Genomic DNA, 55,793 nt, shown 5'->3' with positions numbered 1-55,793 from the left:
ACAAGCAGCAAGGCGATGCCGCTGCGCTCGGCCTGGTTGATGGCGGCGGCAGCCGCGGCGGTGATCGCGGCTCTGGTCTTCTTTCTCACCATCGGCCCGCGTCCCGACATCATGACCGCCATGCACACGATGCGGTTCCTGGCGAAGTTCGTGTTCACCATCGTGCTCGTCGTCACCGCCTTTGGCCTGGTCCGGGCGTTGTCGACGCCGGGCGCTTCGACGGCGAGAGCTGCGGCCTGGATGCTGGCGGCGCCGCTGCTGGTGGCCGTGGCGGTGGCTCTCGAACTGTTCATGGTGCCGGAGCCGATGTGGAGCACGCGCATGGTCGGCTCCAACATGATGATCTGCATGGGCTTCATCCCGCTGATCGGCATCGGCCCGCTTGCCGTCTTCCTGTGGATGCTGCGCTATGGCGCGCCGACGCGGCCGGTGTTGGCCGGGGCGGTCGCGGGACTGCTCGCCGGCGGCCTGGCGGCGACCTTCTACGCCGCGCACTGCTTCGACGATTCGCCGCTTTTCGTCGCCACCTGGTACACGCTCGCCATCGCCGTCCTCGCCGGTCTGGGCGCGCTCGGGGGACGGTTCTTCGTGCGCTGGTGACCGGGCCGTTCAAGATCGCCCAATAATCACCGATCCTTAATCATGCCGGCAATTGTTTGCGGGTTCACCGTGTTGCCGGTGGCTCCGGCGCAACCTTTCCTTAAAATCGATCATCCAGTGTTATTTGCAGAAATGTGTTGCGCATGGGGTGGCATGCACAGTGATGCGGCGAGAGCGAAAAAGCCTGCGGGCTGACAGTCACGTGGCTTTGGTGCTTGCGGCCGGAGGGCTTTGCGCTGCCGTGGTCGCGCTCCTGCTGTCGCGGCTCGATGTCAGCGCCGAAGTGCTGAAGCTATGCTTGCAGATATCGGTGCCGGTCGCCGCCGTGGCGCTGATTCTCGCCGCCCTGTTCATTTACCGGATACTGGACGATCGCCGGCAGATCGCCGAAAGCGAGCAGCGTTTCCGCCGCGCCATGGAGGATTCGGCGATCGGCATCGCCATTGTCGGCCTCGACGGCCGCATCCACGAAACCAACCCGGCCTTCGCCGCCATGCTCGGCTACAGCAAGCAGGAGATCGAGGCGCTGACCTTCTTTCAGATCACCCATCCCGACGATGTGCAGATCGGCCGTGAGACGATGGACGGCATGCGGGCGGGCACCGTCAACGCTTTCCACTTCGAAAAGCGCTACCTCAGGAAGGACGGCACGCCGGTATGGGCCCATCTTGCGGGCTCCGTCATTCGTGACGAGAAGAGCGGCCGCCCGCTCTACCTGGTCTCGCAGATCGAGGATATCGACGCGCGCAAGCAATCCGAGGCGCGCATAGCCGAGGCCGAAACGCGCTGGAATTTTGCCCTGGCCAGCGCCGGACAAGGCGTCTGGGACCTCGACATGCGCAAGGGCGGCACCACCTACTCCGCCACCTGGGTGAAGATGCTGGGCTATGCCGATGGCGAGCTGGACGGCGACCCCGACCGCTGGCTGGCGATGATCCACCCCGACGATCGCGAAAACGTGGCCGAAGCCGATCGTGCCCATCTGGAGGGCAGGACACCGTTCTTCGAAGCCGAGTTCCGGATGCGCCACAAGGATGGCCACTGGGTCTGGATCCTTGATCGCGGCAAGACGCTCGAACGCGACAAGGACGGAAGGTTGGTCAGGGCCATCGGCAGCCTGACCGACATCACCCAGCGCAAGCAAACCGAGGAAAGCCTCATCGTATCGGCGGCAATGCTGGCCGACGAGAAGGAGCGGCTGAGGGTGACGCTGCAGTCGATCGGCGACGCCGTCATCTGCACCGATGCCGCAAACCGCATCACCTTCATGAACCCTGTCGCCGAAAAGCTCACCGGCGTTGTTGGCGCAGAGGCGCTCGGCAAGACGCTTGGCCATGTCTACTGGGCGGTGGACGAAGAAACCGGGCAAAGGATCGGCATGACGCGGCCGGCGCTCGGCAGCGCCAGCCCTGCCGACCAGAACAGTCGCGCCGTCCTCATCCGTCGCGACGACACACGCTGCAGCATCCGCCAGGTGGTGTCGCCGATCATGAACGACCGCCAGGAGTTCTGCGGTCTTGTCATTGTCTTCCAGGACTTCACCGATGCGCGCGCCTTGCAGCGCCAGCTCGCCTATGCCGCCGCGCATGATGCGCTGACCGGCCTTGCCAACCGTTCGAGCTTTATCCGCACCATGGAGGAACTGGTCGACCGGAGCCGCAAGGCCGGCACGGCCAGGCCGGCGGGCGAGCATCATTTCATGTTCATCGATCTCGATCATTTCAAGCTGGTCAACGACACTGGCGGCCACGCCGCCGGCGACGCCTTGCTGAAGCGGGTTGCCGAGGCCATTCGCGGTGCGCTTGGGCCGGAGGATATCGTGGCCCGCCTCGGCGGCGACGAATTCGCGGTCGTCCTAAAAGCCGGCTCGAGCGCCGGCGCCAGGATTGCCGCGCGCTCGATCATTGAAGCGATCCGCGCCCTGCAGTTCACCTGGGACGGCCGGCCGCATGCGATAGACGCCAGCATCGGGCTGGCGCCGATCCACAGCAACAGCGGTGAAGTCGACGAGATCATCGCCCGGGCCGATGCTGCCTGCTATGCGGCCAAGGCCGCCGGCCGCGGCTGTGTTTCCGTGGCGCCTGACGATACCGGATCAAGCGGCCAAGCAGAGCCGCCGCTTGCAGCGGCATCCTGAGGGAGCACGGAACTTTCGTTCTGGTGGTTAGCGCGTCGGAACCGGATGCTCGCCGCGATAGTCGTAGAAGCCGCGCCCGGTCTTGCGGCCGAGCCAGCCGGCCTCGACATATTTCACCAGCAGCGGGCAGGGGCGATATTTCGAATCCGACAGGCCGTCATGCAGCACCTGCATGATCGACAGGCAGGTGTCGAGGCCGATGAAATCGGCGAGCTGCAGCGGTCCCATCGGATGGTTGGCGCCGAGCCGCATGGCGGTGTCGATGGCATCGACCGAGCCGACCCCCTCATAGAGCGTGTAGATCGCCTCGTTGATCATCGGCAACAGAATGCGGTTGACGATGAAGGCCGGAAAATCTTCAGAGACGGTGATCGTCTTGTCGAGCTGTTTCACATAGGCCTTGGCCGCCTCGAAGGTCTGATCCTCGGTAGCGATGCCGCGCACCAGTTCGACCAGCTTCATTAGCGGCACGGGGTTCATGAAATGTATGCCGATAAAACGCTCGGGACGGTCGGTCTGCGCCGCAAGCCGGGTGATCGAAATCGACGAGGTGTTGGTCGCCAGAATGGCTTCCGGGTTGAGCTGGGGACAGAGCTGCGCGTAAATCTTGCGCTTGACCGTCTCGTCCTCGGTCGCCGCCTCGATCACCAGATCGGCACCGGCGAGATCAGCCATGGTGGGGGCTGCGGAAATGCGCGCCATCGCTTCGTTACGCAGCTTTTCCTCAAGCTTGCCGGAGCCGACCTGGCGGGCCATGTTGCCGCTGACCGTGGCAATACCCTTCTCGATACGGTCGGGCGAGACGTCGTAGATCAGCACCTTGAAACCCGAAAGTGCTGATACATGCGCGATGCCGCCGCCCATCTGGCCGGCGCCGATGATGCCGATCGTCTCGATCTTGGCCATTTGCAGCGATCCCGTCGAAAAGGCCTTTGCGGCCTGCTTTTTGTGCAGTGCAAACTAAAAGGGTGGGGCAGCTTCGTCTACCCCACCCTTTCACAATTTAATACGCTTTGGCAGAAAGCGTCAAAGCGCCTTTTGCAGTTCCGGCAGGATGACGAACAGGTCGCCGACCAGGCCATAATCGGCAACCTGGAAGATCGGCGCCTCTTCGTCCTTGTTGATGGCGACGATGACCTTCGAATCCTTCATGCCGGCAAGGTGCTGGATGGCGCCGGAAATGCCGACGGCAATATAGAGGTCAGGCGCCACGACCTTGCCGGTCTGGCCGACCTGCCAGTCATTCGGGGCGTAGCCGGCGTCGACGGCAGCGCGCGAGGCGCCGACGGCTGCACCGAGCTTGTCGGCGACCGGCAGGATGACTTCCTGGAACTTTTCCGAGGAACCGAGCGCGCGGCCGCCCGAAATGATGATCTTGGCCGAGGTCAGCTCCGGACGGTCGGTTTCCGAGAGTTTGTTCTCGACGAAAGTGGAGAGGCCGGGATTGGCCGCGGCCTTGACCGTCTCGACAGCTGCCGAGCCGCCCTCCGGGGCAGCCTGGAAGGAGGCGGTGCGCACAGTGATGACCTTCTTGGCGTCGCTCGACTGCACCGTCTGGATGGCGTTGCCGGCATAGATCGGCCGTTTGAACGTGTCTGGTGAAACCACTTCGATGATTTCGGAGACTTGCGCGACATCGAGCAGGGCCGCCACGCGCGGCGCGACATTCTTGCCCGACGAGGTCGCCGGCGCGATTATGGTGTCGTAGGCGCCGGCCAGCGAGACAACGAGTGCGGCGAGCGGTTCGGCGAGGCGCTCGGCCAGTTCGTCGGCCTCGGCCAGCAGCACCTTGCTCACGCCCTCGAGCTTGGCAGCGGCGTCGGCCGCGCCCTTGGCGCCTTTGCCGGCGACCAGCACATGCACGTCCGAACCGATCTGCAGCGCCGCCGAGAGCGCCTTCGCGGTCTGGTCGGAAAGGCTGGCGTTGTCGTGTTCTGCGATGAGGAGAATGGTCATTTTATCTGTTCCTTCCAGTCTCAGAGCACGCCGGCTTCGTTCTTGAGCTTGTCGACCAGTTCGGCGACACTGTTGACCTTCACGCCTGCCTTGCGGCCGCTGGGCTCCTCGGTCTTGAGCACCTTCAGGCGCGGCCTGACGTCGGCGCCGTAATCGGCCGGGCTCTTTTCGTCGAGCGGCTTCTTCTTGGCCTTCATGATGTTGGGCAGCGAGGCATAGCGCGGCTGGTTGAGGCGAAGATCGGCGGTGATGATCGCCGGCATCTTCAGTTCCACCGTCTGCAGGCCGCCGTCGACTTCGCGCGTCACCTTGGCCTTGTCGCCGTCGAGCACGACCTTGGAGGCGAAAGTGCCCTGTGCCCAGCCGAGCAGGGCGGCCAGCATCTGGCCGGTCTGGTTCGAGTCATCATCGATCGCCTGCTTGCCGAGGATCACGAGACCGGGCTGTTCGGCGTCAACGACGCCCTTCAGCACCTTGGCGACGCCGAGCGGCTCGGTCTGCTCGTCGGTCTTGACCAGGATGGCGCGGTCGGCGCCCATGGCGAGCGCGGTGCGGAGCGTTTCCTGCGCCTGCTGCGGGCCGACCGAAACGACGATGATCTCTTCGGCCTTGCCGGCTTCCTTCAGCCGGAGCGCCTCTTCCACCGCGATCTCGTCGAACGGGTTCATCGCCATCTTGACGTTGGCGAGTTCCACCGCCGAACCATCGGCCTTGACGCGAACCTTGACGTTCGCATCCACAACCCGCTTCACGGGCACAAGGATCTTCATTGTCTGTCACCTCTCCTGAGATATCCGGGCGCGCTATAGCAGCGTGCGCCTCCGCAGAGTTGTCGAAAGCCGACATTCCTGACTGAATTCCGGCCAAACGGAATCCTGGCCGGACGAATTCTGGTCTTCTGCCGCCTAGCGGTGGCGCTCTCCGTAGTTGTGGCGACGCAACACGTCAATATGCCACGGCAGCGGCCAAACTTCTCAAATCGGTTCAGTTGTGGCCGGAAGCGCCACCCCGGCCCCAACGCGTCTCAGGTTGCACGGGAGCGGGACCGGCTGGCGCCGGCCCAGTAGAAGCGGCTGGCTGATCGGCGGGTTCCGGCTCGCCGTCGTCACCGGCGAGCAGCGGCACGCCGCGGCTGCGCATGATGAGCACCAGCACGCCACCGGCAATGATGCCGCCAATATGGCAGGCCCAGGATATCTGGTTTTCGCCGCCGGCGGCAAACATCACCACTTGGAAGCCGATCCACAGGATCAGCGGGATGAAGGCCGGGATACGCAGCGGAATGCGGGCAAAGACCAGCACCCACACTTTCACCCGGGGGTAGAGGACCAGATAGGCGGCGACGACGCCGGCAATGGCGCCGGAGGCGCCGATCAGCGGCACCTCTGAACTCCAGGCGACGAGCCCCTGGAAGAAGGCGCCGGCGATGGCGCAAAGCAGGTAGAAGATGAGGTAGCGGATGTGGCCGAGTGCGTCCTCGACATTATCGCCGAACACCCACAGGAACAGCATGTTGCCGCCGAGATGAAAGATATCGGCATGTAGGAAGGCATAGGTGAGGTAACTCAGGCTCTCCGGAATGACGACGAATTGGGGCGAGAGTTCTGCCGTGTCGTGGACAACCGAAGGGATGAAGCCCAGGCCGAGCACGGCGGCGTTGTTGAAATTTTCGCCGCCGATCGTGGTGATGAGAAAGACCAACGCGTTGGCCGCGATCAGGCCGATCGTCACATATTGCAGCCGGATGTGGCGCAACCTGTTGGAGTCGTAAAGCGGGATGAACATGCCCCAAGCCCTTTCCCGCCTTCGAAAATTCAGCGGTTCCTGCCGGGCACCCATAACACGTCGGCATTTCCGTTGTCATTGACCGCACGAGCGGCGACGAACAGAAAGTCCGAGACGCGGTTTATGTATTTCAGCCCCTCGCGATTGACATGTTCGGCCGGGTCCTGCGCCAGTGCCACCATGATCCGCTCGGCCCGTCGCGCCACGGTGCGGGCAAGATGAAGTGCTGCCGCCGCCGGCGTGCCGCCATTGAGCACGAAGGATTTGAGCGGCTGCAGATCCTTGTTGAGAAGGTCGATATCCTTTTCGACGCGCTCGGTCTGCGAGGCGATGATGCGCAGCGGCTCGTAGCCGAGCGGCTTGCCGTCGTCGGGCACGGCGAGATCGGCGCCGAGGTCGAACAAATCGTTCTGGATGCGGGACAGCATGGCGTCGATGGCGGGATAACTTGCCGCTGTGTGCAGGCGGGCGATGCCGATGCAGGCATTGGCTTCATCGACGGTGCCGTAGGCATCGACGCGCAGGTCGGATTTCAGCCTGCGTTCACCGGTGCCGAGGCCAGTGGTGCCGTCATCGCCCGTGCGGGTGTAGATCTTGTTGAGCTTGACCACGTCGCCTCCCGAACGGCCGTCACTTGCGGGTGAAATACACCACCAGCAGGATCAGTGCCAACGCCAGCGCCTGCAGCAGCACGCGTGCCTGCATCAGCTTGTTCGAGCTCACACCGGAGCCGCCGCGCATCATGTTGATGAGGCCGCGGACAAGCACGATCACCACGGCGACCATGACGAGGACGAGGAGGACTTTGATGACGGTTGCCATGATCTGTTCCCAGTTCTGTTGCGATCAGGCGCGTCCGGCCAGAACGCGGTAGAGCATCGATGCCGGCAGGATGCGCTTGAGCATCACGCCAATCCTGGCCGGCACTGTTACCACATAGTGCGGGCGCGGGCGCCGCGACAGAAGTGCATGGCGCAAGGCCGCATAGACCACCTCCGGCCCCTTTTTCAGCCGTGATGAGCTGCCGCCGGCCCGAAGCCGCGCCAGCTGCGTGGCATAGGCGACGTGGTGGACGGAATTCTCGTGGTCGATGTTTTTCAGGAACCAGAACAGCCCGTTGCTGGCGATTTTCGAGGTCACCGGCCCCGGTTCGATCAGCGAGACATGGATGCCGCTGCCCCTGAGTTCCTGCTGCATGCACAGCATCAGGCCTTCGAGCGCGTGCTTGGAGGCCGAGTAGGCGCCGCGAAAAGGCACCGGCGCGAGCCCAAGGATGGAGGAACAATGAACGAGGCGGCCATGTCCCTGGCGACGCATTACCGGTACGATGCGTCGGGTGAGGTCGTGCCAGCCGAAGAAATTGGCCTCGAACTGCTCGCGCAATGCCGCAACCGGCAGGTCTTCCACGGCGCCGGGCTGTGCATGGGCGCCGTTGTTGAACAGGGCGTCGAGGCGTCCGCCTGTCCGCTCCAGCACCGAGCCCACAAGGGCTTCGATAGAGTCCGGCTCACGGTAATCGAGGTAAAACGCTTCGATGCCATCGGCTTCGAGTGCGGCTATGTCTTCAGGCTTGCGCGCCGTTGCAAGCACCCGCCAGCCATCCGCCTTCAGCGCACGGGCGCAGTGGGCGCCTATCCCGGACGAGGCGCCGGTGACGATGATGGTGCGCAACTCTTTGGCAGGCGGCGTCGTGGTTTGAGCAAGGGTTGCCATTTGCCACAATCCCTTCCCATATTCGCGGCGTCGAGACAATCGAAGGGAACGCGGCTCTTGATGCGGAATATCGTCGTGCTGCGCCGCGTGCTCTATGACGCGCTTGGCCATTTCAACACCGATGACGGCTGGGCCATGGCCAGCCATCTGGCGATCACTTCGCTGATGGCGCTGTTCCCGTTCCTGATCTTCGCCACCACGCTGGCGAGCTTCCTCGGCGCGCAGGCGTTCGCCGATACTGCCGTGCACCTGGTCTTCGACACCTGGCCCGAACAGATCGCCAAGCCTATCGCGCGCGAAGTGCTCAACGTGCTGACCGTGCGGCGCACCGATCTTTTGACCTACGGCGTGCTGCTGGCGGCCTATTTCGCCTCCAACGGCATCGAGGCACTGCGCACCTCGCTCAACCGCGCCTACCGCGTCGCCGAAACGCGCGGCATCATCTACCGCCGGGTGCAGAGCATTTTCTTCGTGCTGATCGCGACGGCCGGTTTCCTGGCGATCAGCGTGCTCCTGGTCTTTGCGCCTTTGCTGGCGCGGCTGGCGGAAGCTCATTTCGAGTGGATCAAACCCTATACGGGCACGATCACGCTGTGGCGCTACGTCATCGCCTCAACCGTCATCATTGGTGGCTTGTTTGCCGTCCACTACTGGCTGCCGGCGGGCAAGCGCCGCTTTGTCTCGCTGGTGCCTGGCATCATTTTCACTCTGGCTGCGTGGCTTGTCGGCTCGACGATGTTCGCGACCTACCTCGACCATTTCTCGTCCTATGTGACGACCTATGCCGGCCTCGCCTCGATCATGATCGCCGTGGTTTTCCTCTATATGCTGTCGGCGATCTTCATCCTCGGCGGCGAACTCAATGCGGCGATCAGCCGCTTTCTCGAAGCGCGCGCACGTGTCGGCAGCTAGGTTTTGGCTGGCCGAGCCGTGGCCAGCCCGACGCCGAGCGTCGCGATTGCCATGCCGACGATCTGCACGAGGCTGAGCCGTTCGCCGAACAGCGCCCAGGCGATGACAGCGGTGACGGCCGGCACCAGGTAGAACAGCGACGCGACCTTCGACATCTCGCCGTCGCGGATCATCACCATCAGCAGGAAGATGGCGCCGATCGACAGCACCAGGACCAGCCAGGCCATGGCGAAGATCAGTTCGCCGTTGATGATCACCGTGTGGGTCTCCAGTGCCAGCGAAGCCAGGATCATCAGCGAGCCGCCGCCAATATATTGCCACATCGTCGCCGCCACCAGGTCGCCACCCGAGGCATAGCGCTTCTGCCAGATGGTCCCGGCGCTCATGCCCAGCACCGAGACCAGCGACGCCGTCAGGGTTTCGGGCGTAACGCCGCCGCCGAGAGCGCCGAGCTTCGGCCACAGCACGATGATCACTCCCACAAGGCCGACGGCAAGGCCGGCCCAATGGCGCGGCAGGATGGCCTCGCCGAGGAACCGGCCGGCAAGCACGGCGGTGATCAGCGGTTGCAGGCCGACGATCAGCGCCGAAAGCCCGGCGGGCATGCCCCTGTGGATCGCCCAGAACACGGCGCCGAGATAGATGCCATGCATGAGGATGCCGGCGACCGTGGCGTGAAGCGCTTCTGCCCTTGTGGCTCGCTTCGAGCCAAGCACGAGCATCAGCCCGGCAAGCAGCAAGGCGGCGATGACAAAGCGGGCTGCCAGAAAGGTGAAGGGCTCCGCCCAGGGCATGGCGTAGCGCGCGCCGATGAAACCTGTCGCCCATAGGACGACAAACGAGGCGGGGATGAACCGCTTGAGACTGTGCATTTTCGGGGAAGCCGTTTCCGGTGGAGAGGTCCGATTCGGTGAAGAGACAAATACGGCAATTGCTCTAATGCGGTTCAATCCGGCAAGCAAAGCGAAACAATTGGTACATAAGCTCATCCTGATGTAGGAGGTGGCCGAATTCAAAGGGCGGCGTCAGGGCAATCGACTTCTGTCGATGGATCCGGCGACATGGCGTTTTGGCTTCGACAGGGAGCGCGCATGCTGTTGCATCTCGACACAAGCTGGCTGTTGATGACGGTGGCCAGTGTGGCCGTGTTCGGCTTCTTCTTCGGCTCAGCGCTCGACGCCATCATGCAGGAGGACGGTTTTGGGTCGACCGGCAACACATTGCTGTTCACGCTCGGCTTTTTCGCCGCGGTCATGGCCGCGAACGAACATGGCATCGTCCTGAGAGATCTGAAGCTCGCGGTTGCCTGGGGACTGGGCGGCGCCTTCGCGTTTATCGGCGCGTTGGCGCTGCTCAAGGCGGGGCTGGCCCGGCTTTAGTCATAGCCCGGCCAGCCGCCTGACTTCGTCCGGCGACATGCCTGCCTGCCTCAGCGCGGCAAGGCCGGTATCAGCAAAACTCTTCGACAGTTTGCGCCCATCCGGACCGAGTATGAGACGGTGGTGGAAATACTGCGGCTGGCCGAGGCCGAGCAATTCCTGCAGCAGGCGCTGGATGCCGGTCGCGGAATAGAGGTCGCGGCCACGCACGACATGGCTGACGCCTTGCAGAGCGTCGTCGACGACGACGGCCAGGTGATAGCTGGTCGGGATGTCGCGGCGCGCCAGAATGACGTCGCCCCAGTCCTGCGGACGCGCCTCGACTCGCTGCGTCGCCGAAAGCGTCTCGTTGGTGAATTCGCGCCAGGACAAATCCGTGCCGACGCGCGCCAGCGCTGCATCAATGTCGAGGCGCCAGGCGAAGGGCGCATTTTCGGCGATGCGGCGGTTGCGTTCGCTGACCGGCAGCGCCTTGTCGGCGGCGGGATAAAGCGGCACGCCGTCCGGGTCGCGCGGCCAGCCGCGGCCGCGCTTTTCGCTGTCGGCGATGAAGGCCCTGATCTCGCCACGGCTCATAAAGGCAGGGTAGACGAGTTCTTCGCGGACCAGCCGGTCGAGCACGGCCTGATAGTCGGAGAAATGCTCTGCCTGGCGCCGCACCGGCTGTTCCCATTCGAGACCTAACCATTCGAGGTCGCGAAAGATGCCGGCCTCGAATTCAGGCGTGCAGCGGATCGTGTCGATGTCCTCGATGCGCAGCAGCAGGCGGCCGCCGGCCGCACGCGCCAGTTGCTGGTTGAGCAGTGCCGAATAGGCATGGCCGAGATGCAGTTCGCCATTCGGGCTCGGCGCGAAGCGGAATGTCAGGAGCGTCATCTCACAAGCGGCAATCGGGTTGTGCAGCGGTTTTGCCAATTGCTACCGTGAGGTCGGTTCAGGAACAAGAAAACATGCAACGCATCGCGACACTGGACGATATTGCGCGCGGGCTGGATGCGCTTTGCGCAATCGATCCGCGCCTGGAAAAGGTGCGCGGCATGGCCGGCGAGGTGCCGCTGCGGCTGTCGGAGCCCGGCTTTCGAAGCCTGGCCTCCATTATCGTTTCGCAACAAGTATCCCGTGCGAGCGCCGATGCCATTTTCGGCCGGCTGGTGAAACTGGTCGATCCGCTAACGCCGCAGGCGATCCTTGCCGCCGGCGAGGACATGTTTCGTGAGGCTGGGCTGTCGCGGCCGAAGCAGCGCGGTCTGATCGCGGTTGCGCAGGCCGTGGTTGAGGGGCTCGACCTGCATCACCTCTGTTCGCTCGACGCCGAAGAGGCGATCGCGGCTATGATCGCGGTGCCGGGCATCGGCCCGTGGACGGCGGAAGTCTATCTCCTGTTTGCCGCCGGCCACCCCGATATTTTCCCCGCGCGCGACGTCGCGCTGCAGAGCGCGGTTGGCCACGCGCTCGGCATAGAGCCGCGTCCGCCGGAGAAAACGCTGATCGCCCTGGCCGAATCATGGAGCCCGTGGCGAGGCGTCGCATCGCGGCTTTTCTGGTCCTATTATCGCGAAACCAGGGGCCGGGACGCAGCACCTCCGGCCTGAAACCGTAAAAAAGCATGAAAATCCTGCATTTTTGCCGCTTTTGGCTGATGACAATCCGCTTCACATCCCTGTCATGTCGGGCTTACAGTATCCGCGCCGATCGGTTCTAGAACGAGGAGGTCAACAAGGTGACGGTTGCCGTATCTCCGGATGGGCTTCCTGCGCTGGTGCTGAATGCGGATTACCGTCCGCTCAGCTATTACCCCTTGTCACTCTGGTCCTGGCAGGACGCCATCAAGGCGGTGTTCCTCGACCGGGTCAACATCGTCGCCGAATACGAGCATGCGGTGTCTTCGCCGACCTTTTCGATGAAGCTGCCCAGCGTCGTCAGCCTGAAGGCCTATGTGAAGCCGTCGAGGCACCCGGCATTCACCCGCTTCAACGTGTTCCTGCGCGACCGCTTCCAGTGCCAATATTGCGGCACGCCCGAGGATCTGACCTTCGACCACGTCATCCCGCGCCATCGCGGCGGGGCCACGACGTGGGAGAATGTCGTGGCCGCCTGTTCACCCTGCAATCTGAGGAAGGGCGGCATGATGCCGGCGCACGCCAAGATGTGGCCGCTGCAGAAGCCATACCAGCCGACCGTGCACGACCTGCACAACAATGGCCGGCTGTTCCCGCCCAACCATCTGCATGAAAGCTGGATGGATTATCTCTACTGGGATGTGGAGTTGGAGCCGTAGGGATTGGCGCGATCGGCCTTGCCAGGGCAATCGCCGATGTCAGGTGCTGCCCCTCATCCGGCTGCCGCCACCTTCTCCCCGTATAGTGACGGGGAGAAGGGAATTGGCTGCAAATTTGGCGCCCTTCTTTCAGCGTTCGGGATTGGCGAAACCATTGATGACTGCGTCTTTCTCCCCGTCACTATACGGGGAGAAATGCCCGGCAGGGCAATGAGGGGCGGTGCCAACATTTAGAGACTGGCCGCATGGCGCGACCTCGCACTTGATTAATCGCGGGCCAGCGCGCCGCGAAAGGCGACGGCGGCGAGGATGAAGCTGGCGATGGCGTTCCAGCCGGCCAGCGACAGGCCGAGGATACGAAGGGCTGCCTTGTCGCAGGATGGCGGCACGAATTTGTCGAGCGCGTCGAGCACGCCCTTGCCGCCGGTGTCGACCGGGCCGGCGCCGGCCGTGCAATCGGCCGGGCCCTGCCACCAGGCCCATTCGACGCCCGAATGATAGACGCCGAGATAGAGCCCATAGAGCATCAGCAGGCCGCCGACGGCAAGCAGGCCGCGCGTCAGCCATGCGGGCGCGCTAAGCATCGAGGTAATCACCGCCAGCAGCATCAGCGGGGCGCCGATATAATAGGGCGTGCGCTGCTCCAGGCACAGATGGCAGGGGATGTAGCCGCCTATGTGCTGGAAGGCGAGCGCGGAGCCGACCGTGGCGGCCATGGCCACGGCGAGAAACAAAGCGGTGCGCGTCCGCTGGCGTCCGGTATCGGCTGTCATCGTGGCTGTCATGTTTCGTCCGTTGAATTCGCCGTCCGCCGGCATAGTCCTGACCCACCGCCCGCCTTGGACGGTCAGAAGGCGTATTTGACGACGATATAGAGCAAAATCAGGGCGGCGGCGCCGGCGCCGACGATCAATCCCAAACGCTTCTCGATGAATTCCTTGATCTCTTCGCCATAGCGGCGCAGCAGCCAGGCAAGAAGCAGGAAACGAGCGCCACGCGCCAGGATGGCGGAGACGATGAAGACGACAAGATTGACGTGGAGGGCGCCTGCCAGAATGGTGACCACCTTGATCGGCGGCAAGTGGGCGGCACCCGATGTGACAAGCAGCACCAGCATCAGCCCGGTGCCGGCCGACTGCCACCTCTCGAACGCGTCAAGGCCGCCAAAGTGCTCCAGCATCGGCCGTGCTATCGTGTCGTAGGCATAGTAACCGATCAGCCAGCCGGCAATGCCGCCCAGCACCGACGCGACAGTGGCGGTCAGCGCATAGCGGTAGGCGCGTTCGGGCCGCGCCAACGCCATGGGCAGGTACAAGACGTCGGCAGGTATGAAAAACACCGAGCTTTCGACGAAGGCGATGAAGGCCAGCCACCATTCGGCGGATTTGCGGGCCGCCAGCGACAAGGTCCAGTCGTAAAGTCCGCGAAGCATCGGCTCTCCTGGATGCAAGTTGCCCAGACGCAACGCGCTTTGATACGCGTCTGTCTAGAAAGGTTTTCCGCGCCGCACAATGGCAGGAGCTTCACGAAACAGAAAGGCGGGCTTTTGCCGCAAGCAGGGCACGGCGGCGCATTTGGCCAGTTGACGAACAGGCCTCCAACCGTATAGTCCGCGCCCATCCAGGCCTTTGGGCCTGAGCCCCTATGGCGGAATTGGTAGACGCGCTCGACTCAAAATCGAGTTCCGCAAGGAGTGCTGGTTCGATTCCGGCTAGGGGCACCATTTTTGATCTCACGCCAGTTCGCTTCGCTCATGGGCTCCGATGGGGCGGCCTGACCGGCCGACGGGCGGTCGCCCTTGCGAACCCTCCGGGTTCGAACAGTGCCTCGAACACAGAGCCAACCGCGGCTGCTGAGGATGACAGCGATAGCGCCAATCAGCGGCGGCCGGTAGCCCCGCACTACGTGCTCTCAGGCCGCCGCACGGTGTTCTTCACGGGCAGCTTCCCACACTTCGCGGGCCGCGTCGGCGTTCATGACCGCGATCCCCAATCCCACCGCCAAATCGGGCCACGCGGAATGCCAGAGCAAGGCCGTGACCAACCCTGCGGCAATAATGGCGATGTTGGCCAAGGCGTCGTTGCGGGCCGACAGGAAGGCCGCCTTTGTGAGGCTGCCGCCACGATGCCGGTGCGCGGCCAGCATGTAGGCGCAGGACAGGTTGACGGCGAGAGCGCCAAGTCCCGCCAAGGTCAAGGCGATGGGCTGCGGCGGCACCGGCACGTTGAACTTCTCCCAAGCCGTCCAGAGCGTTGCCAGACCCGGCATGAGAAGGATGAGCGCCAATGCCATCCCCACCCGCGCACGGGAGCGCACAGACCACCCAAGTGCGAGCAGGATAAGGAGGTTCACGGAAGCATCTTCAAGAAAGTCGATGCTGTCGGCGAACAGGGACACTGATCCAATGGCGAGCGCCACAGCGAACTCGATCCCGAAATAGGCAAGATTGAGAAGCGCGACGATGAGGACGATGCGGCGAAGGTTCATCTTCTGGCAGTATCCGAAACCAGTGTGTGGAGCTACAGCTTCGCGGTTTCCAAGGAAAGCCCCTGCTCGTTCCGGGTCCCGGCCGATGGGCGGTTGCCCTTGCGACCTTTTGCGTTCGAGCCGCGCCTCGACACGGACTTAGCGCATATTCCCCGTATGCCCTTGCGAATACCGCCCCGGCTGTGGCCACACCGTCAGGCCGTGCGGCTCTGAGCCAACCCGAAACTTGGTCACCGCGCCTGATGTCGTGTCGATCATGTAGGCGGCACTGTCGAAGCGGCCGGACAGCCATAGTTGTTTGCCGTCGGCGCTGACGTTGCCCATGTCGGGGCTGCCGCCGCCGGGGATCGGCCATTGCGTGACGACCGCGCGGGTAGCGAAGTCGATCACCGTCACGCTGCCCGGTCCCTTTGCCTGGCCCTGCTCCATCTTGTGCGAGCCCCGGTTCGAGACATAGAGCCGCTTGCCGTCGCGGCTGACGACGAAGCCATGGGCGCCGATGCCGGTCGGGATGAAGCCGATTTCCTTGAAACTGTCGCCATCGACGAGGAACACGCCGTCATTCATCATGTCGGCGACGTAAAAAACCTTGCCGTCGGGCGAGAGGCGGATGTCCTGCGGCATGCCCATTTTCGAGAAGTCGAGATGGCCAAGCACCTTCTGGTTCTTCAGGTCGATCTTTGCCAATCCGCCATTGCCGTATTCGCAGGTGAAGATCGCGTAGGCCCCGTCGACCGAGAATTCGGCGTGGTTGATGCCGGGGCAAGTGGGCGTCGGCAGGCTCGACATTAGCGCCATGGTGTGAGGATCGCGGAAATCGAGCCGCTCCAGGGCTTCGTCGACGACGATGGCCGCGCCCGGCATGAAATACAAATTGTAGGGATCGTCCACGGCGATCTGCGGGCCGGGCTTGCCGGTCATCGGGTCGATCGGCGTCAGGCTGCCGTTCTTGCCGGTGCCATTGTTGGCGACCCAGAGCGTCTTCAGGTCCCAGGACGGCACGACGTGCTGCGGTTTGCTGCCGACCGGGAACCTGTCGACTTCCTTGAGTGTCATGGTGTCGATCACCGTGACGCTGTTGGAGGAGCGGTTCGGCACATAGACGCGCGGCAGTGCACCCAGCGTGGCCGGGCTGAGATGGCTGGCGGCGGTGTGGCTGTAGATGTTGATGGACGGCGCGGGCTCGCTGCAATCCTCGGGACAGCTATCGGCCCAGGCGCGGACAGGCAGCAGCGCAAGCAGCAAAAAGGCCGCACGGGGACCGGCGTGACGCAAAAAGGTTCTGATCATCAGGATGGCTTGTCGTGAAGGCCGGCCGAAATTGCCGCCGGAGCCATAGCTGGTGTCTTGCCGTTGATCCAGTGGCTACCGCCGTCCCAGCAAACTCTTCACGCGGTTGCGCAGCAGACGGGCCATGTTGCGGGTCTCGCGGTAGAGATGCAGCTGCGAGGCGGCCTGGCGGGCGAGGCGGTCGGCATCCGGCGTCAGTCCGATCACCAGCGAGCCCATCGGCTTGCGCTCGCTCCACAGCCGGCTCATCACCGGGTGGTCGGGCACGGCGCAGGAATCCGTCATCATGATGTTGGGGTCGTCGAGATGCTGCCTGGTCACCTCGATCATCAGCAGCGTGCCCGGCGAATAGGTCGCCAGCGTCTCGTCATAGGCGGTCTTCCAGGTGTAGGCGACGCCGGCTTCGACGAAGACGACCAGGCAGGCGATCGTGCGGCCGTCCAGCGTCAGCGAATGGATGCGGCACATGTCGTGCTCGGCCAGCCGGTGCACGGCTTCGCGGGCAAAGGCGGCGCGGTAGCGGTCGATGGCCATGGCGGTGCGCTCGCGGCCCTTCCAGCCGGCCGCCTCCAGCGTCAGGAAACTTTCGATGGCGTGGCGGATTTCGTCCGGTCCCCGCGCCACGACATGCTCCAGCCTGCCGAGATCCTCCAGGCGCCGTTTCAGGCGGCGGAATTCGCGGTAGTGGTGCGCGCGCAGCGATGCTTTCAAATAGGCCTCGCCGTCGAGGGTGCTTTCGAGCACCGGCCGGTCCGCCTTGCCGGTGGTGACCATTGTCAGGCCGCGCGTCTCGGCAACGGTGGCCAGCACGCTGGCCAACGGGCCGTCGAGGCGCATGTCGGGCAGCACGAAGACCTTCGGCAGCTTCAGATGCGGCCGCGACAGCATGCCGAAGAAATCCTCGACGACGCCGATCGGGTCGTCATGGTCGACCAGCGGCGTGCCGATCGGGCCGAACGGGCTCGACCAGGTGCGCATCACCGGAACGCCGAGCGGCACGGCCGGCCGTTCGACCGAGAACGGCACCAGCAGGCGCAGCCGGTTGCGGTATTCGTCGCCGTCGCGGATCACCGCCAGCTTGACCTCGCGATCTTCCAGCCTGGGCATGGCCGGCGCCAGAAAGCGCGGGTTGAAGAAAACGTTGGGCTCGATCGTGCGGGTGCACAGATAGTCGAGTTCCTCGACCAGTTCGAAGCCGGCCGAAGCCGGATAGATCGCCAGCTTGCGCAGCGGCCGGTTGTTGGCGAGGATCTCAAGGTGCGCCGGATCGGCGTCGCGCGCCAGGCCGGCAAGGCCCGACACCATGGCGCCGGCCGGACCGCCGCTGGTTTCCTCGATCAGCGGGATGGCGGCCATCAGGCGGCTCCCCTGGCAGCAGGCACGAAGATCAGCATGACGATGCCGAGCTTGCGCCAGACGGTGAAGGACAGGGCGCTGGCCTCGAAGACCATGGCGAGGCTGGTGGCGATCGCCGCGCCCCACAGGCCGAAGAACGGGATCAGCACCACGTTGAGACCGATGTTGAAGGCCAGCGCCATGGCATAGACGGCGGCGCAGATGTTCTGGTTGCCGCTCATCGTCAGAAGGCTTTCGCACGGGCCGACGGCGGCGCGCGCCACGACGCCGAACACCAGCAGGAACAACAGCGGATAGCCGGCGGTGAATTCCGGGCCGAACAGAACCAGCATCGGTTCGCCGAGCGCCAGCACCAGCAGCGCCATCAACAGCGACGGCCAGAACGTCCACGACACGGTCTCGCGGGCGAAGGCGGCGAGCTTTTCCGGTTCGCCATGGGTGAACTGCGCATAACGCTGGGCAACGCCGGCCTTGACGGAGAAATAGACGAAATGCACCAGCGCCAGCGTCTTGACGGTGGCGAAATAGACGGCGACGTCATTGGGCTGGAGATAGGCGCCGACCATCAGCACGTCGGCGTTGGTGAGCAGGAAGAAGAAGCTTTCGACCAGGAAGATCGGCAGCGAGACGATGAACCACTCGGCGAAATGCACCTTCATCGGCCCGGACGGGATATTCCTGCCCATGCGCGTGGTCACGCCGATGAGCTGGCCGAGCGTGGTGGCGTAGGTGGCGGCGATCGAGGCGAAGATCGCTGTCCTGGCGTCGGGCGCATAGCCCATTGCCAGCATCAGCGCCATCAGCGCCAGGATCAGCACCGGCCGCACCAGATAGGTCGGCGACAACGCAAACAACGCCCAGGAATTGGCGCGTGACTGGCCTTGCAGCAGATCGCCCATGGCGATCATCGGCAGGCAGAACAGGCCGAGGATGAAGGGCATTACATAGTAGCTCTCGATCCAGTTCGCGCACAGCCAGACGCCCAGTGCGCCAAGCCCGGCGATCGCGGTCGAGGCAATCAGCACGAACAGGCGGCTGGCGACCACGATGCCGCGCAGTTCGGCGAGCATGTTGCGTTCGCGGTATTCGGGGATGAAGCGGATCACCGAAGTGTGGAAGCCGAGGCAGGCGAGGTTGCCGACGATGACCATCGTCACCCAGACGAGGACGAAGATTCCGTATTCGAACGAGCCCATCCAGCGCGCCATCAGCACCTGGCTGATGAAGGCGATGACGGCGCTGACGATGCGGATGGCAAAGGCGATCAGCGACATGCGCCCGGCTTCGCCGCGCTCGTCGGCGGTGAACAGCACCGCATCGATCCGGCCAAGCAGCGGCCCCATGCGCAGCGCCAAGCGCTGCGGCAAGAACCGCCCGGCCGTCGTCGCCGCGGAAAACCGCACCCCGATGTCTCTCCGTTTTCCGCCTCTTTTCAAGCTTTCGATGTATCCGAAACACCTTAAGAAAGGGTGGGCAGGTGCGGGTGCGCCGAGGGGCCAAGGACGGCCGCGTGTGCAAGGTGCGTCATCGTATGCCGGGGCATAATAAAAGGCGAGCGAACGCCGGGGAAGACTGGGGAGCCGGTCGGCGTTTCGCTCGCCCCTCCCCCGCCAAGGGGGATGGCCAGGCACCGGGTGTGTCCGGTGCCGGAGGTGTCGGAGCGTTACATCCCCTTCATGGCGTCGCACGACACGTTCGGGTTCATGTCGGCGAAGGCGCCCGTCGGGTTCTGTTTCCATGCCCAGACGTGCAGTTCGTAGAACGGGCCGAGGCCGTAGCGATTGGGGGCGCTGTTGAAGTTGAACAGCTGGCCTTCGAGCGAGGCCGGGCCCTTCGAGGTGATGTATTCGACCGCTATCAGCTTCAGGCTGCCGTCGGCCGTCGGCTCGTACATCACCGCTTCGGGCTTGGCGACATCGACGGCATCGTCCTTGAGATAGGCGCCGTTGACATAGTGGATGCCCATGGCGCCGCCGGTGATGCCGCTGGCGCAAGGGATGGGGGCATAGCCTTCGGCGGTGGCGGCTGCCACATTTTCGAAGCGGCTGTTGGCTGCGCGCACCTTTTCGGCCAACGGGTTGGCGTCGTGTGCCTGGGCGGCCGCACCCGCCGCGATCGAGATGGCGGCGAAAGCCGCGAAGCGTGTCGTCCAAAGCATTTTGGTCATGGTCTTCCGTCCGTTTGTTGACGCTCGAGGCGGCGGCGGCCGATGCCGAAACGCCTGCGGCGTTGGTTTAGGATTTGGTTTGTCCGTCCCGGTTCATGCGATGCGGCTTCCGTTGCCGGGCTTTGGCCGCAGCCATTAAAAACCGTGCAAAATCAACGATCCCAAAAGTAATATTGCCAATATTCCTGCGGGACGTCCCGCTCCGATAGCCCGATGTCGCGCCTCAGATAGCCGCCTTCCGGGGGCAAGCGCCGCCTTTCAGACAGATACGCAGGCAGCTTCGACGCGAACCGCCATAGACGGCCGAGCACGGAGGTTGGCCGGCCGGTCTTTCCCAGGACAGGCCCGATTCCACCGAGCGGCAGGCCATCAGGCAGTTCGCCATGGCCGCGAAGGACAGTTTGATGCTCATCATCGTGGCGACCGAACGCAGGATCAGAGGTAAAAGTAAGGGTCAAGAACCCGCACCTCCGTGATCTTGTCGACCGGCAGCGAGTTTTTCTGAGCGGTGCTGCGGATAGCTTCGGGCGTCGGCGCGTCGTAGATGCAGAAGCTGTGCTTCTTGTCGGGCGTGACGAAGGACTGGATCCAGGTGACGCCCTTTTCGGCATTGCGCATGACGACGCCGCCCACCGCAGTGGCGCCGATGTCGGTCATCGGAATGTTGAGGCCGTCCGGAAATGTGCGTTCAATCAGATAGCGAGGCATGGAAGGCTTCCTTTCCATTGGTTCACGCTCGATCGGAGCGCGGCTGGACGTTGACCACGCCGGCCCAGCCCGCGCATCGGAACGATTCCCCATATTGGACGGGACGATTCCCTATATTGGCGTCGTTCTTTGTGGAAAGAGGCACGGCAATGTGTGCAAAGTCACATTGCCGCGCTTTCTTCACGGGCTAGTCGTGAGCGGCCCGCCATGGTGGGAAAACTCCGATCCTGTGAGACGATGACAATGATGCTTCTGGAACGGCAGACGCAGCTGCAGCAGCTGGAGACACTGCTTGGCGATGCAATAGGCGGCCATGGCCGCGTCGCGGTGCTGGCGGGGGAGGCCGGCGCCGGCAAGACGGCGATTGTCGAGGCGTTCGCGGCCCGTGTCGGGCAGAGCGCGGCAATGTTGCGCAGCGCTTGCGAGGATCTGTCGATCCCCGATCCGCTGGGGCCGCTTTACGATCTGGCCCGTGAGGCGCAATGGGCGCTGCCGCGCGTAATCGACGCCCGGCATGGGCAGAGACTGCCGCTGTTTTCCGATGCGCTCGACGCTTTTGCAGCCAAGGGGCCGTGCCTGCTGATCATCGAAGACCTGCACTGGGCCGATGATGCGACGCTCGATTTCGTGCGCTTCCTCGGCCGGCGTATCGTCAACACCCACATCCTGCTGTTGCTCACGGCGCGCACCGACCGCAGCGAAGGACAGATGCGCGTGCGCCGCGCCCTGGGCGAAATCCCGGCCGGCAGCGTGGCGCGCATCGACGTGCCGCTGCTCAGCGAGGCGGCCGTGCTGTCGCTCGCCGATGCGGCCGGCCGCGATGGCGACGCCATCTACCGGGCGACCGCAGGCAATGCCTTCTTTGTCACCGAATTGCTGTCGGCCGAAAACGAAACGGCGCTGCCGGCAAGCGTGCGCGACGCGGTGCTGGCGCGGGCCGAGCGGCTGTCGGTTGGCGCCCGGGCCATGCTCGACGCGGTGTCGGTGTTTCCGCGCCGCGCCGACGCCTGGGCCTTGCAAGGCCTGTGCGGCGTCGCCAGCGCCGGCCAGTTGGCCGAGTGTGTCGCCAACGGCCTGCTTGACGATCTGGGCGACGGCTACGCCTTCCGCCACGACATCGCGCGACGCGCCATCGAAATGATGCTGACGACGTCGCACAGGCGGCAGTTCAACCAGCGTGCGCTGGCGGCACTGCTCGAAAATGGCGACGTCTCCACAGGCCGCCTGGTGCATCATGCGGTCGAGGCGCACAATCTGGCGGCGGTGCGCGAACTTGCGCCAATCGCCGCGCGCGAGGCGTCGCGCGTCGGCGCCCATCGCGATGCCGCCGGCTATTACGAGATCGCCTTGCAGCAGGCCGACAGCCTGCCGGTGATCGAGCGCGCCGCGCTCTACGAAAGCCATGCCTTCGAGTGCCATCTCATCGGCAAGATCGACGACGCGCTTGCGGCGCAGGGCGAGGCGCGCCGGTTGCATCAGGCCGACGGCAACAGGCTGAAGGAGGGCGACAGCCTGAGATGGCTCTCCCGGCTGAGCGAAATGGGCGATGACCGCGAGGCGGCGGCCGCCTTCGGCGCCGAGGCTGTGGCTATGTTGGAAGCGGCTCCCGCCGGTCCCGAACTCGCCATGGCCTATTCGAACCTTTCGCATCTGGCGATGCTTTCGGAGAGGGTGGAAGACACGCTGTTCTATGGCGAGAAGGCAGCGGCGCTGGCTGCGCGCATGAACCGTCCCGACATCGCGTCGCATGCCCTCAACAATGTCGGCTGCGTCGAGCAGTGGCTCAATCCGGATGCCGGACGCCTGCGCCTCGACGAAAGCCTTGAAATTGCGCTCCAAGGCAATTTCCAGGAACATGCCGCGCGCGCCTTCACCAACCGCGCCTGTTTCGAGATCACCCAGATGAGCTACGACGCGGCACGTCCGGTGCTCGAGAGCGGCATCCACTATTGCACCGAGAACGACCTCGGCACCTGGCGCGACTATCTCAGGGGCATGCTGGCCGATGTGCAACTGCGTCAGGGCCAATGGGATGAGGCCGCCGCGACGGCAAGCGATGTCATCGACAATGAGCGGACAACCACCGTGGGCCGGTTTCCGGCGCTGCTGGCACTGGCGAAACTGCGCCTGAGGCGCGGCGATCCCTCGGCCGAGCCGCTGTTCGCCGAAATGGCGCGCCTGGTCGGAAGCGGCGGCGACCTGCAGATGCTGAGCTCTTACGCGGCGCTGATGGCGGAGCAGGCATGGCTGGGCCTGGCCGACAGGCAAGAGGCGTTGGCGCTGATCACCCGCGCGGAAGCGCCGGTGCGCTCGCGTGCCCATGTCGGGGAGCTGGCTTTGTGGCGAACATTGCTCTCTCCCGATATGCCGGCCGGCGACACCGCCGACATGGCGACACCATACCGGCTGCTTCTAACCGGCGACTGGCGTTCGGCTTCGGCACTCTGGGCCGAATTGAATGCGCCATACGAGCGCGGACTGGCGCTCATCCTCGGCGACGACGAGGGGCAGCGGCTGGCATTGGATATTTTTGACGGCCTGGGGGCAAGGCCGGCAGCCCAGCGCCTGCGCGATATCATGCGCAAGAACGGCGTTGGCGGCATCGCCCGCGGCCCGCGCCGCTCGACGCGCGCCAACCTCGCCGGCCTCACCTTGCGCCAGATGCAGGTGCTGCAGCTGATCGAACGCGGCCTCTCCAACAAGCGGATCGCCGAGCAATTAACGATTTCGCCAAAGACGGTCGATCACCATGTCTCGGCGGTGCTGGGCAAGCTGGATGCGGTGTCGCGCGGCGAGGCGACAGCGACCGCGCGCGATTCGGGGTTGTTGTGAGGTTTTGACGAGGGTTGGACCGAGAGGTCGCGATCCTTCGCACCCCCCTCTGTCCTGCCGGACATCTCCCCCTCAAGGGGGGAGATTGGCTGTGATCAAGGCTTTCGCCAATTGTCGAAGTTGAAAAGGAAGTGGGGCCCGCAACTGCGTGATCTCCCCCCTTGAGGGGGAGATGGCCGGCAGGCCAGAGGGGGGTGCTGTCCCGCCGACCTAATGATCAAGCAAACGCGCCGTGGCAGTGCTTGTATTTCTTGCCGGAGCCGCAGGGGCAGGCTTCGTTGCGGCCGATCTTGCCCCAGGTCGCCTGGTTGTTCGGATCGCGGTCTTCGGGAGCGACGATGGCGTTGCTCTCCTGGCGGACCAGAAGTGCGGTCTCGCCGCCCTCGAAATCGTCCTCGCCCGTGGTGCCGTCAATGTGGCTGCCGAACATTTCAGGCGCTTCGGGCGGCGGTGCTTCGGCGGCCTGGCGGACCAGTTCGACGCGCATCAATTGCGCGGTGACGGCCTGGCGCAGATTGCCGAGCAGCGCCTGGAACAGCTCGAACGCCTCGCTCTTGTATTCCTGCAGCGGGTCGCGCTGGGCGTAGCCGCGGAAGCCGACGACCGAACGCAGATGGTCGAGGTTGACGATGTGCTCGCGCCACAGATGATCGAGCGTCTGCAACACCACCGAGCGTTCGACATAGCTCATCACGTCTGGGCCGAAGCGCTCGGCGCGCTCCTTGGCGGCGGCGTCGGCGGCCTTGGTCAGGCGCTCGCGGATGTCGTCCTCGGCAATGCCTTCTTCCTTGACCCAGTCCTCGACCGGCAGGTCGAGATTGAGGAATTCGGCGACCTCGGCCTTGAGGCCGGCGACGTTCCACTGCTCGGCATAGGCGTTTTCGGGGATGTTCTTGGTGACGATCTCCTCGATGACGCCTTCGCGCATCTCGGCGATCGTCTCGGACAGGCCTTCGCCGTCCATCAATTCGATGCGCTGCTCGAACACCACTTTGCGCTGGTCGTTCGAGACGTCGTCGTATTTCAACAGGTTCTTGCGGATATCGAAGTTGCGCGCTTCGACCTTCTTCTGCGCCTTTTCCAGCGCCTTGTTGATCCACGGATGGATGATGGCCTCGTCTTCCTTGAGGCCAAGCTTCTGCAGCATGCCGTCCATGCGCTCGGAGCCGAAGATGCGCATCAGATCGTCCTGCAGCGACAGGAAGAATTTCGAACGGCCGGGGTCGCCCTGGCGGCCGGAGCGGCCGCGGAGCTGGTTGTCGATGCGGCGCGATTCATGGCGCTCGGTGGCCAGCACGTAGAGGCCGCCGGCGGCCAGCGCCTTTTCCTTCAGGCGCTCGACATCGGCAATGATTTCCTTTTCGCGCGCCTCGCGCTCGGGACCAGCAGGCATGTCGCCCAGTTCGTCCTCGATGCGCATCTCGGCGTTGCCGCCGAGCTTGATGTCGGTGCCGCGTCCCGCCATGTTGGTGGCGATGGTGATGGCGCCGGGTTTGCCGGCCTGGGCGACGATGGCGGCCTCGCGCTCGTGGTGGCGGGCGTTCAACACCTCGAAATCCTTGAACCCTTCCTTGCGCAGGCGCTCGGCCAGCTGCTCGGATTTTTCAATGGAGGTGGTGCCGACCAGCGTCGGCTGGCCCTTGGCGCGCGCTTCCTTGATCTCCTTGACGATCGCCTTGTACTTCTCCTCGACCGTCCGGTAGACCTCGTCGTCCTCGTCCTTGCGGATGACCGGCAGATTGGTCGGGATCTCGGTGACTTCGAGGCCGTAAATGTTGCCGAACTCCTCGGCCTCGGTCAGCGCCGTGCCGGTCATGCCGGAAAGCTTCTTGTAGAGGCGGAAGTAGTTCTGGAAGGTGACGGAGGCCAGCGTCTGGTTTTCCGGCTGGATCGCCACATGCTCCTTGGCTTCGAGCGCCTGGTGCAGGCCTTCCGAATAGCGGCGGCCCGGCATCATGCGGCCGGTGAATTCGTCGATGATGACGATCTCGTCGTTGCGGACGATGTAGTCCTTGTCCTTCTGGAACAGCCGGTGCGCCTTCAGCGCGTTGTTGACGTGGTGGACGATGGCGACGTTCTCGACGTCATAGAGCGACTCGCCCTTGAGCAGGCCGGCCGCGCGCAGCAGGTTTTCCAGCTTCTCCGTGCCTTCCTCGGTGAAGATCGAGGTCTTCTGCTTCTCGTCGATCTCGTAGTCGGCTGGGCCGAGCTGCAGCATGAAGGCATCGATGGTGTTGTACATTTCCGAACGGTCCTCGAGCGGACCGGAAATGATCAGCGGCGTGCGCGCCTCGTCGACCAGGATGGAATCGACTTCGTCGACGATCGCGTAATTGTGGCCGCGCTGCACCATCTGCGCGCGCTCATACTTCATGTTGTCGCGCAAATAGTCGAAGCCGAGCTCGTTGTTGGTGGCATAGGTAACGTCGGACGCGTAGGCGACGCGGCGTTCCTCGTCGGACAGGCCATGGACGATGACGCCGACCGAGAGGCCGAGGAATTTGTAGACGCGGCCCATCCATTCGGAGTCGCGGGTGGCAAGGTAGTCGTTGACGGTGACGACATGGACGCCCTTGCCGGCAAGCGCGTTGAGATAAACGGGCAGGGTGGCGACCAGGGTCTTGCCCTCGCCGGTACGCATTTCGGCGATGCCGCCATTGTGCAGCACCATGCCGCCGATCAGCTGCACGTCGAACGGGCGCATGCCGAGCACGCGGCGGGATGCCTCGCGGACGGTGGCGAAGGCCGGCACCAGCAGGTCATCGAGCGTAGCGCCGTTGGCGATATCCTGGCGGAATTTTTCCGTGCGGGCCTGAAGCTCGGCGTCGGACAGCGCCCGCATCTCGTTTTCCATGGCGTTGATCGCCTCGACACGCGGCCGGGTCGATTTTACGCGACGATCGTTGGAGGAACCGAAAACCTTACGGGCGAGACCGCCGAGACTGACCATCCGATGGTCCTTTCGATAGAATTCTCAATTTTGAGATGAGCGCCGGCCGGCCCCATCAATTCCGCGTGAAACGCGGACAAACACAAAAAGCGCCCGGAAAACGGTTCTGGACGCAAAGTCGTTGGACAGATAAGAGGGGGCTCAACTGATGTCAACGCCGCGTTAGCCCTATGGGCAGCGCCAAATTCCGCCACAATCCGGCTGATCTGCAAGCCCTACCAATCCCCCCTTGGAGTTAATCTTGATGTCCTTACTGTTTCGCCGTGCGTCGCTCGCCAGCCTTGGCTTGGCTTTCGGCCTGTCGGCCCTGTCGCTGTCTCCGCTGATGGCCCAGGAAGCCGCTCCCGCCCCGGCCGATGCCGCAGCAGCGCCGGCGGCAGCCCCCGTCGATCCGAACGCCGTCATCGCTACCGTCAATGGCCAGAAGCTGACCGAGGCGGACCTTGGGCTTGCCGAGGGCGAGCTGTCGCAGCAGTTCTCGCAGTTGCCACCCGAGCAGCGCCGCGCCGCCGCCCTTTCGGCGGCCATCGAAATCCGCGTCATGGCCGCCCAGGCGGTCGCTACTGGGCTCGACAAGGATCCCGAATTCCAGCGCCGCATGGCGTTCCTGCAGCAGCGCGCGCTGCATGGCGAGATGGTCGAGAAGGGCGTCGTCGACAAGGTTACCGATGCCGAGGTGCGCGCCCGCTACGATCAGGAAATCGCCAGCACGCCGCCGGTCAATGAGATTCATGCCCGTCACATCCTCGTGAAGACGAAGGAGGAGGCCGAGGCGATCATCAAGCAGCTCGATGGCGGCGCCGACTTCCAGAAGCTCGCCAACGAGCACACCAGCGATCCCTCGGGCAAAACCAATGGCGGCGATCTCGGCTGGTTCGGCCCGGGGCAGATGGTGCCGGAATTCGACAAGGCGGCAGTTGCGCTCGAAATCGGCAAATACACCAAGGAGCCGGTGCAGACGCAATTCGGCTGGCACGTCATCAAGCTCGAGGACAAGCGCACCAAACAGCCGCCGGCCTTCGACGACGTCAAGGACCAGGCCAAGCAGGCGGTGATCCGCGACAAGTATTTCGCACTGGTCAAGCAGCTGCGCGGCGCCGCCAAGGTCGAAATCCCCGACGCCAATCTGAAGAAGGCCGTCGACACGATGGAAGCCGGCAAGTAAGGCCGGCACCGAAAAAACATGCAAAGGGCGCCGTTCGGCGCCCTTTTCAATTGCGGGAGATGCCTGACATCACATAGCCGACAGTGGCACGGATTGTCGCCTCATCTTCGTCCAGCCGGTTGGTCAAAAGGTGTTTCCAGGCATAGGAAGCGATGAGGTCGGCGACCAGCGCTGCGTCGATATCGGCCGCAACCTCGCCGCGCGCCTTGGCGCGCTCGATGATCCGAGCGGTGTGGGACACGCGCCCATCGGCATAGCCAGTCAGGGCCGCGGCCGCCGCTTCGTCCGACTGGGCCTCGGCGATCAGCGAGCGGAATACGCTGCCCGAGGATGTGTCGCGCCAATGCGCGAAGAGGTTCCTCAGGAAACCGACGAGGTCGTCTTCGAGACTGCCGGTATCGGGGACGTCGACACGCTTTTGCCGCTTGTAGACCTCTAACAGCAAGGCCGCCTTGCTCGGCCACCAGCGATAGATCGTGGGTTTGCCGGCGCGCGCCCGCCGCGCCACGGCCTCTATGGAGAAGCCGGCATAGCCGGCCTCGACCAGCACCGCCTCCGCGGCCTCGAGAATGGCCTCGGCGCTGTCTGGGTTGCGCCGCGCCCCGATCGATCTGCGCGCCGGATCCTCGCCCATGTCTGTCCTCGCCAACAATCTCGCCGGCAATCCTGGCCAACAATCTCGCCGGCAATATAGGTGAGCTGGCAGGCAAACGAAACGGCCCGTTTCCAGCGCTTGTAGAAGCAGGCCTCACATTCGCCCTGCGCGGGGATTTTCAGTTCATCGCTTGCGAGGTTTCCGAGGCGATACGCCACTGGCCGTCGCTCTTCACCAGCCCAAGCGTGACTCGTGCCTTGCCGGTCATGCGCGCCGCCGATTTGTCTTTCGACATATAGTCGTAGCTCATCGCGAACACGGCTTCGGCGCGGTTCTCGCCCTGCGGCGTCACCTCGAGGCTGCCGGGCTCGAGACTGAACGACCAGGATGCAAATTGCGCGAACCAGTCCGTCTTGAGCTTGACGACGGCGTCGCTGTCATAGCGCGTGCCGAAGATGGTAGCGGAAGGCGCATAGAGCCGCTTGACGGTCTCGCCGATCGCCGCGGCATCGGGCGCAAGATAGTCGTCGCGCAGGAATTTCTCGATTGCGGTCTTGTCGTCGCCTACAGACCGTTCGAGTGCCGCAACCTTTGTTTCGGGCGCCGGGGGGACGGCGGGCTTCGGCTGTGCAACCGTTTCGCCGCCGGGCACAAACTCAAACCGTTCGAGCAGCGAACCCTGTTCCCATGGGCGCTGTCCCTCGCGGGTTTCGGAGACCACGTCGCGGCGCACCGCGATCATCATGTCGTTGATGCTCTGGCCGGGCTCGGCCATGTGCCGCAGCAGGGCGGCGGCGAACGGCGAATTGCGTCCGGTGCCGTCCATGGCGACAGCGCCTGGCGCCGTCGAGAAGGCGATGAAGGAGCCGCGCGTCGAATCGAACTGCGCCAGACCGGCAAGCGCCGTTGCCGAGCGCGTGGTGGCGGTGCGGCTCAGGCTGCGGGCAAAGGGATTGTTGCGGCAGGCATCGAGAAAGACCAGGCTGACCTTGGTCTGCTGCTCCATGATGTCGAGGACTTCGTCGATCGGCACGGCTTCGAGCTGCAGCTTGACCGGCATGTCGAGCTGGGCGTCGACCGGCACGATGTAGTTGCGCCCTTCCACCTGCAGGCCGTGGCCGGCGTAATAGAAAAGCCCGACGCCCGCACCTTCCAGCGCATCGGAAAATTCGCCGATCTTGCGCTCGAGTTCGCGCTTGCCGAGATCGTTGCCCTCGATGACGTCGAAGCCGATCGAGCGCAGCTTGCCGGCAATATCGAGGGCATCGTTGACCGGATTGGTGAGCGTGCCGGCTTCGGCATAGGTGCCATTGCCGATGACCAGCGCCACGCGCCGTTCCGGCTGCGCATCGGCGCTCAGGAGCAAAAGCCCCATACACGCCACCGCCAAGATCACCAGCCTGCCCATGGCCGATATCATAACGCCAGAGGCCCCGGTGACGCCAACGGATTTGAAATGCAAGCTTAATCCCTGGTGGCTTGCCCACAGCGGCGGCCAAGAAAACGCCCTTGCGCCGGGCCGTGCTATCGGGCAAACCGGCCTTCGCCTAGCGTTTTTCCGTCGCCCGAGGTCCCCAATGTACGCAACGATTTCGCCGCTCGCGCCGAAGAAATATCCCAAAATGCCTGCCATTGAGGGCGTGCGCATCGCCACCGCAGAGGCCGGGATCAAGTACAAGAACCGTACCGACCTCTTGGCCATAGTCTTCGATGCCGGCACAGCGGTTGCCGGCGTGTTCACGAAGTCGAAATGCCCCTCGGCGCCGGTCGACTTCTGCCGCGAGAACCTTGGCGCCGGCAAGGCGCGGGTGCTTGTGGTCAATTCCGGCAACGCCAACGCCTTCACCGGCAAGAAGGGCCGCGCCTCCACCCAACTGACCGGCGAGGCCGCGGCCAAGGCCGCAGGCTGCACGCCAGGCGAAGTGTTCCTCGCTTCTACCGGGGTAATCGGCGAGCCGCTCGACACCACCAAATTCAGCCATTTGCTGGCCGGACTGGTCAAGGACGGCAAGCCGGATCTGTGGACCGAGGCGGCAAAGGCCATCATGACCACCGACACCTATCCGAAAGTGGCGACAGCGACGGTCAAGCTTGGCGACACCGACGTCATCATCAATGGCATCTCCAAGGGCGCCGGCATGATCGCGCCCGATATGGCGACTATGCTGTCCTTCATCGCCACCGATGCGCCGATCGCCGCCCCCGTGCTGCAGGACTTGTTGTCGCGCGGCACGGCCAAGACCTTCAACGCCGTCACCGTCGACAGCGACACCTCGACCAGCGACACGCTGCTGTTGTTCGCCACCGGAGCCGCTGCCAAGCGCGGCGCGCCCGCCATCAGCGATCCCAAGGATGCGCGTCTCGGCGCGTTCCGCCGGGCGCTGGGCAAGGTGCTCAAATCGCTGGCGCTGCAAGTGGTGCGCGACGGCGAGGGCGCCCGCAAGCAGGTCGAAGTCACCGTTACCGGCGCCAAATCGGCGCGCTCGGCCAAGCGCATCGCGCTGTCCATCGCCAATTCGCCGCTGGTCAAGACGGCGGTTGCCGGCGAGGACGCCAATTGGGGCCGCGTCGTCATGGCCGTCGGCAAGGCCGGCGAGCCGGCCGATCGCGACCGGCTGTCGATCTGGTTCGGCGACAACCGTCTGGCGCATGAGGGCGAACGCGACCCGGGCTACTCCGAGGAAGCGATCTCGGCCTATATGAAGCGCGACGACATTCGCATCCGCGCCGATATCGGTATCGGCCGCGGCAAGGCGACGGTGTGGACCTGCGACCTCACCAAGGAATATGTCGCCATCAATGGCGATTACCGGAGCTGATGGAGTTGGCTTCCAGGCATCCGGCAAGCATGCTCGCCATCGTGCGCCGCTACGAGGCTGCGGGGTTTCGCGCCTGGCCGGCGGCGGCCGTGCATTATGACGGCACCTGGGTGGTGCGGCTGACAGCCGGCCATCCGGCCAAGCGGCTGAACTCGGTCAACCCGCTCGATCCCGGCGACACCCAGCACATTGCCGAGCGCATCGGCCGCGCCAGCCGGCGCTTCGACGCCTATGGCAGGCCGCTGACCTTCCGCATCTCGCCGCTGTCGGGGCCGGACCTGGCCAAGCATCTCGACAATGAGGGCTGGAGCACATTCGACGAATCCCTGGTGATGCGGCTGCCGCTGGCGGACGCGCAACTGGCGCCGGCCATGGACCAGATTCCGCTGAAGGATATCAGCCGCTTTCTCGGCGCGTCGCTCAAGGTCAGCGGCTCGGATGCATCGCTGCGGCCGGGTCTTTCGGAAATCATCGGCGCCATCCAACCCGAGGTCGGACTGTTTGCGCTGGAGGAAGGGGCCGACCCGCTGGCGGTGTTGATCTGCGTGCATGACGGCGATCTTGCCGGCCTGTTCGAGATCGCCACCGCCAAGTCGGCGCGCAATCAGGGCCATGGCCGCAACCTGATCCTGTCGGCGCTGAAATGGGCGAGGCTGCGTGGCGCTCGCGAAGCCTGGCTGCAGGTTGAGGCCGGCAATGCGCCGGCGCTGGCGCTCTATCGCTCGCTCGGCTTCGACGAAGTCTATCGCTACCACTATCGCCGGCCGCCGGGCGCATGAGCGAAATCACCGGCAAACGCCTGCTGCTGGTCGCCGCGTGCGCGCTGGTCGATACCGATGGCCGGGTGCTTCTGGCGCAGCGGCCCGAGGGCAAACAGCTTGCCGGCCTTTGGGAATTTCCCGGCGGCAAGGTAGAGCCAGGCGAGACGCCGGAACAATGCCTGATCCGCGAACTGCAGGAAGAGATCGGCATCGAGACCGACATTCCTTGCCTGGCGCCGCTCACCTTCGCCAGCCATTCCTATGATGATTTCCATCTCCTCATGCCGCTCTTCGTCTGCCGCCGCTTTCGCGGCATCGCGCAGCCCAGGGAAGGGCAGGCGCTGAAATGGGTACGGCCAAAACAGATGCGCGACTATCCGATGCCGCCGGCCGACGCGCCGCTGATCCAGTTCCTCATCGACCTGTTGTGATCCAAGGCCATTTCGCGGTCTGATCTAGCCAGCGTTAATGGAAGATTTATCTCGTCGTGAAAAATTGCGGCAAAGCGGGTTCGCGGGGAGCGATTGCATGAGCCTCGACAGGGAATGGGACTCGATCCGGCCGGATCGCAGCTTTCGCGCCGCCGGCGTCGGTATATTGCGCGTCACGCTTTTGTTCGGCTCGGCCGCAGTGGCGCTGGCGCTGATCGCGGTCCCCGTGCTGGACAACCAGACGCGATCATCCAGCCGCGATGCTCTTGCAGGCGGTCTCGACCCGATGAGCACGGGTTCAATCGGCTCGCGGGCCACCTATACGCTGCGCAGAAGCGTGCTGCAGCCCTCACCGAGCTCAGTCTGCATCATCCGCGCCGACGGCCAACGCAGCGGCGACTGCTGACCAACAAGGTCGACACCAGCTTGAGAACTTCCTCAACGCAGGCCCATTTCACAGCCTGTTAAGCTTGTGCCGTTAACCTTTCTTAACAGGTCGGCGATATGGTCGGGGATGAGAGGGATCGACGATCATGAAGCCATTGCTGCGCCGATTTTTGCAAGACGAAACAGGCGCCACGGCCATTGAATATGGCCTGATCGTCGCGGTGCTTTCGCTTGCCATCGTCGGGGGTGTCGGCAAGGCCAGCAATGCGATCCAGTTTCTGTTCAGCGACAACAACAGCAGGCTCGCAAACGCCTTCGCCGAGCACTGATCCGGAGCGCCGTCACCGCCCGCCGGGGTCTTCCAGTATCGTCTTCAGCGAGACCTTCGCCGAACCCGGTTTCAAGGGCTTTTGCTGCGAGGCATCGGGCGCCCAGCCCGACATCCAGACGATGGAAAAGCTTGCTCTGATGCGGCCATCAGCGTCCGAAAAGCGTTCGGCGTAGAGTTCGGCGGCACGGGTAAAAAGCTTTCGCGCTCCCGGTCGCCGGCTGCTATCGGTCAGCGGGCTGGTTTCGCCCATCGCCCTGAGATCGGCCGTGAGGTCGAAAAGAGTATCGTAACGCGCCGTCACAGTTTCGACGTCGGCCACCGGCAGCGCCAGTCCGGCGCGCTGCAGCAATGCGCCGGCATCGCGAACATCCGTGAAGGGGATGACACGCGGGCTGGCGCCGCCATAGAGCTCGGTCTCGGCGGCGAGCAGGCTTTCGCGCAATTCGGAAAGCGTGCCGGCGCCGGCGAAAGCGCCGAGAAAAAGCCCGTCGGGCCTGAGCGCGCGGCGGATCTGCACCAGCATGCCGGGAATGTCGTTCATTGCCTGGAGCGACAGGAGCGAAACGACGAGGTCGAGGCTTTCCGGCTGGAACGGCACTGTCTCCAGCGGTGCTACCAACCCTGGCCGGCCGTCCAGAAACGCTGGATCTGCCTCGACGCGCACGATCTCCGCTGCCTTGCCGCTTGCAGCGACCACGTCCGTTGCGTCCGGCGTCTGGCAAAACAGCACCGCGGCCTTGCCGAATTTCCGCTCGACCGCGCCAAGCCGGTCGGCAAGGTCTTCCGCCGCCCGCCGCATCAGAAAATCCGCGCCGGCTACGGGGTGGGCTAGGGCCCTGCGCTTGCGCACCAGCCAAAGTTCAGTATCGATGATCGGCTGCAACGGTAGACATCCTGTTTGTCCGTCTAGTGATATCCTGGCGCGGACGACAAAACCACGTGGCCGATCCGGTGATGGAGATCAAGAGCCTCGCTCAAACCATGTTGAAACTGGCCATGTTGGACTGGCCGGCGCGGATGCTGTTCCCGCCGGTCTGTGCCGGCTGTCGCAGGCACGTCTCGCAACCCGGCGTTTTGTGCGGCGCCTGCTGGCCGAAGCTGAGGCTGCTGGAGCGGCCATGGTGCGCGGTCATGGGCACGCCATTCACCCACGATATGGGCGAGGGGTTCCTGTCGGCCGAGGCGATCGCCGATCCGCCGCCGTTCGAGCGGGCGCGGGCGGCCGTGGCCTATTCCGGTGTCGCCCGCCAGATGGTGCAAGGGCTGAAATACCAGGACCGCACCGATCTGGCGCCATGGATGGCGCGCTGGATGCTGCGCGCCGGCGCTGAGCTAATTGCAGACGCCGATGTCGTCGTACCGGTGCCGCTGCACTGGCGGCGCTTCTTTCGCCGGCAGTTCAACCAGTCGGCGGAGTTGGCAAGGGCGGTTGCGCAGCTTAGCGGGCTGCCTTTCTCGCCCTCGGCGGTCCGGCGCGTCAAGCTCACGCGCCAGCAGGTCGGGCTGGAGCGGCAGGAGCGCGAGGCCAATGTCCGCGCCGCCTTCCGTGTGCCTGCGGAAGCCGAAATCGAGATCACTGGGCGCCGCGTGCTTCTGGTCGACGATGTCTACACCACCGGCGCCACCGTGCGCTCGGTCGCCAGGGCGCTGAAGAAGGGCGGCGCCGGAGCGGTCGATGTGCTGACCTTCGCGCGTGTCCTGCCGGGGGACTTTCGGGCCGACGAGTCCGCGACTATATAAGGTCGAGGAAAGGCACGGACCGATGCTCGATGTGACGATTTACACCCGTATGATGTGCGGCTATTGCGCGGCGGCCAAGCGGCTGCTCGACCGCAAGGGCGTCGCTTACACCGAGCATGACGCTTCGTTTTCGCCGGAATTGCGCCAGGAAATGATTTCGCGGGCGCATGGCCGCTCGACCTTTCCGCAGATTTTCATCGGCGACACGCATGTCGGCGGCTCCGACGACCTCCACGAATTGGAGGCGCGGGGCCAACTGGACAGGCTGCTTGCCAACGGCTCGACGACAAAGAGCGGTTCGTAGGGCCGCTCTATGTCTTTGTTTTTATGCGATTTCGGACGGAAAACCGGTACACACTTTTCCTGGAATTGCTCAAAGAGGACGTGACGATGGGTGTTTTCAAGGCGGCGGCGATCCAGATGCGTTCGGGCGAGAGCCCCGAGCGCAACGCGGTCGATCTCGAACGGCTGGTTCGCGAGGCGGCAGGCCTCGGTGCTACCTACATCCAGACCCCGGAAATGACCGGAGCGCTGATTCGCGACAAGGAAGCCAGGGCTGCTTCCTTCACCTCGGAAGACAAGGACATCGTCGTGGCGACCGCGCGCAAGCTCGCCAGCGAACTCGGCGTCTTCTTGCATATTGGCTCTACCGCCATCCTGCGCGCCGACGGCAAGCTCGCCAACCGGGCGCTGCTGTTTGGGCCGGATGGCGCGACGCTCGCCACCTATGACAAGATCCACATGTTCGACGTCGATCTCGACAATGGCGAGAGCTGGCGAGAATCCGCCGCCTATGAGCCGGGCACCGAGGCCGTCGTCACCGAGATCGACGGCGCCAGTCTCGGCTTTGCCGTCTGCTACGATCTACGCTTTCCACAGCTGTTCCGCGCCGAGGCGATGGCCGGCGCCGACCTCTTGTCGGTGCCTGCCGCCTTCACCCGCCAGACCGGCGAGGCGCACTGGCATGTGCTGCTGCGAGCCCGTGCCATCGAGAACGGCGCCTATGTGGTTGCTGCAGCACAAGGTGGCCTGCATGAGGATGGCCGCGAAACCTATGGCCATTCGCTGATCGTCGACCCATGGGGTCGCATTATCGCCGAGGCCGTCCATGCCGCGCCGGGCGTGATTATCGCCGAGATCGACACCGCACAGTCGTCGGCCGCGCGCAAAAAAATCCCCAACCTTAGGAATGCGCGCGATTTTGCCGTCAATGCCGGCACGGCTGAAGTGCCGCGGCTGAGGGGCGCGGCTTCGTGATCCGCTTTGCCCTGATCTGCGAGCATGAGCACGAGTTCGAGGGCTGGTTTCGCAGCAATGACGATTTCGACACGCAGAAAAAGCGTGGCTTTGTCGATTGCCCGAGCTGCGGCTCACACAAGGTGCAAAAGGCGCTGATGGCGCCGGCGGTGTCCACCGCGCGCAGCCGAGAAACGATCGCGCTGGCCATGGGCGAAACCCAGAAGCAGGCGCTGGCGCAGCTGAAGGCGATGGCCGAGAAGGTGCGCGAGAATGCCGACTATGTCGGCGACAAGTTTGCCGAAGAAGCGCGCAAGATCCATTTCGGCGAGAGCGATGCGCGCGGCATCTATGGCGAGGCGACGTTGGACGAAGCCAAGAGCTTGGCCGAGGATGGCATCGATTTCATGCCGATCCCGAGCTTTCCCGAGGAGCGCAACTGAGCGATCAGCTGGCGCTATCGATCAATTTGCCAAGCAACTGAGCCAGTGCCCCCCGCTCCGTGCCGGTGAGCCCGGCGAGGATTTCATGCTCGTTGGCGACGTGGGCGGTCAGGGCCTCATCGATCAAGGCGAGACCTTTTTCGGTCAGTTGCACGACAATGCCGCGCCGGTCGTTGGGGTGCGGGCCGCGCAGGATCAGTCCGGCCTTCTCAAGCCGGTCGAGCCGGTTGGTCATGGCGCCGGAGGTCACCATCGTCGCCTCGTATAGAGCGGTCGGTGTCAGCGCGTAGGGCTGGCCGGAGCGGCGCAGCGTCGCCAGCACATCGAATTCGCCGGCCTGCAGTCCGAAACGGGCAAACAGCGGGGCGAGGCGCTCGCGGGCGATTAGCGACGAGGCTTCGTTCAGCCGCCCAAGCACCAGCATTGGCGACACCTCCAGGTCCGGCCGTTCCCGCTTCCATTGCTCCACCGCCTTTGCCGCGCGATCCATCTGTCTCACCGCTAAGTATCTTGACGTTAAGAATCTTTGTGGTATGCTACCTCAAGATACAGTTTCGACCCAGTGCCGCAAGTGAGTGACGGGACCATCCGATGAAATTTCTCTGGGAATCGGCGCTTGGCCTGCTGGTCGTCACCGGCGGCCTGCTCGGCCTGACCCTGCCGTTCGGCAAGCTGGCGACGGCTGCCGGCGTTCCGGCCATGGTCTGGGCCTTCGTCATCTCGTTCGGCGCCGGGGGCGTGCTGCTGTGCGCGTTGCTCGCGAACGGCGAGCGCATGCGGCTCACCTCGCACAGACTGCGCTATTTCTTCATCACCGCCGCCGTGTCCTACGCCGTGCCCAATCTGCTGATGTTTTCGGCTATCCCGCATCTCGGCGCCGGCTATACCGGCATCATGTTCACGCTGTCGCCGGTCATCACACTGGTGTTTTCGATCCTGCTCGGCGTTCGACGGCCAAATACGCTCGGCAGTATCGGTATCGCCGTCGGCTTCATCGGCGCGGTCATGGTGGCGGTGACTCGCGGCGAGGCCGGCCAGCCGGCCGATTTCTTCTGGGTACTGGTCGGACTTTTGATCCCGGTCAGCCTTGCCGCCGGCAATATCTATCGCACCGTCGACTGGCCCGAAGGCACCGGTCCGATCGAACTGGCCGTCGGCAGCCACCTGGCCTCGGCGACGCTGCTGCTGATCGGCATTCTCACGCTGTTCGGCCTCAGTGCCTTCGCCCCGCTCAGGGCCGTGCCGCTGGTTGTCGTGGCGCAAGTCGCTTCGGCCTCGGCGATGTTTGCCTTCTTCTTCCGGCTGCAGGCCGTGGGCGGTCCGGTCTATCTCAGCCAGATCGGCTATGTGGCGGCGGCCGTCGGCCTGTTTGCCGGAACCATCTTCCTCGGCGAGCACTACCAGTTGCTGACCTGGGCCGGCGCGGTGATCATCACCATCGGCGTGATCATCACCACCAAGGCGCAGAGCCAGAAGGCATAGGTTCTTTGTTTACGCAATTCCCTAGGCAAAGCGCTATGCGCTTTCCCGGGAAACCGCTTCACACTTTTCCTCGAACTGCTCAAGCTTAAATTTGGCTCGCGTCGAGGCGCTTCCGTAGCGCCGGCGGGGCGACGTTTCGCCAGGCCGTCCGAACGGCGCTGCGGAATGTCTGTTCGTCGCAGGCTTCGAGCATGATCGACGTCCATCCCTTTTGGCCCCAGCCGCCTGTCACGGGCCTGAAAACCGATGGCTCAGCCGCGGCCATCATCTCTTGCTGGTCGCGGTCGAGCTTGACGACAGCACGGTCGGCTTCGGGCAGCGAGACGAAGATACGGTTGCGGACGCGGAAGTCAGCCTTGCCGAAATGCGATTGCTCGACCGTTTCGGGAAGGTCGAGCGCCAGCTCTCGGGCCCTCATAGTGTCCACGGCCGCCCCTTCGTTCAGACCGATCGTTTTTCCGCCAGCACCATATAGTTGACGTCCATGTCCTTGGAGCGTGCCCAGCGGTCGGCGAGAGGATTGTAGGTCACGCCGGTACGGTCGATGATGGTCATGGCGGCGCTGCCGAGCGCCTTTTCAAGCTCTTCGGGCCGCACCAGCTTGCCGAACTGGTGGGTGCCGCGCGGCAGCCAGCGCAGCACATATTCGGCGCCGATGATGGCCAGGCCCAGGGCCTTCAGCGTGCGGTTGATGGTGGCCACGAACATGATGCCGCCGGGCTTGACCATCTCGCCGCACTTGCCGATGAACAGGTCGACATCGGCAACATGCTCGACGACTTCCATGTTGAGGACGACGTCGAATTTCTCGCCGGAATCGGCCAAATCCTCAGCGGTCGTAGCGCGATAATCCACCGTCACGCCGCCTTCGGCCGCGTGCAGCTTCGCCACCTCGATGTTGGTTGCCGAGGCGTCGGCGCCGACCACTTCGGCGCCAAGCCTTGCCATCGGCTCGCACAATAACCCACCGCCGCAGCCGATATCGAGGAAACGCAGGCCTTCGAACGGCCGCGCCGCCCGCGGATCGCGGCCGAAGCGCGCCGCCACCTGGTCCCGGATATAGGCAAGCCGGACCGGGTTGAATTTGTGCAGCGGACGGAATTTGCCGTTCGGGTTCCACCATTCCGCGGCAAGCGCGGAAAAGCGTTCCACTTCTCCGGCATCGATTGTCGATCGTCGGGCCTCTGGCATGGGGCGGGTCTCCTCGGACGCTAGGAAGTCGGGTGCCGGGGCAAGAAAGTCAAGGCCGCGTTTTTGCGACTGCTGGCTAGTCGACCTATGGCCTCGAGATCACAATCGCGGCATGTTCCATCGCAACACTTGCGGGATCGATGGCCCGCATCGCTTCGCAATCGCCGATCTCGGCCATGATCCGGCCTGCGGCGGCGAGAGCCTGCTCGCGACTTCGCCAGCGCACCACATCGACCCATCCGCCATCGTCCCGCCGCGCCAGGCAGCGGTTTACGAAACCAGGTTGCCGCGCCAGCCAGTCGGCGACCAGGTTGTTGGCGGCGGCAAAGCCCGCTTCCGCTCCAGGTTTGAGGCGAAAGGTGACGATTTCCAGGGCCTCGGTCATCTTGCGTCCAGCACGTCGCGCAATTTCGCCGCCAGCTGCTCGATGGTAAAGGGCTTGGCCAGGAAATGCACGTCATGGTCGAGCACGCCATTGTGGACGACGGCGTTCCTGGTGAAGCCGGTGGTGAAGATCACCTTCAGCTTCGGCATGCGCGCCAGCGCCTCCTCGGCGAGCTTGCGGCCATTCATCACCGGCATGACGATATCGGTGAACATGAGCGCCACACCAGGGTTGTCGCTCAGCTTTTCCAGCGCTTCCTGGCCGCTTGCGGCATGAATGACGGTGTAGCCGAGTTCGCGCATGGCATCCGTGGTGGAAGCCCGCACGCGTGGATCGTCCTCCACGACAAGGATGGTTTCGGTGACCGGCACGGCAGGATTTCCGGCTCGTTCCGAAGATATGGCGGCCTCTTCCGGGCCGAAGAAGCGCGGCAGGTAGATCCTGATCGTGGTGCCTTGGCCGGGTTCCGAGTAGATCTTGACGTGTCCGCCGGACTGTTTGACGAAGCCGAACACTTGGCTCAGCCCGAGGCCGGTGCCCTTGTCGACCGGCTTGGTGGTGAAAAATGGCTCGAAAGCCCGCTCCATGACGTCCGCCGGCATGCCGGCGCCGGTGTCGCTGACCGCGATCATCACATACTGGCCGGCTTTGACCTCGGCATGGGTGGCGGCGTAGCCCTCGTCGAGGTGGCTGTTGGCGGTCTCGATGGTCATCTTGCCGTCCTCGCCCATGGCGTCGCGCGCATTGACCGCCAGGTTGAGAATGGCATTTTCGAGCTGACTCGGATCGGCATGGGTCTTCCACAGGCCGCCAGCCAGCACGGTTTCTATGCGGATGGTTTCGCCGAGCGCCCGCCGAAGCAGGTCCGACATGCCGGTGACCAGACGATTGGCGTCTACAACCTGAGGCGCGAGCGGCTGCTGGCGCGAGAAGGCAAGCAGCCGTGACGTCAAGTTTGCGGCCCGGGTCGCCGCATCGGTCGCCGCTTCGATGAATTTCATGATGTCGTGCTCGCCCCGCGCCAGCTTGCGCTGGGCGAGGTTCATGGCGCTGATGATCACCGCCAGCATGTTGTTGAAATCGTGGGCGATACCGCCGGTCAGCTGGCCCACCGCTTCCATCTTCTGCATCTGGCGGATCTGCGATTCGGCCTTTTCACGCGTCTGAATTTCGTTGCCGAGCTCGATGTTCTTGCGCATCAGCTCTTCCTGGGCGATGGCCACTGCGCGGAAGCGGCGGCGCGAAAGGCGAACCGTGTAGGCGCCAAGCAGGAAGATCGCCAGCAGCGCCGCTATCGAGCCGATGCGCAGCCAGTTTTCGACCCGGTCGGTGTGGGCGTCGCGCGCCGCGATGGCTGCGCCGCCAATGCGCCGGATCGTGTCCATGCTGGCCCGGATCTGGTCCATGGCGGCCTTGCCCTGGCCGCTGCGGACCAGTTCCAGAGCTTTTGCCGCATCGCCGCGATCGTAGAGTGCAATCGTCTCAGCCAATTCGGCCTGGTTTTGTGAAAGCGCGTCCTTGACGTGGTTGATCTGCTGTACGAGTTCGTCGTCCGGGGCGGTCATGCCGTCGATGCGGGCAAGCTGGCCCGGAATGGCGTCGACCGCCTGCCGATAAGGCTGGAGGTAGGATTTCTCGCCGGTCAGGAGATAGCCGCGCTGGCTGGTCTCGGCCTCCTGAGCCATCGCAAGCAAACCGGAAAGCAATTCCTGATACTCGACCGCCTCGCGCGCGGCCTCACGATTGGCTCTCTGGGTCTCGACCAGCACGGCGCGTGTGCCGACGATCAACGCCAGCACGGCGAAGCCGATGAACAGCGGCAGCGATTGCCACCGCATGGCGCGTCGAAGGCGAACAATCATTCGATATGCCGGACCAAAAGGAGTTTCCCGCGGGCAGCATTTGGTAAGCGGCGGCGGGGCCGAACGCAATATGCCGCGATCCTGAAGCCGGCATCCGCCGCCAGCCTTGCGAAACCGTGATCATTTGGCTAAGGAGGCGCGCATTCAGCGGCCGGCTTCTGTCGAGCGCTTACTTCCCCTTTCGGTCCTGGGCCGGCTTCAGTCAAAGGCATTTCGCTTCCATGGCGCGCATCGTGATGAAATTCGGCGGAACCTCCGTCGCCGACATCGCCCGCATCCGCAATGTGGCGCGTCACGTCAAACGCGAGGTCGATGCCGGCCATGAGGTCGCTGTCGTGGTTTCGGCGATGGCGGGCAAGACCAACGAACTGGTTGGCTGGACGCGCGAAGCCTCGCCCATGCACGACGCGCGCGAGTATGACGCCGTGGTCGCCTCGGGCGAGCAGGTGACTGCCGGCCTGCTGGCGATCACACTGCAGAATATGGGCGTCCATGCCCGCTCCTGGCAGGGCTGGCAGATCCCGATCAAGACCGACAACGCGCATGGCGCGGCGCGCATCCTCGACATTGACGGCGCGTTCCTGATCAAGCGCTTCGGCGAGGGCCAGGTGGCTGTCGTCGCCGGCTTCCAGGGCATCGGCCCGGACAACCGCATCGCCACGCTCGGCCGCGGCGGCTCCGACACAAGCGCGGTGGCCATTGCCGCGGCGGTCAAGGCCGACCGCTGCGACATCTACACCGATGTCGACGGCGTCTACACCACCGATCCGCGCATCGAGCCGAAGGCGCGGCGGCTCAACAAGATTTCGTTCGAGGAAATGCTCGAAATGGCCTCGCTCGGCGCCAAGGTCTTGCAGGTGCGCTCGGTCGAGCTTGCCATGGTGCACAGGGTGCGTACGTTCGTGCGGTCGTCCTTCGACGATCCCGATGCGCCCGGAATGGGGGATTTGCTCAATCCTCCGGGAACGCTCATTTGCGACGAGGAAGAGATCGTGGAACAGCAGGTCGTCACCGGAATTGCCTACGCCAAGGACGAAGCGCAGATTTCTCTGCGCCGCGTCGGCGACCGCCCGGGCGTTGCCGCCGGCATTTTCGGCCCGCTGGCCGAGGCCAACATCAATGTCGACATGATCGTCCAGAACATCTCCGAGGACGGCAAGTTCACCGACATGACCTTCACCGTGCCGTCCGGCGACGTGGACAAGGCGTTGGCCGTGCTGGAGCGTCTGAAGGCTTCGATCGGCTATGACGTGGTGCAGTCGGAAGCCGGCATGTCGAAGGTTTCGGTCATCGGCATCGGCATGCGCAGCCATGCCGGTGTGGCCGCCACCGCTTTCAAGGCGCTGGCCGACAAGGCGATCAACATCCGCGCCATCACTACCTCCGAGATCAAGATTTCGATACTGATTGACGGTCCCTACACGGAACTCGCGGTTCGTACTTTGCATTCCGTGTACGGTCTGGATAAGCAGTAGCGAGAGCGATTTGAGTTGTTGCGTGTGCGCCGGTCGCAGTGGAAACTGCGGCGGGCAAAATGCCCATTGGAGAAGAAGCCGCGATGCGTGATACGGCCAGCGGCCCGCGCGTTCTGCTGAAACGGCTCCGCGAGCTCATGCAGGAGCCGCTGGAGCCGCAGGAGCGGCTCGACCGGATCGTGCGCGACATCGCCTCCAACATGGTCGCCGAGGTCTGCTCGCTCTATGTGCTGCGCGCCGATTCGGTGCTCGAACTCTATGCCACCGAAGGTCTGAACCCGAACGCCGTCCATTTGGCGCAACTGCGGCTGGGGCAGGGCCTCGTCGGCACCATTGCCGCGAGCGCGCGGCCGCTCAACCTCTCCAATGCACAGGAACATCCGGCCTTCGCCTACCTGCCGGAGACGGGCGAAGAGATCTACAATTCCTTCCTCGGCGTGCCGGTACTAAGGGCAGGGCGCACGCTGGGCGTGCTGGTGGTGCAGAACAAGACCATGCGCCACTACCGCGACGACGAGGTCGAGGCGCTGGAAACGACCGCCATGGTGATCGCCGAGATGATCGCCACCGGCGATCTCGCTCGCCTGACCCGGCCCGGCCTCGAACTCGATCTGCGCCGTCCCGTCAGCTTTACCGGCCTGTCCTTCAACGAGGGCGTCGGCCTCGGCCATGTCGTGCTGCATGAGCCACGCATCGTCGTCACCAATCTGTTCAACGAGGACAGTGAGGAAGAGGTGCGCCGGCTGGAGACGTCGCTCGGTTCGCTCAGGCTTTCCATCGACGACATGCTGGAGCGGCGCGATGTCGCCTTCGAGGGCGAACATCGCGAGGTGCTCGAAGCGTATCGCATGTTTGCCAACGACCGCGGCTGGGTGCGCCGGCTGGAAGAGGCGATCCGCAACGGCCTGACAGCGGAAGCGGCGGTGGAAAAGGTCCAAAGCGACATGCGCGCCCGCATGCTGCACATGACCGATCCTTATTTGCGCGAGAGGATGAGCGACTTCGACGATCTCGCCAACCGGCTGCTGCGCCAGCTGATGGGGCGCGGGCCTGACGACGTCGCGGCGTCACTGCCGAAGGATGCCATCCTGGTCGCGCGCTCGATGGGCGCGGCCGAACTGCTTGATTATCCCAGGGACAAGCTGCGCGGCGTGGTGCTGGAAGACGGCGCTGCCACCAGCCATGTCGTCATCGTAGCGCGCGCCATGGGCATTCCGGTCGCCGGCCAGATGAAGGGCGCCGTTTCCATGGCGGAAAACGGCGATGCCATCATCGTCGACGGCGAGGAAGGCACCATCCATCTGCGGCCGCAGCCCGACCTCGAAGCTGCCTATGCCGAAAAAGTGCGCTTCCGGGCGCGCCGGCAGGAAGTCTACCGGGAACTGCGCAAGAAGCCGTCGGTGACCAAGGACGGCGTCCAGGTCGACCTGCTGATGAATGCGGGCCTGGCCGTCGACCTGCCGCAGCTGGCCGAGGCGGGTGCCGCCGGCATCGGCCTGTTCCGCACCGAATTGCAGTTCATGGTCGCCTCGACATTCCCGCGTGCCGAGGCGCAGGAGCGGCTCTACCGCGACGTGCTGGACGCGGCGCGCGGCAAGCCGGTCACCTTCCGCACCATCGACATCGGCGGCGACAAGGTGCTGCCCTACTTCAAGGGCGCCATCCAGGAAGAAAACCCTGCGCTCGGCTGGCGCGCGATCCGGCTGACGCTCGACCGGCCGGGTCTGCTCAGGACCCAGATCCGCGCTCTGCTGAAGGCCTGCGGCGGGCGCGAACTGAAGCTGATGCTGCCGATGGTTACCGAACTCGGCGAAATCGCCCAGGCGCGCGAGATCATCGACCGCGAAGTGCGGCATCTCTCCCGCTTTGCCCACCATCTGCCGACCAGCCTCAAGGTGGGCGCCATGCTGGAAGTGCCGTCGCTGCTGTTCCAGCTCGACGAGTTGATGAAGGCGGTCGATTTCGTCTCGGTCGGCTCCAACGACCTGTTCCAGTTCGTCATGGCGGTCGATCGGGGGAACACGCAGCTCTCCGACCGCTTCGACACGCTGTCGACGCCGTTCCTGCGGGTTCTGAAGCAGATCGCCGACGCCGGGGTTCGCAACCACACGCCGGTGACGCTGTGCGGCGAGCTTGCCGGAAAACCCATTTCCGCCATGGCGCTGATCGGCCTTGGCTACCGCTCGATCTCGATGTCTCCAGCCTCGATCGGCCCGGTAAAGGCGATGCTAACCGAACTGCCATTGGAGGAATTGGAGGCTTTCTTTGCCGACAATCTGATGGCGCCGGCTCAAGGGCTGCCGATGCGGGCGCTGCTGCAGGCCTTCGCCGACGACCGCTCCATCCCGCTATAGCATTAGCCATGGTCAATCTTCCCCGCGAGCGTATGGATCAGGTCGTCAAGCGTTTCGAGATGCTCGAAGCGCAGATGTCGGCCGGCCCGGCGGCCGATGCCTATGTGAAGATGGCCTCGGAATATGCCGAGCTGCAGGACATGGTGGCCAAGGTCAGGGAACTGCGCTCAGTCGAGCGCGAGCAAGCCGACCTCGAGGCGATGCTTGCCGACAAGGGCACCGATGCCGAGATGCGGGCCCTGGCGGAGGCAGATCTGCCCGGCGTCGAAGGGCGTATCGAAGAGCTGCAGAAGGACATCCAGATCCTGCTGTTGCCCAAGGATGCGGCCGACGACAAGAACGCCATCCTTGAAATCCGCGCCGGCACCGGCGGCGACGAGGCGGCATTGTTTGCCGGCGACCTTTTTCGCATGTATGAGCGCTATGCCGCCGAACGCGGCTGGCGCTTCGAGACGGTGTCGGCCAGCGACGGCGATGCCGGCGGCTTCAAGGAAATCATCGCCACCATTTCCGGTAGGGGAGTCTTTGCCCATCTGAAATTTGAATCCGGCGTGCACCGCGTGCAGCGCGTGCCGGCGACCGAGGCCAGCGGGCGCATCCACACTTCGGCGGCGACGGTTGCCGTACTACCGGAGGCCGAAGAGGTCGACATCGACATTCGCGCCGAAGACATCCGTATCGACACGATGCGCGCCTCGGGTTCGGGCGGCCAGCACGTCAACACCACCGATTCTGCGGTGCGCATCACCCATTTGCCGACCGGCATCATGGTGGTGCAGGCGGAGAAGTCGCAGCATCAGAACCGGGCGAAAGCCATGCAGATTCTGCGTGCGCGGCTTTACGACCTCGAGCGCAGCAAGGCGGACGAGGAGCGCTCGGAGTCACGCAAATCGCAGGTTGGTTCGGGCGACCGTTCGGAGCGCATCCGCACCTACAACTTCCCGCAGGGCCGCCTTACCGACCATCGTATCAACCTGACGCTCTACAAGCTCGACCGGGTGATGATGGGCGAGCTCGATGAGGTCATCAATGCGCTGATCGCCGACCATCAGTCGAAGCTGCTCGCCGATATTGGCCTCGATGGCTGACATGTTGCCCGGCGCGCTCGGGCCGTTGTTGCGGGTGGCGCGGGAGCGGCTTGCCGCAGCCGGCCTTTCCGACCCGGCGCTGGATGCCAGGCTTATCGTCGAGCATTTTTCCCGCACGGACCGTACGCAGGCGATCGCCGACCCGCAACGGACGGTCGATGCGGGTGCGGTTGCCGCAATCGGCGCTGCTCTGCAGCGCCGCATGGCCGGCGAACCGGTTCACCGCATCCTCGGGTTTCGCGAGTTTTACGGCCTGCGGCTGTCGCTGTCGCCGGAAACGCTGGAGCCGCGGCCGGACACCGAAACGCTGGTCGAGGCGATCCTGCCTTTTGCCGGCGCGACGGCCGAAAGGCTGGGGGAATGCCGTATCCTCGATCTCGGCACCGGTACCGGCGCGATTGCGCTGGCGCTGCTCAGCGCGGTTCCGGCCGCGACCGCCACCGGGGTCGATATTTCACAAGACGCGCTGGCAACCGCGATACGCAATGCCGAGCAACTCGGACTCGCCGGCCGGTTCGTGGGGCTGCAGTCTGACTGGTTCGAAAAAGTTTCGGGCCGATACCATGTAATTGCCGCAAACCCTCCCTATATATCGTCTAGAGACATTGGAAATCTGCAGGACGAGGTCCGCGATTTCGATCCGCACAGAGCCCTTGATGGCGGTGTGGACGGTCTTGGCCCCTACAGGATCATCGCCGCCGAGGCGGCAAAGTTTCTGGAAGCAGAAGGCAAGATAGCGGTCGAGATCGGCCACACGCAGCGCAATGAGGTCAAAGACATATTCGCGGCAGCCGGCTACAGGCTGGCCGGGGCATTTGTCGATCTTGGCGGAAACGACAGGGTTCTTATGTTTGAACAGGGAAAGCCTTGACGCAGTGCAAAAAAAGCGCTTGGCAATGCCGGGGAATGCGGCTAGGGTCCGCCCTAACCGGATGAGACGAAGCAGGCAGTGCTCTTAGCGATTCGGTTTTCCTTGGAAATAGCTGCCTTCTTGCGCAAACGACGCCCAAGCTTCGTGCGGGAATCGTCCGGCAAGTGATGTAACCGGAACAGGATGACACGTGGCGCCAACGCAATTGATGCGGGCGAACGCCGGTGAAGAAACGAAACGGCTGGCTGCATGAGCGCCTCCGTTCGCGAAACGTTTTTCGAAAATTTCAAAATGAAGAGAGTCTTATGAGGCCACAACAGCAGAACAGGCGCATGCGCGGTCGCAACAACAATGGCGGCGGCGGTGGCAACAACAATAACAACAACAACAACCGCAAGGGCCCAAATCCCCTGACGCGCAACTACGAGAGCAACGGCCCGGACGTGAAAATCCGTGGATCGGCTCAGCAGATCGCCGAAAAATACGCCACTCTGGCCCGTGATGCCCAAAGCTCCGGCGACCGGGTTATGGCGGAAAATTACCTCCAGCACGCCGAGCACTACAACCGCATCATTGCCGCCGCACAGGCGCAGATGCCGATCCAGAATGCCCCGCAGAACCGCGACGAATTCGACGACGATGAAGATCGCGACGATTTTGACAATGCCGGCAGCGGCAATGGCGGCGAGACTCAAGCGCCGATGGCGAACCACGGCAACGGTCCGCAGCCGACGATTGAGGGCACGCCGGCCGAACTCGCATACGGCCAGGAAAACGGCCGCGAGAACAACAGTGGCCGTGACAATAATGGCCGTGACAATAATGGCCGCAACAACAACGGCCGCGACAACAATGGCCGCAACCGTGACCGCCGCCCCAATGGCGGCTATGGCCAGAACGACCAGCGTGGCGACTTTGCCCAGCGTGGCGAGCAGAACGGCCAGCGCGGCGACCAGCAGCGCTTCACCGAAACCCCGGCACAGGCGGAAACCGTTTCCGCGGTTGAGCCCGAAGCCGAGAGCGGTTTCTCCGAGCCGGCGCCGCTGTACGAAAACCTGTCGCCGGCGGCTCTTGCCGCCCGGGCCGAACTCAATGAGGCAGCCGCCGAGAGCGGCGCTGCCCGTCGCCCGCGGCGTCCGCGCCGCCCGCGCAACAATGCCGATCAGGTCGGTGACGAACAGTCTGGTGGTGGCCAGGTGGTGGATGGCGCCGGCGAGACCGCTGCCGCTATTGACGTGGTGGATGCGGCGCCGGCCGAAAGCCCTGCCGGCGACCCGTTCGCCGTCGACGCCAACAACTGACCCATAAGACATAAGTCGATGAAACGGCGGAGAGAAATCTCCGCCGTTTTCGTTTGCTCGGCCATGCAATATCATCAGCCGGACGTCTTGAGCGGCAATGGCTTGCGCCCCATATCTGGCGTGAACTGGACCCGGCTCGGATGAGCGGGTCCGTCACCGCAATCTGATCCGGTGCCGCAAAGCGGGCCGGTGATGGAAGGAGACAGATATGAACCTCGAGAAATACTCCGAGCGCGTCCGCGGATTCATTCAGTCCGCCCAGACCATGGCGCTCTCGCGCAATCACCAGCAATTCACTCCCGAACATATGCTGAAGGTCCTCGTCGATGACGACGAGGGGCTGGCCGCCTCGCTGATCGAGCGCGCCGGCGGCAACGTGCGCGACGTCAAGCTTGGCGTCGAGACCGCCCTTGAGGCCATGCCCAAGGTGGAAGGCGGCAACGGCCAGCTTTATCTGGCGCAGCCGCTGGCCAAGGTGTTTTCGACCGCCGAGGAATTGGCCAAGAAAGCCGGCGACAGTTTTGTCACGGTCGAGCGGCTGCTGCAGGCGCTGGCGATGGAGAAGTCGGCCAAGACGGCCGATATCCTGTCCAAGGCCGGCGTCACAGCGCAGGCGCTGAACCAGGTGATCAACGACGTCCGCAAGGGCCGTACCGCCGATTCGGCGAGCGCCGAGCAGGGCTATGACGCGCTGAAGAAATACGCGCGCGACCTCACCGCCGATGCCCGCGCCGGCAAGCTCGACCCTGTGATTGGCCGTGACGACGAGATCCGCCGCACCATCCAGGTGCTGTCGCGGCGTACCAAGAACAACCCGGTGCTGATCGGCGAGCCGGGCGTCGGCAAAACGGCGATCGCCGAAGGTCTGGCGCTGCGCATCGTCAATGGCGACGTGCCCGAATCGCTGAAGGACAAGCAGTTGATGGCGCTCGACATGGGCGCGCTGATTGCCGGCGCCAAATATCGCGGCGAGTTCGAGGAGCGGCTGAAGGCCGTGCTCAACGAAGTCACCTCGGCGGCCGGCGGCATCATCCTGTTCATCGACGAGATGCACACGCTGGTCGGCGCCGGCAAGGCCGATGGCGCCATGGACGCTTCGAACCTGTTGAAGCCGGCGCTGGCGCGCGGCGAACTGCACTGCGTCGGCGCGACCACGCTCGATGAATACAGGAAGCATGTCGAGAAGGACGCGGCCCTTGCCCGCCGGTTCCAGCCGGTCTTCGTCAACGAGCCGTCGGTGGAAGATACCGTGTCGATCCTGCGTGGCCTGAAGGAGAAGTACGAGCAGCACCACAAGGTGCGCATCTCGGATTCGGCGCTGGTCGCGGCGGCGACCTTGTCCAACCGCTACATCGCCGACCGTTTCCTGCCGGACAAGGCGATCGACCTTGTCGACGAAGCCGCGTCGCGGCTGAGGATGCAGGTCGATTCCAAGCCCGAGGCGCTGGACGAAATCGATCGCCGCATCATGCAGCTCAAGATCGAGCGCGAGGCACTGAAGGTCGAGAAGGACGAGGCGTCAAAGGACCGGCTCGCGCGTCTCGAAAAGGAACTCGTCGGCCTCGAGGAGGAATCGACCGAGATCACCGCCAAATGGCAGTCGGAGAAGCAGAAGCTTGGCCTCGCCGCTGACCTCAAGAAGCAGCTCGACGCGGCCCGCAACGACCTCGCCATTGCCCAGCGCAAGGGTGAATTCCAGCGCGCCGGCGAGCTTGCCTATGGCAAGATCCCGGAACTGGAAAAGAAGCTGAAGGAAGCCGAAGCCCAGGACGGCAAAGCCGGCATGGTCGAAGAGGTGGTCACGCCCGACCACGTCGCCCATATCGTGTCGCGCTGGACCGGCATTCCGGTCGACAAGATGCTGCAGGGCGAGCGCGACAAGCTGCTGCGCATGGAAGACGAGATCGGCAAGCGAGTCGTCGGCCAGGGCGAAGCGGTACAGGCGGTGTCCAAGGCCGTGCGTCGTGCCCGGGCCGGGCTGCAGGATCCGAACCGGCCGATCGGCTCGTTCATGTTCCTCGGACCGACCGGCGTCGGCAAGACCGAACTGACCAAGGCGCTGGCCAATTTCCTGTTCGACGACGAGAGCGCTATGGTGCGCATCGACATGTCGGAATACATGGAGAAGCACTCGGTCGCCCGGCTGATCGGAGCGCCTCCCGGTTATGTCGGCTATGAGGAAGGCGGTGCGCTGACCGAAGCGGTGCGGCGCCGGCCCTATCAGGTCGTGCTGTTCGACGAGATCGAGAAGGCGCATCCGGATGTCTTCAACGTGCTGTTGCAGGTGCTCGACGACGGGCGGCTGACCGACGGGCAGGGCCGCACGGTCGACTTCCGCAACACGCTGATCGTCATGACGTCGAACCTCGGTGCCGAATATCTGGTCAATCTCGGCGAAGAGCAGGACGTCGATGCCGTGCGCGACGAGGTTATGAGCGTGGTGAGAGCCTCGTTCAGGCCGGAGTTCCTCAACCGCGTCGACGAGGTGATCCTGTTCCACCGGCTGCGCCGGCAGGATATGGGCCGCATCGTCGAGATCCAGCTCAAGCGGCTGGAAAGCCTGCTCGCCGACCGCAAGATCACACTGTCGCTCGACCAGGATTCGATCGACTGGCTGGCGGCGAAGGGCTACGACCCGGCCTATGGCGCGCGGCCGCTGAAGCGGGTGATGCAGAAGGACCTGCAAGATCCGCTGGCGGAAAAAATCCTGCTTGGCGAGATACTCGACGGCTCGACCGTCAAGGTCACGGCCGGCTCCGACCGGTTGAATTTCCGGTCCAGGCCCACTGTGGTGCCGACCGACGCGGCAGCCTGATCCAACGCCGCGCGTCCGACCGGACGCGCGGCATTTTCTTATGAAACAACAATCCTTTGACGGGGGTGCAGATGACGCTGGACGACTACAACAGCTTCTGCGCCTCGCTGCCGCAGACGACGCATGTCGTGCAGTGGGGCGGGGCCGATGTCTGGAAAGTCGGTGGCAAGGTCTTCACCATCGCCGGCCATGACCGGGAGGGTGGCGTCTTCGTCACCTTCAAATGCTCTGAAATGGCTTATGACGTGCTGAAGGATCAGCCCGGCTGCCGGCCGGCGCCCTATCTCGCCTCGCGCGGCATGAAATGGATCCAGCGTCAGACAAGCCAGAGCATGGATGATGATGCGCTGAAGGACTATCTCGGCGAAAGCCACCGCCTCGTCGTCCTCAAGCTGACGAAGCAGACGCGCAAGGAATTGGGCCTGTAGCAACCAGTAATCCGCCATCTTCATGCCCGGTTCATGTTGGAAAGCTTATGTTGTGGTTTGCTGGCGAAGGGGTTTGCCTGCAGGCTTTTGACGATCAGGGCGTTCCTTGCGCATCCAAACGGTGGCGAGAACGTTCTGGTGGGAACACTGCCGGGCGGCGGCAATTACGCATGACCCCGAAAATCGAAATTCGATTTTCGGAAAGGATCATGCGCAGACATGAAGTGTTACAGCGTCCTTTGCGCGTCCAAACGGACGCGCGGCGCTGTAAGTACCGGAGAGTTTGACCACCATGTTCCGCACGATCCTTGCCTTTTCGGTGCTCGCCGCCGGGCTGCTCACGTCCAGCGCCATGGCATCGCCGACTGTGGACAACGCACTGCCGGCCGTCCGCGCCGCCGATAGCGGCGGCATTGTGCTTGCCCAGGACGGCAATCTCGACATCTATTACGACGCCAGGGGCAACCGCGTCATCGTCGATGCCGAGACCGGCAAGGTCATCGCCATCCAGCCGCCGCAGACCAGGCTCGACCGCCGCGCGCTGCGCCGGGAAATGCGGGCACGTGAGCTTGGACGCGCACCGGTCGAAGACGACGACCGCTACTATCTCGACGATCCCGAAGACATGGCGCGTTTCCGCCGCAGGCAACTGGACGATCAGGGACGAATCCCCGGCCCGCCGGTTGATGAATACGATCCTGAAAGCGACAGATTCCTGGGGGCCGCTCCGCAGGATGATGCCAATGACAGCGACACCTATCCGGAAGCGCCGAAATCCGCTGAACCGCGGCCCGTCAAGCGCCAGCCGCTGAACGAAGCCTCAATCGATCCCGCCGAACCGGCGGCGCCCGCCGGCCAGGCCGCGCTGCCGCCGAAAGCCGGTGGCAAGACCGTGGTCGATCCCTCGCTTTCACTCGGCGCACGCCAGGATGTAGCCGCCTTGCAGGTGCTGCTCGACCGCGCCGGCGCTTCACCCGGCGTCGTCGACGGGCGCTTCGGCTCCAATGTCGACAAGGCGCTTGCCGCCTATAACCAGATCACCGGCAGCAATCTGCGCTCGACCGACGCGGTCGGCATCCAGGCTGCGCTGGCGCAGACCGGTGGCGATGCTTTCGCCAATTATACGATCACGCCCGAGGACGCGGCCGGGCCTTATGTCGCCTCGATACCGGAGGATTACAGCCAGAAGGCGCAGCTCGACCGCATGGCTTACACCTCCGTCACCGAAGCCTTGGCCGAACGGTTCCACATGGACGAGAACTACCTGAAGGGGCTCAATCCCGAGGCCGACTTCAGCCGTCCCGGCACCATCATCAAGGTCGCCAATTTCGGCAGGCTCGTGGCGACGCCGGTTGCCCGCATCGTCGCCGACAAGGACAAGAAGCAGGTGTTCGCCTATGACGCCGGTGGCAAGCTGGTCGCGGCCTATCCGGCCACCATTGGTTCAGCCGACACGCCCTCGCCGACCGGCACTCATACGGTGTCGCGCGTCGCGCTCGATCCGAACTACACCTACAACCCCAGCATCAATTTCAAGCAGGGCCAGAACGACAAGATCCTGACCATCCCGCCGGGTCCGAACGGCCCGGTCGGCTCGGTGTGGATCGCGCTGGACAAGCCGACCTATGGCATTCACGGCACGCCCGATCCCTCCAAGATCGGCAAGACCGAAAGCCATGGCTGCGTGCGCCTGACAAATTGGGATGCGCGTGAACTGGCCAAGCTGGTGTCGCCGGGCGTCACCGTCGAGTTCGTCGGCGGTCCCTCGGCCGATGATGTTGCGGAGCAAGTGAGCGCTCCAGCGCAGTGATATCGGCCTGCCCTTAAGGCAGGCCGATATCCAAAGCTGGATTCATGAGCGCAGGGTGCTGGCTGGTTGTTGCCGGCCCGCAACAAGTCTAAGCAGACGCTCATGAAGTCTCCGAGCGAAGCCGCAGCCGTTCCCCTGACCAGGTCGCTTTCCAACGGTACATTTTGCCCGCAGTCGCAGCGCAAGTTCGTGCTGGTAGCGGCGATCCTGGCGTCAGCGCTCGGCTTCATCGACGGGTCGATCCTGGCCATTGCCATGCCGGCAATGCGCGTCGACCTCGGCGCCAGCCTGGCCGAGGTCCAGTGGATTTCCAACGCCTATGCGCTGACGCTGTCGGCGCTGATTCTGGCCGGCGGCGCCGCCGGCGACCGGTTTGGCCTCAGGCGCGCCTTCGTTGCCGGCATTGCGCTGTTCATCGTCGCTTCGCTGGCCTGCGCGGTGGCGCCGAATGCGCTGGTGCTCATCGCCTTTCGCGCCATTCAGGGCATTGGTGCGGCGATCATGGTGCCGGGCAGCCTCGCCATCATCGCCAAGGCCTATCCGAAGAAGGAGCGCGGCCGGGCGATCGGCATCTGGGCCGCCGCCTCGGCGCTGACGACTGCGCTCGGTCCGGTGCTCGGCGGCTTCGTTCTGTCGGCCTTTGGCGGCGGTATCTGGCGGGCGATCTTCGCCGTCAACCTGCCGCTCGGGCTGATCTCGATCTATCTCCTGCTGGCCAAGATTCCCGCCGACGCGCCGACGGAGAAGCGAAGCCTCGATCTCGGCGGCGCCGCTCTCGCCACGCTTGCCTTCGGGGCGCTTGCCTACGGACTGACCTCGATGAGCGCCGAAGGCAGCGGGCTGATGTCGGGGCCGAGCATCGCCGCAGGCGCCGTGCTGCTTATCATCTTCATCGTCTTCGAGCTTCGGCAGCGCGAGCCGATGATCGATCTCAAGCTGTTTCGGATGGGCGCCTTTGCCGGCGCCAACCTCGCCACCTTCTTCCTGTATTTCGCCCTGTCGGCCAATCTGTTCTACCTGCCGATGCTGTTGATCGCCGGATGGGGGCTGAGCACCAAAGAGGTCGGTTTCATCTTCCTGCCGCTGTCGGCGTCGATCGCGCTGCTGTCGGGTCTCGTCGGCCAGTGGTCGGATCGCATCGGTCCGCGTTTTCCGATCGCCAGCGGCTGCCTGGTGGTTGCCATCGCCTTTGCCGGGCTGGCTTTGCTCACTCATGCCGGCATGCACAATTTCTGGACCGGTATCTTTCCGCTGATGGCCGTGATGGGGCTCGGCATGGCGCTGGTGGTGTCGCCGCTGTCGACGGCGGTCATGACCGCGGTCGAGGACAAGGATACCGGCGCCGCTTCCGGCATCAACAATGCGGTTTCGCGCATTGGCGGGCTGATTGCTGTGGCGGCGATGGGCTCGCTCGCGGCCTGGGTCTATTCGACGATGCTCGATACCAGCGCTAGGCCGGGCATTCCGGGATTCGGCGAACCGGCATTGGCCGGCCTGGCGCCAGACCTTGATGCAACACGGCTCGCCGCCAGCGATGCGGCGTTCGCGGCCGTGTCGACAGTGACGGCCGTGCTTTGCCTGCTTGCCGCTATTATCGCCTGGGCCACCGTTTCGGGGCAAAAGCTGCCTTGGTCACGAGCCGAAGAGGAGCAGTCGACCTGATTCGGAGCCGACCCGATTCGGAATGCTCTGATGGGGCGATTATGATTCGCCGGCGTCGAGTGTGACGGCTTAAAGCGCGTCGCGCTGAAACGGATTCATACGACGCGCTTTAAGTGTTTGTTTTGAGGCATGTCGTTGTCCCAGAACCGCGGCACACTTCTGGGCGACATGCATTAGCCTTCGATCTTGGCGCTCGCGACCTTCAGCGGATTGCTGTCTTCCTGCTTGAGCAGTTCATCGATGCGCTCGCGCTCGCGCTTGAAAGCGACCAGGTCGTCGCCCTTCAGCACCTTGCCGACCGGCAGGCGCACGCGCATCGGGTCGACCTTGGTGCCGTTGACGATCAGCTCGTAGTGAAGATGCGGGCCGGTGGAGAGGCCGGTCTGACCGAGGAAGCCGATGGTCTGGCCCTGGCGGACATGAACGCCCGGTTCGATGCCTTTGGCAAAGGCGCTCTGGTGATTGTAGGAGGTCTCGTAGCCATTGGCATGGCGGATGATGATCTGTTTGCCGTAGCCGCCGGCCCAGCCGGCCTTTTCGATGGTGCCGTTGCCGGCGGCGATGATCGGCGTTCCGATCGGCGCCGCCCAGTCGACGCCGGTATGCATGCG

At 64.0% G+C, this 55,793-nt stretch carries 55 protein-coding genes and 1 tRNA gene (2 of these 56 running past the window's edge); 28 read left to right on the top strand and 28 right to left on the bottom strand.

The window, feature by feature from the left end; genetic code table 11:
• Both NKI31_RS06660 and NKI31_RS06655 read left to right on the top strand, forming a co-directional pair.
• Nucleotides 1-600: the 3' portion of an NrsF family protein gene (locus tag NKI31_RS06660; RefSeq protein WP_352650896.1), read on the top strand. Its footprint begins 39 nt before the window's first position; the window shows 600 of its 639 coding nt (coding positions 40-639); the start codon falls outside the window, past its left edge; its stop codon occupies nt 598-600.
• Between the two features lie 202 nt (nt 601-802).
• A complete protein-coding gene (locus NKI31_RS06655; RefSeq protein WP_352650894.1) occupies nt 803-2,737 on the top strand; it encodes a PAS domain S-box protein in 1,935 nt (644 codons plus the stop codon).
• Nucleotides 2,738-2,764: 27 nt separating this feature from the next.
• Here the strand turns inward: NKI31_RS06655 and NKI31_RS06650 are convergent, their stop codons facing one another.
• The 7 genes from NKI31_RS06650 to NKI31_RS06620 all read right to left on the bottom strand — a co-directional run bounded on the left by NKI31_RS06650 (nt 2,765) and on the right by NKI31_RS06620 (nt 8,191).
• Entirely contained in the window at nt 2,765-3,643 is an 879-nt protein-coding gene (locus NKI31_RS06650; protein ID WP_023671668.1) for a 3-hydroxybutyryl-CoA dehydrogenase, read from the bottom strand.
• A 120-nt stretch (nt 3,644-3,763) separates the two neighbouring features.
• Nucleotides 3,764-4,693, bottom strand: coding sequence for an electron transfer flavoprotein subunit alpha/FixB family protein (locus tag NKI31_RS06645; protein WP_023685323.1), 930 nt, complete (start codon nt 4,691-4,693; stop codon nt 3,764-3,766).
• A gap of 20 nt (nt 4,694-4,713) precedes the next feature.
• The gene (locus NKI31_RS06640; protein WP_023694013.1) at nt 4,714-5,463 is read right to left on the bottom strand and encodes an electron transfer flavoprotein subunit beta/FixA family protein; all 750 of its coding nucleotides are present in this window, start codon (nt 5,461-5,463) and stop codon (nt 4,714-4,716) included.
• A 214-nt stretch (nt 5,464-5,677) separates the two neighbouring features.
• Nucleotides 5,678-6,478 carry a rhomboid family intramembrane serine protease gene (locus NKI31_RS06635; protein WP_023804543.1) on the bottom strand — a complete coding sequence of 267 codons (801 nt, stop codon included), beginning with the start codon at nt 6,476-6,478 and terminating at the stop codon, nt 5,678-5,680.
• A 29-nt stretch (nt 6,479-6,507) separates the two neighbouring features.
• Nucleotides 6,508-7,089 carry a cob(I)yrinic acid a,c-diamide adenosyltransferase gene (locus NKI31_RS06630; protein ID WP_023750552.1) on the bottom strand — a complete coding sequence of 194 codons (582 nt, stop codon included), beginning with the start codon at nt 7,087-7,089 and terminating at the stop codon, nt 6,508-6,510.
• A gap of 19 nt (nt 7,090-7,108) precedes the next feature.
• Nucleotides 7,109-7,300, bottom strand: a complete 192-nt coding sequence (locus tag NKI31_RS06625) for a twin transmembrane helix small protein (protein ID WP_023671673.1) — start codon at nt 7,298-7,300, stop codon at nt 7,109-7,111.
• A gap of 24 nt (nt 7,301-7,324) precedes the next feature.
• A complete protein-coding gene (locus NKI31_RS06620) occupies nt 7,325-8,191 on the bottom strand; it encodes an SDR family oxidoreductase (RefSeq protein WP_084013621.1) in 867 nt (288 codons plus the stop codon).
• A 60-nt stretch (nt 8,192-8,251) separates the two neighbouring features.
• Between NKI31_RS06620 and NKI31_RS06615 the strand changes: the two genes are divergently transcribed.
• Nucleotides 8,252-9,103: a YihY/virulence factor BrkB family protein gene (locus tag NKI31_RS06615; protein WP_023671675.1), complete on the top strand. Its 852-nt coding sequence runs from the start codon at nt 8,252-8,254 to the stop codon at nt 9,101-9,103.
• Here NKI31_RS06615 and NKI31_RS06610 read toward each other — a convergent pair.
• Nucleotides 9,100-9,975 (bottom strand): DMT family transporter, encoded by an 876-nt coding sequence (locus tag NKI31_RS06610; RefSeq protein ID WP_027050717.1) that lies wholly within the window; start codon nt 9,973-9,975, stop codon nt 9,100-9,102. The genes NKI31_RS06615 and NKI31_RS06610 overlap by 4 nt on opposite strands.
• 189 nt (nt 9,976-10,164) lie before the next feature.
• On the opposite strand from NKI31_RS06610, the gene NKI31_RS06605 reads away from it, so the two are divergent.
• Nucleotides 10,165-10,482: a hypothetical protein gene (locus tag NKI31_RS06605; RefSeq protein ID WP_245260927.1), complete on the top strand. Its 318-nt coding sequence runs from the start codon at nt 10,165-10,167 to the stop codon at nt 10,480-10,482.
• Here NKI31_RS06605 and gluQRS read toward each other — a convergent pair whose 3' ends face one another.
• A complete protein-coding gene (gene gluQRS / locus NKI31_RS06600; RefSeq protein WP_352533932.1) occupies nt 10,483-11,358 on the bottom strand; it encodes a tRNA glutamyl-Q(34) synthetase GluQRS in 876 nt (291 codons plus the stop codon).
• A 74-nt stretch (nt 11,359-11,432) separates the two neighbouring features.
• Between gluQRS and NKI31_RS06595 the strand changes: the two genes are divergently transcribed.
• The gene (locus NKI31_RS06595) at nt 11,433-12,074 is read left to right on the top strand and encodes a DNA-3-methyladenine glycosylase family protein (protein ID WP_023685318.1); all 642 of its coding nucleotides are present in this window, start codon (nt 11,433-11,435) and stop codon (nt 12,072-12,074) included.
• Nucleotides 12,075-12,202: 128 nt separating this feature from the next.
• Nucleotides 12,203-12,760 carry an HNH endonuclease gene (locus NKI31_RS06590; protein WP_008874122.1) on the top strand — a complete coding sequence of 186 codons (558 nt, stop codon included), beginning with the start codon at nt 12,203-12,205 and terminating at the stop codon, nt 12,758-12,760.
• A 266-nt stretch (nt 12,761-13,026) separates the two neighbouring features.
• Here the strand turns inward: NKI31_RS06590 and NKI31_RS06585 are convergent, their stop codons facing one another.
• Complete coding sequence (locus tag NKI31_RS06585; protein ID WP_023685317.1) at nt 13,027-13,545, bottom strand: disulfide bond formation protein B; 519 nt, start codon at nt 13,543-13,545, stop codon at nt 13,027-13,029.
• A gap of 62 nt (nt 13,546-13,607) precedes the next feature.
• A complete protein-coding gene (locus NKI31_RS06580; protein WP_023685316.1) occupies nt 13,608-14,192 on the bottom strand; it encodes a YqaA family protein in 585 nt (194 codons plus the stop codon).
• A gap of 206 nt (nt 14,193-14,398) precedes the next feature.
• On the opposite strand from NKI31_RS06580, the gene NKI31_RS06575 reads away from it, so the two are divergent.
• Nucleotides 14,399-14,483 (top strand) — tRNA-Leu (locus NKI31_RS06575).
• A gap of 188 nt (nt 14,484-14,671) precedes the next feature.
• Here NKI31_RS06575 and NKI31_RS06570 read toward each other — a convergent pair.
• The 7 genes from NKI31_RS06570 to NKI31_RS06540 all read right to left on the bottom strand — a co-directional run bounded on the left by NKI31_RS06570 (nt 14,672) and on the right by NKI31_RS06540 (nt 20,768).
• Nucleotides 14,672-15,247, bottom strand: coding sequence for a cation efflux transmembrane domain-containing protein (locus NKI31_RS06570; protein ID WP_023673757.1), 576 nt, complete (start codon nt 15,245-15,247; stop codon nt 14,672-14,674).
• Between the two features lie 138 nt (nt 15,248-15,385).
• Entirely contained in the window at nt 15,386-16,537 is a 1,152-nt protein-coding gene (locus NKI31_RS06565) for a YncE family protein (RefSeq protein ID WP_023694009.1), read from the bottom strand.
• Nucleotides 16,538-16,612: 75 nt separating this feature from the next.
• Nucleotides 16,613-17,893 carry a GNAT family N-acetyltransferase gene (locus tag NKI31_RS06560; RefSeq protein WP_023822484.1) on the bottom strand — a complete coding sequence of 427 codons (1,281 nt, stop codon included), beginning with the start codon at nt 17,891-17,893 and terminating at the stop codon, nt 16,613-16,615.
• Complete coding sequence (locus tag NKI31_RS06555) at nt 17,893-19,296, bottom strand: lipopolysaccharide biosynthesis protein (protein WP_352650889.1); 1,404 nt, start codon at nt 19,294-19,296, stop codon at nt 17,893-17,895. Before NKI31_RS06555 ends, NKI31_RS06560 begins: the two co-directional genes overlap by 1 nt.
• 260 nt (nt 19,297-19,556) lie before the next feature.
• The gene (locus NKI31_RS06550; RefSeq protein WP_023686685.1) at nt 19,557-20,060 is read right to left on the bottom strand and encodes a hypothetical protein; all 504 of its coding nucleotides are present in this window, start codon (nt 20,058-20,060) and stop codon (nt 19,557-19,559) included.
• 152 nt (nt 20,061-20,212) lie between these two features.
• Nucleotides 20,213-20,518, bottom strand: a complete 306-nt coding sequence (locus tag NKI31_RS06545; protein ID WP_081740632.1) for a hypothetical protein — start codon at nt 20,516-20,518, stop codon at nt 20,213-20,215.
• Nucleotides 20,496-20,768 carry a DUF4242 domain-containing protein gene (locus NKI31_RS06540; protein ID WP_023685308.1) on the bottom strand — a complete coding sequence of 91 codons (273 nt, stop codon included), beginning with the start codon at nt 20,766-20,768 and terminating at the stop codon, nt 20,496-20,498. Before NKI31_RS06540 ends, NKI31_RS06545 begins: the two co-directional genes overlap by 23 nt.
• 243 nt (nt 20,769-21,011) lie before the next feature.
• Here NKI31_RS06540 and NKI31_RS06535 point away from each other — a divergent pair, with 243 nt between their 5' ends.
• Complete coding sequence (locus NKI31_RS06535; protein ID WP_352650886.1) at nt 21,012-23,600, top strand: helix-turn-helix transcriptional regulator; 2,589 nt, start codon at nt 21,012-21,014, stop codon at nt 23,598-23,600.
• A 217-nt stretch (nt 23,601-23,817) separates the two neighbouring features.
• Here NKI31_RS06535 and secA read toward each other — a convergent pair whose 3' ends face one another.
• Nucleotides 23,818-26,550, bottom strand: a complete 2,733-nt coding sequence (secA, locus tag NKI31_RS06530) for a preprotein translocase subunit SecA (protein WP_023672992.1) — start codon at nt 26,548-26,550, stop codon at nt 23,818-23,820.
• A gap of 244 nt (nt 26,551-26,794) precedes the next feature.
• Here secA and NKI31_RS06525 point away from each other — a divergent pair, with 244 nt between their 5' ends.
• Nucleotides 26,795-27,715, top strand: coding sequence for a peptidylprolyl isomerase (locus NKI31_RS06525; protein WP_023686683.1), 921 nt, complete (start codon nt 26,795-26,797; stop codon nt 27,713-27,715).
• Between the two features lie 46 nt (nt 27,716-27,761).
• Here NKI31_RS06525 and NKI31_RS06520 read toward each other — a convergent pair whose 3' ends face one another.
• A complete protein-coding gene (locus NKI31_RS06520) occupies nt 27,762-28,349 on the bottom strand; it encodes a TetR/AcrR family transcriptional regulator (protein ID WP_023822805.1) in 588 nt (195 codons plus the stop codon).
• Nucleotides 28,350-28,488: 139 nt separating this feature from the next.
• A complete protein-coding gene (locus NKI31_RS06515; protein ID WP_023694002.1) occupies nt 28,489-29,718 on the bottom strand; it encodes a caspase family protein in 1,230 nt (409 codons plus the stop codon).
• Between the two features lie 169 nt (nt 29,719-29,887).
• On the opposite strand from NKI31_RS06515, the gene argJ reads away from it, so the two are divergent.
• The 5 genes from argJ to NKI31_RS06490 all read left to right on the top strand — a co-directional run bounded on the left by argJ (nt 29,888) and on the right by NKI31_RS06490 (nt 33,037).
• Complete coding sequence (argJ, locus tag NKI31_RS06510) at nt 29,888-31,129, top strand: bifunctional glutamate N-acetyltransferase/amino-acid acetyltransferase ArgJ (RefSeq protein WP_023685793.1); 1,242 nt, start codon at nt 29,888-29,890, stop codon at nt 31,127-31,129.
• Nucleotides 31,130-31,158: 29 nt separating this feature from the next.
• Entirely contained in the window at nt 31,159-31,908 is a 750-nt protein-coding gene (locus NKI31_RS06505) for a GNAT family N-acetyltransferase (protein WP_023713717.1), read from the top strand.
• On the top strand, nt 31,905-32,321 hold the full coding sequence (gene mutT / locus NKI31_RS06500) for an 8-oxo-dGTP diphosphatase MutT (protein WP_023685791.1): 417 nt from the start codon (nt 31,905-31,907) through the stop codon (nt 32,319-32,321). The genes NKI31_RS06505 and mutT overlap by 4 nt, the downstream gene beginning before the upstream one ends.
• Before the next feature lie 97 nt (nt 32,322-32,418).
• Nucleotides 32,419-32,727: a hypothetical protein gene (locus NKI31_RS06495; RefSeq protein ID WP_023818501.1), complete on the top strand. Its 309-nt coding sequence runs from the start codon at nt 32,419-32,421 to the stop codon at nt 32,725-32,727.
• A 127-nt stretch (nt 32,728-32,854) separates the two neighbouring features.
• The gene (locus NKI31_RS06490; RefSeq protein ID WP_023672984.1) at nt 32,855-33,037 is read left to right on the top strand and encodes a Flp family type IVb pilin; all 183 of its coding nucleotides are present in this window, start codon (nt 32,855-32,857) and stop codon (nt 33,035-33,037) included.
• A 12-nt stretch (nt 33,038-33,049) separates the two neighbouring features.
• On the opposite strand, the gene NKI31_RS06485 is transcribed toward NKI31_RS06490, so the two are convergent.
• Nucleotides 33,050-33,922, bottom strand: coding sequence for a methyltransferase domain-containing protein (locus NKI31_RS06485; RefSeq protein ID WP_352650882.1), 873 nt, complete (start codon nt 33,920-33,922; stop codon nt 33,050-33,052).
• 71 nt (nt 33,923-33,993) lie between these two features.
• Between NKI31_RS06485 and NKI31_RS06480 the strand changes: the two genes are divergently transcribed.
• From NKI31_RS06480 to NKI31_RS06465, 4 genes are all read left to right on the top strand, one after another.
• Nucleotides 33,994-34,779 carry a ComF family protein gene (locus tag NKI31_RS06480; protein WP_196814971.1) on the top strand — a complete coding sequence of 262 codons (786 nt, stop codon included), beginning with the start codon at nt 33,994-33,996 and terminating at the stop codon, nt 34,777-34,779.
• A 22-nt stretch (nt 34,780-34,801) separates the two neighbouring features.
• On the top strand, nt 34,802-35,083 hold the full coding sequence (gene grxC, locus NKI31_RS06475; protein ID WP_023672982.1) for a glutaredoxin 3: 282 nt from the start codon (nt 34,802-34,804) through the stop codon (nt 35,081-35,083).
• 86 nt (nt 35,084-35,169) lie between these two features.
• Nucleotides 35,170-36,036 carry a carbon-nitrogen hydrolase family protein gene (locus tag NKI31_RS06470; RefSeq protein ID WP_352650880.1) on the top strand — a complete coding sequence of 289 codons (867 nt, stop codon included), beginning with the start codon at nt 35,170-35,172 and terminating at the stop codon, nt 36,034-36,036.
• Entirely contained in the window at nt 36,033-36,458 is a 426-nt protein-coding gene (locus NKI31_RS06465) for a DUF1178 family protein (protein ID WP_023701430.1), read from the top strand. Before NKI31_RS06470 ends, NKI31_RS06465 begins: the two co-directional genes overlap by 4 nt.
• A 4-nt stretch (nt 36,459-36,462) precedes the next feature.
• On the opposite strand, the gene NKI31_RS06460 is transcribed toward NKI31_RS06465, so the two are convergent.
• The gene (locus NKI31_RS06460; RefSeq protein ID WP_023672979.1) at nt 36,463-36,948 is read right to left on the bottom strand and encodes a MarR family winged helix-turn-helix transcriptional regulator; all 486 of its coding nucleotides are present in this window, start codon (nt 36,946-36,948) and stop codon (nt 36,463-36,465) included.
• Between the two features lie 101 nt (nt 36,949-37,049).
• Between NKI31_RS06460 and NKI31_RS06455 the strand changes: the two genes are divergently transcribed.
• Nucleotides 37,050-37,940: a DMT family transporter gene (locus tag NKI31_RS06455; RefSeq protein ID WP_352650878.1), complete on the top strand. Its 891-nt coding sequence runs from the start codon at nt 37,050-37,052 to the stop codon at nt 37,938-37,940.
• A gap of 85 nt (nt 37,941-38,025) precedes the next feature.
• On the opposite strand, the gene NKI31_RS06450 is transcribed toward NKI31_RS06455, so the two are convergent.
• From NKI31_RS06450 to NKI31_RS06435, 4 genes are all read right to left on the bottom strand, one after another.
• Nucleotides 38,026-38,358, bottom strand: a complete 333-nt coding sequence (locus NKI31_RS06450) for an MmcQ/YjbR family DNA-binding protein (protein ID WP_023685781.1) — start codon at nt 38,356-38,358, stop codon at nt 38,026-38,028.
• A 23-nt stretch (nt 38,359-38,381) separates the two neighbouring features.
• Nucleotides 38,382-39,131, bottom strand: a complete 750-nt coding sequence (gene ubiG / locus NKI31_RS06445; RefSeq protein ID WP_023672976.1) for a bifunctional 2-polyprenyl-6-hydroxyphenol methylase/3-demethylubiquinol 3-O-methyltransferase UbiG — start codon at nt 39,129-39,131, stop codon at nt 38,382-38,384.
• An 85-nt stretch (nt 39,132-39,216) separates the two neighbouring features.
• Nucleotides 39,217-39,516 (bottom strand): antibiotic biosynthesis monooxygenase family protein, encoded by a 300-nt coding sequence (locus NKI31_RS06440; protein WP_352443928.1) that lies wholly within the window; start codon nt 39,514-39,516, stop codon nt 39,217-39,219.
• A complete protein-coding gene (locus NKI31_RS06435; protein ID WP_502899105.1) occupies nt 39,513-41,354 on the bottom strand; it encodes a CHASE3 domain-containing protein in 1,842 nt (613 codons plus the stop codon). The genes NKI31_RS06440 and NKI31_RS06435 overlap by 4 nt, the downstream gene beginning before the upstream one ends.
• A 245-nt stretch (nt 41,355-41,599) precedes the next feature.
• Between NKI31_RS06435 and NKI31_RS06430 the strand changes: the two genes are divergently transcribed.
• From NKI31_RS06430 to NKI31_RS06390, 9 genes are all read left to right on the top strand, one after another.
• Nucleotides 41,600-42,853 (top strand): aspartate kinase, encoded by a 1,254-nt coding sequence (locus NKI31_RS06430; RefSeq protein WP_023685777.1) that lies wholly within the window; start codon nt 41,600-41,602, stop codon nt 42,851-42,853.
• Between the two features lie 83 nt (nt 42,854-42,936).
• A complete protein-coding gene (ptsP, locus tag NKI31_RS06425; protein WP_023693992.1) occupies nt 42,937-45,207 on the top strand; it encodes a phosphoenolpyruvate--protein phosphotransferase in 2,271 nt (756 codons plus the stop codon).
• 8 nt (nt 45,208-45,215) lie between these two features.
• Complete coding sequence (gene prfA, locus NKI31_RS06420) at nt 45,216-46,295, top strand: peptide chain release factor 1 (protein WP_031198877.1); 1,080 nt, start codon at nt 45,216-45,218, stop codon at nt 46,293-46,295.
• Complete coding sequence (gene prmC / locus NKI31_RS06415) at nt 46,288-47,166, top strand: peptide chain release factor N(5)-glutamine methyltransferase (protein ID WP_023804566.1); 879 nt, start codon at nt 46,288-46,290, stop codon at nt 47,164-47,166. Before prfA ends, prmC begins: the two co-directional genes overlap by 8 nt.
• Before the next feature lie 305 nt (nt 47,167-47,471).
• Nucleotides 47,472-48,467, top strand: coding sequence for a DUF4167 domain-containing protein (locus NKI31_RS06410; protein WP_023748456.1), 996 nt, complete (start codon nt 47,472-47,474; stop codon nt 48,465-48,467).
• Nucleotides 48,468-48,675: 208 nt separating this feature from the next.
• Nucleotides 48,676-51,282, top strand: coding sequence for an ATP-dependent chaperone ClpB (gene clpB, locus NKI31_RS06405; protein WP_023672968.1), 2,607 nt, complete (start codon nt 48,676-48,678; stop codon nt 51,280-51,282).
• A gap of 71 nt (nt 51,283-51,353) precedes the next feature.
• On the top strand, nt 51,354-51,710 hold the full coding sequence (locus tag NKI31_RS06400) for an MmcQ/YjbR family DNA-binding protein (RefSeq protein WP_023685771.1): 357 nt from the start codon (nt 51,354-51,356) through the stop codon (nt 51,708-51,710).
• 292 nt (nt 51,711-52,002) lie between these two features.
• Entirely contained in the window at nt 52,003-53,520 is a 1,518-nt protein-coding gene (locus tag NKI31_RS06395) for a L,D-transpeptidase family protein (protein WP_023698976.1), read from the top strand.
• Between the two features lie 102 nt (nt 53,521-53,622).
• On the top strand, nt 53,623-55,182 hold the full coding sequence (locus NKI31_RS06390) for an MFS transporter (protein WP_352650872.1): 1,560 nt from the start codon (nt 53,623-53,625) through the stop codon (nt 55,180-55,182).
• Nucleotides 55,183-55,355: 173 nt separating this feature from the next.
• On the opposite strand, the gene NKI31_RS06385 is transcribed toward NKI31_RS06390, so the two are convergent.
• Nucleotides 55,356-55,793, bottom strand: partial view of a M23 family metallopeptidase gene (locus tag NKI31_RS06385; RefSeq protein WP_023686664.1) — the final stretch only. Its footprint extends 1,533 nt past the window's final position; only the last 438 of its 1,971 coding nucleotides appear in the window; the start codon falls outside the window, past its right edge; its stop codon occupies nt 55,356-55,358.

The organism is Mesorhizobium sp. M0659 (genome assembly GCF_040320605.1).
In the GTDB taxonomy this organism is placed as follows: Bacteria; Pseudomonadota; Alphaproteobacteria; order Rhizobiales; family Rhizobiaceae; genus Mesorhizobium.
The sequence above is the reverse complement of the archived record's forward strand: the minus strand, read 5'-3'. Positions and strand labels throughout refer to the sequence as shown.

Coding starts and splice junctions, on each gene's coding strand:
- prfA (WP_031198877.1), top strand. CDS start 45,216: ATGGTCAATCTTCCCCGCGAGCGTATGGATCAGGTCGTCAAGCGTTTC.
- prmC (WP_023804566.1), top strand. CDS start 46,288: ATGGCTGACATGTTGCCCGGCGCGCTCGGGCCGTTGTTGCGGGTGGCG.
- NKI31_RS06565 (WP_023694009.1), bottom strand. CDS start 16,537: ATGATCAGAACCTTTTTGCGTCACGCCGGTCCCCGTGCGGCCTTTTTG.
- NKI31_RS06525 (WP_023686683.1), top strand. CDS start 26,795: ATGTCCTTACTGTTTCGCCGTGCGTCGCTCGCCAGCCTTGGCTTGGCT.
- NKI31_RS06430 (WP_023685777.1), top strand. CDS start 41,600: ATGGCGCGCATCGTGATGAAATTCGGCGGAACCTCCGTCGCCGACATC.
- NKI31_RS06570 (WP_023673757.1), bottom strand. CDS start 15,247: ATGAACCTTCGCCGCATCGTCCTCATCGTCGCGCTTCTCAATCTTGCC.
- ubiG (WP_023672976.1), bottom strand. CDS start 39,131: ATGCCAGAGGCCCGACGATCGACAATCGATGCCGGAGAAGTGGAACGC.
- NKI31_RS06505 (WP_023713717.1), top strand. CDS start 31,159: ATGCTCGCCATCGTGCGCCGCTACGAGGCTGCGGGGTTTCGCGCCTGG.
- NKI31_RS06470 (WP_352650880.1), top strand. CDS start 35,170: ATGGGTGTTTTCAAGGCGGCGGCGATCCAGATGCGTTCGGGCGAGAGC.
- NKI31_RS06400 (WP_023685771.1), top strand. CDS start 51,354: ATGACGCTGGACGACTACAACAGCTTCTGCGCCTCGCTGCCGCAGACG.
- NKI31_RS06455 (WP_352650878.1), top strand. CDS start 37,050: ATGAAATTTCTCTGGGAATCGGCGCTTGGCCTGCTGGTCGTCACCGGC.
- NKI31_RS06605 (WP_245260927.1), top strand. CDS start 10,165: ATGGCGTTTTGGCTTCGACAGGGAGCGCGCATGCTGTTGCATCTCGAC.
- NKI31_RS06625 (WP_023671673.1), bottom strand. CDS start 7,300: ATGGCAACCGTCATCAAAGTCCTCCTCGTCCTCGTCATGGTCGCCGTG.
- NKI31_RS06615 (WP_023671675.1), top strand. CDS start 8,252: ATGCGGAATATCGTCGTGCTGCGCCGCGTGCTCTATGACGCGCTTGGC.
- NKI31_RS06410 (WP_023748456.1), top strand. CDS start 47,472: ATGAGGCCACAACAGCAGAACAGGCGCATGCGCGGTCGCAACAACAAT.
- NKI31_RS06390 (WP_352650872.1), top strand. CDS start 53,623: ATGAAGTCTCCGAGCGAAGCCGCAGCCGTTCCCCTGACCAGGTCGCTT.
- NKI31_RS06490 (WP_023672984.1), top strand. CDS start 32,855: ATGAAGCCATTGCTGCGCCGATTTTTGCAAGACGAAACAGGCGCCACG.
- NKI31_RS06520 (WP_023822805.1), bottom strand. CDS start 28,349: ATGGGCGAGGATCCGGCGCGCAGATCGATCGGGGCGCGGCGCAACCCA.
- NKI31_RS06550 (WP_023686685.1), bottom strand. CDS start 20,060: ATGACCAAAATGCTTTGGACGACACGCTTCGCGGCTTTCGCCGCCATC.
- NKI31_RS06440 (WP_352443928.1), bottom strand. CDS start 39,516: ATGACCGAGGCCCTGGAAATCGTCACCTTTCGCCTCAAACCTGGAGCG.
- NKI31_RS06595 (WP_023685318.1), top strand. CDS start 11,433: ATGCAACGCATCGCGACACTGGACGATATTGCGCGCGGGCTGGATGCG.
- NKI31_RS06560 (WP_023822484.1), bottom strand. CDS start 17,893: ATGGCCGCCATCCCGCTGATCGAGGAAACCAGCGGCGGTCCGGCCGGC.
- NKI31_RS06640 (WP_023694013.1), bottom strand. CDS start 5,463: ATGAAGATCCTTGTGCCCGTGAAGCGGGTTGTGGATGCGAACGTCAAG.
- NKI31_RS06540 (WP_023685308.1), bottom strand. CDS start 20,768: ATGCCTCGCTATCTGATTGAACGCACATTTCCGGACGGCCTCAACATT.
- NKI31_RS06585 (WP_023685317.1), bottom strand. CDS start 13,545: ATGACAGCCACGATGACAGCCGATACCGGACGCCAGCGGACGCGCACC.
- clpB (WP_023672968.1), top strand. CDS start 48,676: ATGAACCTCGAGAAATACTCCGAGCGCGTCCGCGGATTCATTCAGTCC.
- NKI31_RS06650 (WP_023671668.1), bottom strand. CDS start 3,643: ATGGCCAAGATCGAGACGATCGGCATCATCGGCGCCGGCCAGATGGGC.
- grxC (WP_023672982.1), top strand. CDS start 34,802: ATGCTCGATGTGACGATTTACACCCGTATGATGTGCGGCTATTGCGCG.
- NKI31_RS06580 (WP_023685316.1), bottom strand. CDS start 14,192: ATGCTTCGCGGACTTTACGACTGGACCTTGTCGCTGGCGGCCCGCAAA.
- NKI31_RS06610 (WP_027050717.1), bottom strand. CDS start 9,975: ATGCACAGTCTCAAGCGGTTCATCCCCGCCTCGTTTGTCGTCCTATGG.
- NKI31_RS06395 (WP_023698976.1), top strand. CDS start 52,003: ATGTTCCGCACGATCCTTGCCTTTTCGGTGCTCGCCGCCGGGCTGCTC.
- argJ (WP_023685793.1), top strand. CDS start 29,888: ATGTACGCAACGATTTCGCCGCTCGCGCCGAAGAAATATCCCAAAATG.
- gluQRS (WP_352533932.1), bottom strand. CDS start 11,358: ATGACGCTCCTGACATTCCGCTTCGCGCCGAGCCCGAATGGCGAACTG.
- secA (WP_023672992.1), bottom strand. CDS start 26,550: ATGGTCAGTCTCGGCGGTCTCGCCCGTAAGGTTTTCGGTTCCTCCAAC.
- NKI31_RS06460 (WP_023672979.1), bottom strand. CDS start 36,948: ATGGATCGCGCGGCAAAGGCGGTGGAGCAATGGAAGCGGGAACGGCCG.
- NKI31_RS06635 (WP_023804543.1), bottom strand. CDS start 6,478: ATGTTCATCCCGCTTTACGACTCCAACAGGTTGCGCCACATCCGGCTG.
- NKI31_RS06450 (WP_023685781.1), bottom strand. CDS start 38,358: ATGAGGGCCCGAGAGCTGGCGCTCGACCTTCCCGAAACGGTCGAGCAA.
- mutT (WP_023685791.1), top strand. CDS start 31,905: ATGAGCGAAATCACCGGCAAACGCCTGCTGCTGGTCGCCGCGTGCGCG.
- NKI31_RS06435 (WP_502899105.1), bottom strand. CDS start 41,354: ATGCGGTGGCAATCGCTGCCGCTGTTCATCGGCTTCGCCGTGCTGGCG.
- NKI31_RS06535 (WP_352650886.1), top strand. CDS start 21,012: ATGATGCTTCTGGAACGGCAGACGCAGCTGCAGCAGCTGGAGACACTG.
- NKI31_RS06620 (WP_084013621.1), bottom strand. CDS start 8,191: ATGGCAACCCTTGCTCAAACCACGACGCCGCCTGCCAAAGAGTTGCGC.
- ptsP (WP_023693992.1), top strand. CDS start 42,937: ATGCGTGATACGGCCAGCGGCCCGCGCGTTCTGCTGAAACGGCTCCGC.
- NKI31_RS06480 (WP_196814971.1), top strand. CDS start 33,994: ATGGAGATCAAGAGCCTCGCTCAAACCATGTTGAAACTGGCCATGTTG.
- NKI31_RS06645 (WP_023685323.1), bottom strand. CDS start 4,693: ATGACCATTCTCCTCATCGCAGAACACGACAACGCCAGCCTTTCCGAC.
- NKI31_RS06495 (WP_023818501.1), top strand. CDS start 32,419: ATGAGCCTCGACAGGGAATGGGACTCGATCCGGCCGGATCGCAGCTTT.
- NKI31_RS06515 (WP_023694002.1), bottom strand. CDS start 29,718: ATGGGCAGGCTGGTGATCTTGGCGGTGGCGTGTATGGGGCTTTTGCTC.